General features: G+C 29.7%; 47 protein-coding genes, 3 tRNA genes and 2 pseudogenes (1 of these 52 running past the window's edge). 26 read left to right on the top strand and 26 right to left on the bottom strand.

Annotated elements, in window-relative coordinates:
- A protein-coding gene (locus tag FZC36_RS02555) for a phospholipase D-like domain-containing protein (RefSeq protein ID WP_187440108.1) crosses the window boundary here: on the bottom strand, positions 1–215 show its 5' end (the start). Its footprint begins 409 nt before the window's first position; the window shows 215 of its 624 coding nt (coding positions 1–215); its start codon is at positions 213–215; its stop codon lies beyond the left edge, outside the window.
- A gap of 215 nt (positions 216–430) precedes the next feature.
- Complete coding sequence (locus tag FZC36_RS02550; protein ID WP_148972411.1) at positions 431–1,354, bottom strand: cell division protein FtsQ/DivIB; 924 nt, start codon at positions 1,352–1,354, stop codon at positions 431–433.
- Between the two features lie 56 nt (positions 1,355–1,410).
- Between FZC36_RS02550 and FZC36_RS02545 the strand changes: the two genes are divergently transcribed.
- The 5 genes from FZC36_RS02545 (at position 1,411) to glmS (ending at position 8,813) form a co-directional block, all read left to right on the top strand.
- Positions 1,411–3,378, top strand: a complete 1,968-nt coding sequence (locus FZC36_RS02545) for an ATP-dependent helicase (RefSeq protein ID WP_148972410.1) — start codon at positions 1,411–1,413, stop codon at positions 3,376–3,378.
- Between the two features lie 309 nt (positions 3,379–3,687).
- A complete protein-coding gene (gene rpsT, locus FZC36_RS02540) occupies positions 3,688–3,978 on the top strand; it encodes a 30S ribosomal protein S20 (protein ID WP_148972409.1) in 291 nt (96 codons plus the stop codon).
- 21 nt (positions 3,979–3,999) lie between these two features.
- Positions 4,000–5,364, top strand: a complete 1,365-nt coding sequence (gene dnaA / locus FZC36_RS02535; protein WP_187440107.1) for a chromosomal replication initiator protein DnaA — start codon at positions 4,000–4,002, stop codon at positions 5,362–5,364.
- Positions 5,365–5,623: 259 nt separating this feature from the next.
- Positions 5,624–7,081, top strand: a complete 1,458-nt coding sequence (locus tag FZC36_RS02530) for an NTP transferase domain-containing protein (RefSeq protein ID WP_148972407.1) — start codon at positions 5,624–5,626, stop codon at positions 7,079–7,081.
- A 4-nt stretch (positions 7,082–7,085) separates the two neighbouring features.
- Positions 7,086–8,813, top strand: a complete 1,728-nt coding sequence (glmS, locus tag FZC36_RS02525) for a glutamine--fructose-6-phosphate transaminase (isomerizing) (RefSeq protein ID WP_148972406.1) — start codon at positions 7,086–7,088, stop codon at positions 8,811–8,813.
- 275 nt (positions 8,814–9,088) lie between these two features.
- On the opposite strand, the gene FZC36_RS02520 is transcribed toward glmS, so the two are convergent.
- Positions 9,089–9,175, bottom strand: a tRNA-Ser gene (locus FZC36_RS02520).
- Between the two features lie 149 nt (positions 9,176–9,324).
- On the opposite strand from FZC36_RS02520, the gene FZC36_RS02515 reads away from it, so the two are divergent.
- Complete coding sequence (locus FZC36_RS02515) at positions 9,325–9,873, top strand: lysophospholipid acyltransferase family protein (RefSeq protein ID WP_187440106.1); 549 nt, start codon at positions 9,325–9,327, stop codon at positions 9,871–9,873.
- 155 nt (positions 9,874–10,028) lie between these two features.
- Positions 10,029–11,003: an aspartate-semialdehyde dehydrogenase gene (locus FZC36_RS02510; protein WP_187440105.1), complete on the top strand. Its 975-nt coding sequence runs from the start codon at positions 10,029–10,031 to the stop codon at positions 11,001–11,003.
- A gap of 388 nt (positions 11,004–11,391) precedes the next feature.
- On the opposite strand, the gene FZC36_RS02505 is transcribed toward FZC36_RS02510, so the two are convergent.
- Both FZC36_RS02505 and lepB read right to left on the bottom strand, forming a co-directional pair.
- A complete protein-coding gene (locus FZC36_RS02505; protein WP_148972403.1) occupies positions 11,392–12,069 on the bottom strand; it encodes a ribonuclease III family protein in 678 nt (225 codons plus the stop codon).
- Positions 12,035–12,844: a signal peptidase I gene (lepB, locus tag FZC36_RS02500; RefSeq protein WP_187440104.1), complete on the bottom strand. Its 810-nt coding sequence runs from the start codon at positions 12,842–12,844 to the stop codon at positions 12,035–12,037. Before lepB ends, FZC36_RS02505 begins: the two co-directional genes overlap by 35 nt.
- An 81-nt stretch (positions 12,845–12,925) precedes the next feature.
- Here lepB and hflK point away from each other — a divergent pair, with 81 nt between their 5' ends.
- The 3 genes from hflK to FZC36_RS02485 all read left to right on the top strand — a co-directional run bounded on the left by hflK (position 12,926) and on the right by FZC36_RS02485 (position 16,647).
- Complete coding sequence (gene hflK, locus FZC36_RS02495) at positions 12,926–14,269, top strand: FtsH protease activity modulator HflK (protein WP_148972401.1); 1,344 nt, start codon at positions 12,926–12,928, stop codon at positions 14,267–14,269.
- A complete protein-coding gene (gene hflC, locus FZC36_RS02490) occupies positions 14,266–15,138 on the top strand; it encodes a protease modulator HflC (protein ID WP_187440103.1) in 873 nt (290 codons plus the stop codon). The genes hflK and hflC overlap by 4 nt, the downstream gene beginning before the upstream one ends.
- A 105-nt stretch (positions 15,139–15,243) precedes the next feature.
- Entirely contained in the window at positions 15,244–16,647 is a 1,404-nt protein-coding gene (locus FZC36_RS02485; protein WP_148972399.1) for an NAD(P)H-dependent flavin oxidoreductase, read from the top strand.
- Between the two features lie 551 nt (positions 16,648–17,198).
- On the opposite strand, the gene FZC36_RS02480 is transcribed toward FZC36_RS02485, so the two are convergent.
- Entirely contained in the window at positions 17,199–17,840 is a 642-nt protein-coding gene (locus tag FZC36_RS02480; protein WP_148972398.1) for a S1 RNA-binding domain-containing protein, read from the bottom strand.
- Between the two features lie 111 nt (positions 17,841–17,951).
- Here FZC36_RS02480 and FZC36_RS02475 point away from each other — a divergent pair, with 111 nt between their 5' ends.
- Positions 17,952–19,484, top strand: a complete 1,533-nt coding sequence (locus FZC36_RS02475; RefSeq protein ID WP_148972397.1) for an Npt1/Npt2 family nucleotide transporter — start codon at positions 17,952–17,954, stop codon at positions 19,482–19,484.
- A 269-nt stretch (positions 19,485–19,753) separates the two neighbouring features.
- On the opposite strand, the gene mltG is transcribed toward FZC36_RS02475, so the two are convergent.
- From mltG to FZC36_RS02455, 4 genes are all read right to left on the bottom strand, one after another.
- Entirely contained in the window at positions 19,754–20,692 is a 939-nt protein-coding gene (mltG, locus tag FZC36_RS02470) for an endolytic transglycosylase MltG (protein ID WP_148972396.1), read from the bottom strand.
- Positions 20,693–20,899: 207 nt separating this feature from the next.
- Positions 20,900–21,325: an SsrA-binding protein SmpB gene (smpB, locus tag FZC36_RS02465; protein ID WP_148972395.1), complete on the bottom strand. Its 426-nt coding sequence runs from the start codon at positions 21,323–21,325 to the stop codon at positions 20,900–20,902.
- A gap of 78 nt (positions 21,326–21,403) precedes the next feature.
- Complete coding sequence (locus tag FZC36_RS02460) at positions 21,404–22,243, bottom strand: dihydrodipicolinate synthase family protein (protein WP_148972394.1); 840 nt, start codon at positions 22,241–22,243, stop codon at positions 21,404–21,406.
- Positions 22,244–22,416: 173 nt separating this feature from the next.
- Positions 22,417–23,187, bottom strand: coding sequence for an alpha/beta hydrolase (locus tag FZC36_RS02455; RefSeq protein ID WP_148972393.1), 771 nt, complete (start codon positions 23,185–23,187; stop codon positions 22,417–22,419).
- A gap of 177 nt (positions 23,188–23,364) precedes the next feature.
- On the opposite strand from FZC36_RS02455, the gene FZC36_RS02450 reads away from it, so the two are divergent.
- Positions 23,365–24,807, top strand: coding sequence for a cysteine desulfurase family protein (locus tag FZC36_RS02450; protein ID WP_246119864.1), 1,443 nt, complete (start codon positions 23,365–23,367; stop codon positions 24,805–24,807).
- 17 nt (positions 24,808–24,824) lie between these two features.
- Entirely contained in the window at positions 24,825–25,238 is a 414-nt protein-coding gene (locus FZC36_RS02445; RefSeq protein ID WP_148972392.1) for an iron-sulfur cluster assembly scaffold protein, read from the top strand.
- Positions 25,239–25,663: 425 nt separating this feature from the next.
- Here FZC36_RS02445 and FZC36_RS02440 read toward each other — a convergent pair whose 3' ends face one another.
- The 4 genes from FZC36_RS02440 to FZC36_RS02425 all read right to left on the bottom strand — a co-directional run bounded on the left by FZC36_RS02440 (position 25,664) and on the right by FZC36_RS02425 (position 30,606).
- A complete protein-coding gene (locus FZC36_RS02440) occupies positions 25,664–26,269 on the bottom strand; it encodes an RsmD family RNA methyltransferase (protein ID WP_148972391.1) in 606 nt (201 codons plus the stop codon).
- Positions 26,226–26,621, bottom strand: coding sequence for a HesB/IscA family protein (locus FZC36_RS02435; RefSeq protein ID WP_148972390.1), 396 nt, complete (start codon positions 26,619–26,621; stop codon positions 26,226–26,228). The genes FZC36_RS02440 and FZC36_RS02435 overlap by 44 nt, the downstream gene beginning before the upstream one ends.
- 313 nt (positions 26,622–26,934) lie before the next feature.
- The gene (locus FZC36_RS02430; RefSeq protein WP_281284201.1) at positions 26,935–28,446 is read right to left on the bottom strand and encodes a YifB family Mg chelatase-like AAA ATPase; all 1,512 of its coding nucleotides are present in this window, start codon (positions 28,444–28,446) and stop codon (positions 26,935–26,937) included.
- Positions 28,447–28,983: 537 nt separating this feature from the next.
- Positions 28,984–30,606 (bottom strand): Npt1/Npt2 family nucleotide transporter, encoded by a 1,623-nt coding sequence (locus tag FZC36_RS02425; RefSeq protein WP_148972388.1) that lies wholly within the window; start codon positions 30,604–30,606, stop codon positions 28,984–28,986.
- 344 nt (positions 30,607–30,950) lie between these two features.
- On the opposite strand from FZC36_RS02425, the gene FZC36_RS02420 reads away from it, so the two are divergent.
- Complete coding sequence (locus tag FZC36_RS02420) at positions 30,951–31,673, top strand: division plane positioning ATPase MipZ (protein WP_148972387.1); 723 nt, start codon at positions 30,951–30,953, stop codon at positions 31,671–31,673.
- Between the two features lie 138 nt (positions 31,674–31,811).
- Here FZC36_RS02420 and FZC36_RS02415 read toward each other — a convergent pair whose 3' ends face one another.
- A complete protein-coding gene (locus FZC36_RS02415) occupies positions 31,812–32,321 on the bottom strand; it encodes a hypothetical protein (RefSeq protein ID WP_148972386.1) in 510 nt (169 codons plus the stop codon).
- Between the two features lie 202 nt (positions 32,322–32,523).
- Entirely contained in the window at positions 32,524–33,189 is a 666-nt protein-coding gene (locus FZC36_RS02410) for a hypothetical protein (RefSeq protein ID WP_148972385.1), read from the bottom strand.
- A gap of 269 nt (positions 33,190–33,458) precedes the next feature.
- Here FZC36_RS02410 and FZC36_RS02405 point away from each other — a divergent pair, with 269 nt between their 5' ends.
- From FZC36_RS02405 to FZC36_RS02385, 6 genes and pseudogenes are all read left to right on the top strand, one after another.
- Positions 33,459–34,277 (top strand): alpha/beta fold hydrolase, encoded by an 819-nt coding sequence (locus tag FZC36_RS02405; protein WP_148972384.1) that lies wholly within the window; start codon positions 33,459–33,461, stop codon positions 34,275–34,277.
- Positions 34,278–34,284: 7 nt separating this feature from the next.
- Positions 34,285–36,132 carry a single-stranded-DNA-specific exonuclease RecJ gene (locus FZC36_RS02400; protein ID WP_148972383.1) on the top strand — a complete coding sequence of 616 codons (1,848 nt, stop codon included), beginning with the start codon at positions 34,285–34,287 and terminating at the stop codon, positions 36,130–36,132.
- Between the two features lie 131 nt (positions 36,133–36,263).
- Positions 36,264–36,353 (top strand): annotated as a pseudogene (locus FZC36_RS02735) (glutamate--tRNA ligase family protein); the annotation flags it as partial.
- Positions 36,351–37,778 carry a glutamate--tRNA ligase gene (gene gltX / locus FZC36_RS02395; protein ID WP_420887543.1) on the top strand — a complete coding sequence of 476 codons (1,428 nt, stop codon included), beginning with the start codon at positions 36,351–36,353 and terminating at the stop codon, positions 37,776–37,778. The pseudogene FZC36_RS02735 and the gene gltX, both read left to right, overlap by 3 nt.
- A gap of 10 nt (positions 37,779–37,788) precedes the next feature.
- The gene (locus tag FZC36_RS02390; protein ID WP_148972381.1) at positions 37,789–39,618 is read left to right on the top strand and encodes an ATP-binding cassette domain-containing protein; all 1,830 of its coding nucleotides are present in this window, start codon (positions 37,789–37,791) and stop codon (positions 39,616–39,618) included.
- Positions 39,619–39,692: 74 nt separating this feature from the next.
- Entirely contained in the window at positions 39,693–40,565 is an 873-nt protein-coding gene (locus FZC36_RS02385; protein ID WP_148972380.1) for a DMT family transporter, read from the top strand.
- A gap of 291 nt (positions 40,566–40,856) precedes the next feature.
- On the opposite strand, the gene rpmB is transcribed toward FZC36_RS02385, so the two are convergent.
- The 3 genes from rpmB to FZC36_RS02370 all read right to left on the bottom strand — a co-directional run bounded on the left by rpmB (position 40,857) and on the right by FZC36_RS02370 (position 43,025).
- Positions 40,857–41,168, bottom strand: coding sequence for a 50S ribosomal protein L28 (rpmB, locus tag FZC36_RS02730; protein ID WP_187440100.1), 312 nt, complete (start codon positions 41,166–41,168; stop codon positions 40,857–40,859).
- 176 nt (positions 41,169–41,344) lie between these two features.
- Positions 41,345–41,845 carry a DNA polymerase III subunit chi gene (locus tag FZC36_RS02375; RefSeq protein ID WP_148972378.1) on the bottom strand — a complete coding sequence of 167 codons (501 nt, stop codon included), beginning with the start codon at positions 41,843–41,845 and terminating at the stop codon, positions 41,345–41,347.
- A gap of 10 nt (positions 41,846–41,855) precedes the next feature.
- Positions 41,856–43,025 carry a cation:proton antiporter domain-containing protein gene (locus tag FZC36_RS02370; protein ID WP_148972377.1) on the bottom strand — a complete coding sequence of 390 codons (1,170 nt, stop codon included), beginning with the start codon at positions 43,023–43,025 and terminating at the stop codon, positions 41,856–41,858.
- A 355-nt stretch (positions 43,026–43,380) separates the two neighbouring features.
- Here FZC36_RS02370 and secA point away from each other — a divergent pair.
- Positions 43,381–45,828, top strand: a pseudogene (gene secA / locus FZC36_RS02365) (preprotein translocase subunit SecA); the annotation flags it as partial.
- A 196-nt stretch (positions 45,829–46,024) separates the two neighbouring features.
- Positions 46,025–46,684 carry an aminoacyl-tRNA hydrolase gene (gene pth / locus FZC36_RS02360; protein ID WP_148972375.1) on the top strand — a complete coding sequence of 220 codons (660 nt, stop codon included), beginning with the start codon at positions 46,025–46,027 and terminating at the stop codon, positions 46,682–46,684.
- Positions 46,685–46,852: 168 nt separating this feature from the next.
- On the opposite strand, the gene FZC36_RS02355 is transcribed toward pth, so the two are convergent.
- Positions 46,853–47,419: a 50S ribosomal protein L25 gene (locus FZC36_RS02355; RefSeq protein ID WP_148972374.1), complete on the bottom strand. Its 567-nt coding sequence runs from the start codon at positions 47,417–47,419 to the stop codon at positions 46,853–46,855.
- A gap of 199 nt (positions 47,420–47,618) precedes the next feature.
- Positions 47,619–47,692: transfer RNA gene (locus FZC36_RS02350), tRNA-His, on the bottom strand.
- Between the two features lie 141 nt (positions 47,693–47,833).
- Between FZC36_RS02350 and FZC36_RS02345 the strand changes: the two genes are divergently transcribed.
- A complete protein-coding gene (locus FZC36_RS02345) occupies positions 47,834–48,388 on the top strand; it encodes a guanylate kinase (RefSeq protein ID WP_148972373.1) in 555 nt (184 codons plus the stop codon).
- A gap of 70 nt (positions 48,389–48,458) precedes the next feature.
- Entirely contained in the window at positions 48,459–49,706 is a 1,248-nt protein-coding gene (locus tag FZC36_RS02340) for an MFS transporter (RefSeq protein WP_187440099.1), read from the top strand.
- Positions 49,707–50,013: 307 nt separating this feature from the next.
- On the opposite strand, the gene thyX is transcribed toward FZC36_RS02340, so the two are convergent.
- From thyX to FZC36_RS02315, 5 genes are all read right to left on the bottom strand, one after another.
- On the bottom strand, positions 50,014–50,868 hold the full coding sequence (gene thyX, locus FZC36_RS02335) for an FAD-dependent thymidylate synthase (RefSeq protein WP_222912610.1): 855 nt from the start codon (positions 50,866–50,868) through the stop codon (positions 50,014–50,016).
- 142 nt (positions 50,869–51,010) lie between these two features.
- A complete protein-coding gene (locus FZC36_RS02330; protein ID WP_148972371.1) occupies positions 51,011–52,732 on the bottom strand; it encodes a Mur ligase family protein in 1,722 nt (573 codons plus the stop codon).
- Positions 52,733–52,840: 108 nt separating this feature from the next.
- Positions 52,841–53,962, bottom strand: a complete 1,122-nt coding sequence (locus FZC36_RS02325; protein ID WP_148972370.1) for a phospho-N-acetylmuramoyl-pentapeptide-transferase — start codon at positions 53,960–53,962, stop codon at positions 52,841–52,843.
- Between the two features lie 187 nt (positions 53,963–54,149).
- Complete coding sequence (locus FZC36_RS02320; RefSeq protein WP_148972369.1) at positions 54,150–55,505, bottom strand: Mur ligase family protein; 1,356 nt, start codon at positions 55,503–55,505, stop codon at positions 54,150–54,152.
- Positions 55,506–55,573: 68 nt separating this feature from the next.
- Positions 55,574–55,646: transfer RNA gene (locus tag FZC36_RS02315), tRNA-Ile, on the bottom strand.
- Between the two features lie 49 nt (positions 55,647–55,695).
- Here FZC36_RS02315 and trmB point away from each other — a divergent pair.
- On the top strand, positions 55,696–56,502 hold the full coding sequence (gene trmB, locus FZC36_RS02310; protein ID WP_148972368.1) for a tRNA (guanine(46)-N(7))-methyltransferase TrmB: 807 nt from the start codon (positions 55,696–55,698) through the stop codon (positions 56,500–56,502).
- A 109-nt stretch (positions 56,503–56,611) separates the two neighbouring features.
- A complete protein-coding gene (locus FZC36_RS02305; protein ID WP_148972367.1) occupies positions 56,612–57,433 on the top strand; it encodes a tRNA (adenosine(37)-N6)-dimethylallyltransferase in 822 nt (273 codons plus the stop codon).
- Positions 57,434–57,671 lie beyond the last annotated feature (238 nt).

The following is a 57,671-nucleotide window of genomic DNA, read 5'->3' as shown; positions in this document are numbered from 1 at the left end:
GATGTCCAGCTATAGGCTTGTATGTGAAGGGTTCGCTTTGCTCCTCTAATAGCAGAGGATATGAATGGTATGCACTGAGATCCTGGTGTGAATCTTACACAAACATTTCCTAATTGCATTTCTGGTTCATGTTTTTTAAGAACAGAAAAAGATAAAGAAAGTATAGTTACTACTAAATAAGGCAATGATTTTAAATATTTCAATTTTTTATTCATACGCATTTAATATAAAACATATGTATGCAATAAAACAAATCAGAAACAAGCTAATGTGGAAAATCAAATTATGTACGTCTTATTTGTTGGAAATTATTTTGTGAATTTACTAGATGCTTTGTATATATGTATATATGATACTTGATTAAAGAGCTTTATGAAGATTGAATTAATGTAGGCTTTGTTGAGGTTATATTATATTAATGGCTTTAGTTTTAATTTCTCATCAGTGCAGGGGCATCTATAATTGTGATTGCTTTGGTTGTAGGGTTTGAATTGGAAATTATCACTCTCTGAGGGTGTCTAAGGTCTATTATTTTATATTCATTTTTCATAGGAAATTCCATATATCGTTTTATAGATCTTTCTATTTCATTTGTTCTAAGCTTGATAACCTTATTTTCGTTAGTGACAATATTCCATCTCTTTGGTCTTATCATATTTGCTGATTTTACGATTTTTCTGAAGTCGTGGTACTTCTCCAGAATCCTAAATAGGCTAAGCATATCTTCTTGCGTAAAATTCCCTAACATTTTTATAAGATGGTTTTCACATAATTCGTGATTTTTTGACAACTTGCCTAAATTGTCGAAAGCATTTGAATCTTTATTTATATTTAAGCTTGTGTCTTTTGAATCTTTATCTATTTTGTTTCCTTGTAAGGTGAAATATGCTGACTCAGAATGTGCGTATGGTACGTATTCTTGTATTGATACTTTTAATGTATCAGGCCATATCTTTTCTATTGTGCATTTTTCTATCCATTTATTTTTTTCAATACATTTTCTTGTTTTCTTAGCTGACAAATCAAGCAATTTTAATTTTCCTAGACTTAAGAAATTTTCTTTTTCAGAATATGCCGTATTTTTTGTTATGATTCCTTTTTCTGAAAACTCTAAGTTTTTATCATTAAGTTCTATACATTTGTTTTGATCTTTTAGCATTACTTTGCTGTGTTTACATCCTCTAAATATAAGTGATTTTATATAGGATTCTTTAGAAATCATATTTCCGGAAACTTTTAAGTTTTTTATATCATATTTTCTGAGTTCTATAGTGTAAAATATTACAGAAACAGCGCAGAAAACGCTAAAAAAAATATTGTGTAACTTTTTCTTTAACATTCCCAATTGTTTCATATATATGTGATACGTTCTAGTATTTTTGACCCAATATGATTTAGTATATTTCTAGTATGTTATCTAATTTAAATCCTTCACAAAGAGAGGCAGTTGATTGTAGAAAAAATCTACTTATAGTTGCTGGAGCAGGAACTGGAAAAACTAAAACCATTGTAAGCAAGATATGTCATTACATTTCTTTAGGTATAGTTATGCCTGATGAGATAATTGCAACTACTTTTACAAACAAAGCCACTCAGGAAATGCATTCTAGAATAAAATCTGAAATAGGAGATGATGTTGATTTAATATCTATAGGTACTTTTCACAGACTTTCTCTAAAAATAGTTCAGAATCATGCAAAATTACTGAATATAGAGGGTTGTAATTTAATAGCTTATGAAGATCAAGCTCAGGTTATGAGAAAGGTTTTGAGTAATATAAAGAATAAAGATATAAAACCTAGTCATGCACTAGAAACCGTACAAAGAGCAAAAGAAAAAAATGACTATGCAAGTCTTAATCATACTTATGCGAACATAGCTTATGCTTACAACGACATGCTTAGAGAGATGAATGCTTTAGATTTCGCTGACTTAATCTCTAAAACTATAGAGCTATGGAGAAATCATAAGGATATTCTGGATCATTACAGAAAAAAATATAAGTTAATCTGTGTGGATGAGTACCAAGATATAAATGATGCTCAGTATGAATGGATTAGTCTTTTATCTTGCGATGATAACCAAATTTGTTGTGTTGGAGACCCAGATCAATCTATATATTCATTTAGAGGTTCTAATATGAGTCATATATTGAATTTTACTAGAGATTTTAAAAACAGTGAGAAAATAGTGTTAGAAGAAAATTATCGTTCAACAGATAAAATAATCTCAAATTCAAACCACTTGATTTCTAAGAATAAAAATAGAATAGAGAAATTTTTGGTTTCTACGCTTAAATCAGATGAATTAGTAGATATTTTTGTCGGAATGCACGGAAAAGAAGAAGCTTTTGAGATTTGTAGAATAATAGCTAAAATTAAATCTAAAGAAGAGGTAAAAAGTTCCATAGCACTGCTATTTAGAACTTCTACTAATATGCATTTATTTGAAGAAGCTTTGTTAAATGCAAATATAAAATATTCTATTGTAGGATCAGTTCAGTTTATGGATAGGGCTGAGATAAAAGATGCTGTTTCTTATGTAAGATTTCTTTCAAATCCGAATGATTTCTTCGCATTCAGCAGAATGATACAAGCCCCTAAGCGTGGAATTGGTTCAGCTACAGTGGCAAAGATAAGTGAGAATGCATCAAGCAATATAGAAGACAAAATCAGAGGTGTTTTGGATTCTTTTACATCAAGAACTAAAAATAAATTGTCTGAATTCTTAGCTCAATGGGAGAGATGGAGATCAATTTTGAGTAAAGATCTTTCTGATTCTAAGAAATTAAGAAAGATAATGGAAATAATTGTGAACGAATCTGGATTATATGAATCTCTAGAGTCTGACAGAAAAGAGAACGTGGATAAATGGCTTGAAACTTTAGATAGCTTTGAAGATCCTGAATCTTACGTTAATCATATCTTATGGAACAATTTAAAAGCAGATGATGAGCATGATGTAAAGCTTATGACTGTTCATGCTGCTAAAGGATTAGAATTTGATTATGTGTTTCTTCCTGTTTTCGAAGATGGGATTTTCCCGCACTCTAGATCTTTCGAAAATATAGAAGAAGAAAGAAGGCTTGCTTACGTAGCGCTTACAAGAGCTAAAAAGAAACTGTTTATAACTTATGCTCAAAGTAGAGTTTTTCAAGGTAGGTACATGAATGCCCAGCCTTCTAGATTTATAAGAGAGATGGATTCTAAAAGTTTACAATTTCAGTCCTTTAAGCATAAAACTTTGGCTGGGAAGAAAGTTTATCATGAAGAATTTGGGTACGGAACTATAGAAGAATCAGGCATGCAATGTGCAAAAGTATGTTTTGGAAGTGTTTCGAAAGTTGTAGATATAAAAAAATTAGTAGAATGTGATTGATTTTATTAATTTGCGTTTGCTTAACACGACTAGTATTTCTATTAGAATGACTATTAATATATTTAGCATTGACATTATAAAACTATAATAAAACAGTTGCAGAATACAATAATTGTAAGGCAGGTAAGTTTACTTAATATTAGTTTTCGTTCTGAGATTTTATAGTGGTTGATATATTGACTCTATCAAAGAAGTAGATTTTGTTAGGCTTGGTGGCTATAGATATATTTGTTATTTTTTTTATTTGGATATTTGTAGAAAAGAAAATATGTTGTATAATTTTCTTAATGTTTAAGAATGAGGTAAAAAATGGCTAATCATGCATCTACTAAGAAAAGTGCTAAAAAGCAAACAATACTTAGGTCTGTTAATAAGAGTAGTAGAAGTAAAATGAAGACGTTCATGAAAAAAGTTACTGGAAATAAGAAGCAAGCTGTAAATGAAGCTTTGAATCCAGTTTCTAATGAAGAGTTTTCAAAAATTCAAGGACTTATTTCTAAGTGTGGTCAAAAAGGTGTTGTTCATAAAAACAAAGCTTCCAGGACTGTAAGCAGGTTGGCTAAGATACGTAACAACCAATTAAAACAAAACAACGTATAATTTAATAAGGAGAATTGGATTTTGAAAGATTTAGAGAGAAATTCAGTTAATTCTTCTGAAATTTGGGAACGTGTGCATGAAAAATTAAACATTGCATTAGGCTCTCAAACTGTTTCTAACTGGTTTAAAAATCCAGATCATAAAGTAGATAATTCTCAATTTAGTTTATTTCTGAATTCTAGGTTTGCTGTTAAATGGATAAATGAGCAATATCTAGATTTAATACAAGATGTTTGTAGTAGAGAGTTTGGAATCTCTGCTTCTGTAGAGCTATCTCCAGAGAGTTCTCTAAATGCAGCAACAGATCCTAAAAATCAGGAATCTGAAAATACAAATGGCTTTAATGCTGCGCAATCAGGAATTAATCTAGACATGAAGGAATATTCATTGCCTCTAGATCCAAATATGACCTTCGAAACTTTTGTGGTTGGTAAGGAAAATGAAATGGCTTACGAATCTGCTTATAGAGTTGTTAGCTCTGATAGTAGAAGCTTTAATCCACTATTTATTTATGGAAAAGTTGGATTGGGAAAAACTCATTTGATGCATTCTATGGGTTGGAGTGTTATTAAGCAAGGAAACAAGAAGGTTTGTTACATATCAGCAGAGCAATTTATGGTTAAGTTTATAAATGCTTTAAAAAGAAGAGATATGATGGCATTTAAGGATGACTTTAGATCTGTTGATATGCTTATGATTGATGACTTTCAATTCTTAGCTGGAAAAGAGTCTACTCAGGAAGAATTTTTCCATACTTTTGTATATCTTATTTCTCAAAGCAAGCAGTTAGTGATTTCAGCTGACAAACCTCCATCTGAGCTTTCTGGTATAGAAGAAAGATTGAGATCCAGGCTTGGTAGTGGATTAGTAGTTAATGTTTACCCCGCTACATATGAACTTAGGTTAAGTATCTTAAAAGAAAAAACTGAAAGTAAAAAAGTTGACCCAAAGGTTTTAGAGTTTATAGCTGAGCATGTTACAAGTAATGTAAGAGAATTATCTGGAGCTCTAAATAGAGTTTTTGCATATTTCGAAATGTTTAATAGACCTATAACTATAGAGGTTGCAAAAAGTGTACTGAATGATTTTACAGCAAAGAAAAAGATCACAAAAGAAGATATTCTTAAGAAAGTTTGTGTCCATTATTCTATACATGAATCAGATATAATGTCTTCTAGCAGGAAGAAAGTAATAGTTAAGGCTAGGCAGTTCGCAATGTTTTTGTGTAGAGATATGACAGATAGCTCTTTGCCTGAAATAGGTAGATTATTTGGAGGAAAAGATCATACAACTGCTTTATATAGCATTAGGCAAGTAGAAAAGCTTTCCAAGCAAGATGCTTCAGTAATGTGTGAAATAGAAGATATCAGAAACAGCTTAAAATAAAATATAATATTTCCTTATCTTTATAACTATATTTAATTTAATTTACATGCTTAATTGATTTTTATATTCAGACTTTTTGTATATTCAGCTTTGTTTCAGGTTATACAATTTATTGAAATTTATTACTCTATTGTTAGAAATGTCTTTTTAAAGAAAATATGAGCTCTTAGTTGGATATTGCGGTTTTAGCTTTGGGTTTCTTATATTATCTACATATTATCCATTTTGATTTATGTTGAGTTTATGTATAAAATAGTCCATGTACTCTGAAGATTATAAAGCATTTAAATCTATAAATGCTATTATTTTGGCAGCTGGAAAAAGTTCTAGATTTAAATTAGGTTCGAAAATTTTAATGAACTTATGTGGAAAGAGAATAATAGATTATGTAATAGATATAGTTCATGATTTAAATAATCTACCTGTGAGCGAAGAGGATATTGGAGCTATAAATTCAGATTCAGAAGAAAATGTATTAAATGAAAAACACGACAAACATATTCAAGGAGACTTAGATCATAATTCTGGAACAAAGAATCATGATGTAATATCTAATGAAAAAACTACTAATTTGAAATCTGAAGTAATAGTGGTAGTTAATGATGAATTCGATAAGAATGAATTGAATGGAGTTAGTTATTGCATACAGAAAAAGCAGCTTGGCACTGGTCATGCAGTACAAAGTTCGCTTGACTTGATTGATAATTTTGAACCTATAGTTATTTTGCTAGGAGACTCTCCTTTAGTTTCTCATGGTGATATAAATAAAGCTTTGCATGCAATGAAAAATGGAAATGATGTCGCTCTAGGTGGATTTAGGAAAGACTTATATTCGAGTTTGCCAAACCAGTATGGCAGAATAATCATTGAAAAAGGAGTAGTTGAATCAATTAAGGAAGCTAAGGTTTTTCCTAAAGAAACTGAGTTTTTCAATGCAGGCTGGTTTGTTTTTAGAAACAAAAATATAGCAGAAAGATTGCTTAGTAAAATTCAGGATACAAATGGAGAGTATTATCTTACAGAATGTGTAGAAATAGCTAATAAAATCGGACTAAAAGTTGGTATGATAGAAACTAATTTTGTTACAGGTATAAATACTTTAGGGGAATATTCTTTAGCAGTTGAATCCTTGCAAAGAAAATGGAAAGAGGAAGCGATAGATAGAGGTGTATGTTTCTTGGATCCAAGCTCGGTAACTTTATCTTTTGATACTAAAATAGATACAAATGTAATAATTGAGCCTCATGTTGTTTTAGGAACAGGGGTATGTATAAAGAAAAATGCCAGAATTAAATCCTTTACCGTTATAGAAAATTCTACGATAAATGAAAGCTGCACTGTTGGTCCTTTTGCAAATTTAAGAGCAGGCACTATCCTTATGGAAAACTCTTCTGTAGGATCTTTTGTGGAGACTAAGAAGTGCTTTCTAGGAAAAGGCTCTAAAGCTAAACATTTATGCTATTTGGGAGATGTAAAAATAGAAAAAAATGTTAATGTTGGAGCTGGAGCTGTTTTTTGTAATTATGATGGGAAGGATAAACACTCTTCAACTGTTGGAGAGAGTGCTTTCCTAGGAGGAAATACAACATATGTATCCCCTGTTTCTATAGGAGCAAGGAGCGTTATTGGAGCAGGAAGTGTAATTACTAAAGATGTTTCTGATGGTAGTACATGCGTTGCAAGAGCAGGGCAGAAAGAGTTAACAAAGAGGAAGTGAATTTATGTGCGGGTTAATAGGAATAGTCCATAAGACTGAAAATGTTAGTGACTCATTATTTCAAGGGTTGAAGATACTGCAGTACAGAGGGTATGACTCTTGTGGGATGTGCATTGTAGATGAAAGTGAATTTGATGTATATAAAGAGCTTGGATCTGTATCTAATTTAGAAAAATATCTAAAAAATATGAATGGAAAAATAGGAATAGGTCATACTAGATGGGCTACTCATGGTTCTAGAAGTATAAGAAATAGTCAGCCATTTGTTTATATGAATATAGCTTTGGTTCATAATGGAATCATAGAAAATCATTTAGAAATCAAAGAATCATCTACAGATTATGAATGGAAAACTGAAACTGATACTGAAGTGTTATTAAAAATGGCTTACGATTATTTGCAAAAGTTTAATAATGATTGGGATCTTGTTTTACAAAAAATATGTGAAACTTTAGAAGGATCTTTTGCTGTGTCTTTCTTAGATCTTAATGATCAAAATAAAATTTATTTTGTTAGAAAGGGATTGAGCCCAATTTCTATATCTGTTGGAAAAGATTATGCGTGTGTTTCATCAGATTGTTCTGCTTTATCTGGAATAGCTGATCATGTTTTTGATTTAGAAGATGGACAATATGGATATGTTGCCCCAAATGACATACATGTTTTGCCGAATTTCAACAATAAAAAGAGAGAAATAATAAAGATAGACAATAATGATAGATCTCAACAAACTTGGTATATGAGTGAGTTTTATAGCCAGCCAGTTGTTTTAATGAATGTTCTTAAGAGTATTAATAATTTCAAATGGCCAGAGATGGATACTCCGGAATACATACATTTACTAGGATGTGGAAGTGCTTATTATGCAAGTTGCGTTGGAAAGCACTGGATAGAAAAGATAGCAAAAATACCTGTTAATGCATGTATAGCATCAGAATGGGTAAATAACATAAATAGTGGTTTGGTTGGTCTTGTTTCCCAGTCTGGAGAAACTGCTGATACTATAGCAGCTCTAAGAAGAGCCAAGAAGGATAAAAAAACTATTGGGTTTATAAATAGTATGGGAAGCGCAATTGCTAGAGAAGTGGATTATCTAATTCCTACATTTGCAGGCCATGAAATAAGTGTTGCTTCTACTAAAGCTATGACAGGGCAAATGCTTTCTTTGTTTATATGGACTTCAAAACTTGCAGGAGTAGATAGAACTACAGAATTATATGATCTTTTTAAAGAAATGAATTCATTTTTAGAAATAATTCCTAAGTTAGCTGGGCCAGTTTCTGCAGCTTGTTCTAATAAAGATAACTTGATTATTTTGGCTAGAGGTAATTTGGTGCCGATCACTAAAGAAGCTTCCTTAAAAATAAAAGAATTGGCTTATATTCATTCTGAAGGTATGAGCTTGAGTGAACTGAAGCATGGTCCTCTTGCTTTGGTAGATTCAGGAAAAATTCTTATAGTTATGGCTCCTTCTTCAAGCCCATTTTGGACAAAAATACTAAGCTCTATAGAAGAAATAAATACAAGAGGAGGAAAAGTTGTCGTTCTAACAGATAAGCCTGAGATATTTACTCACTTGTATATGACTGTAAAAATGCCTTACGTAGAAGATGATCTGGCTCCTTTTGTATATATACTTCCATTCCAGTGGTTAGCTTATGACCTTGCTTTGAGCAAAGGTGTTTCTGTGGATAATCCCAGGAATTTAGCTAAATCTGTAACAGTGGAATGATCTGACATGATCTGAAAACAGTTTGTTATAAAAAAATATGTACGAATTTTATAGTATTATATTTTCTGATGCATTTTTATTTTTATGTTGAGCATTTTTACTTCTCTGATTGACACTTCATTTATTCTTAAAGTATTTAAAAGATAGATTAGTAGTTTTTTAATTAGGAATGCTTTAATATTTTTTTTATTTTAATTGTATTCTGACTTTTACAACTGAAGTGCTTTTAGAGGTGCTTCTTAAATTTATTGAGTTTACTAATAGTTTTACAAAAACGGACAGAGTGGGATTTGAACCCACGAAATGCTTGCACATTTGCCGGTTTTCAAGACCGGTGCTTTCAGCCACTCAGCCATCTGTCCAAGATTGATTGTATCATAAAAAAGTATATCATGTGTAGATGGTTGTTAAGTTGCTTCGTGCTATTAAATCTTATTTTTTTATATTTGTTATGTATACATATGCAGTAATCTTTTTTATAATTTCTCTCCCCTTTCTGTTTTCTGAAAAGATGGTTTATAAGAGTGTAAAGATTTGGGCTAAAAGTTTTTTGTTTATAGGTAGAGTTTTCGGTATTTCTAGTGAAATTATAGATTTGCACAAACTTAAGCCAGGCCCTAAGATTATATGTTGTAATCATCAATCATATTACGAAATTATAATGTTACTTTCTGTTTTGGAAAGACCTGTTTTTATAATGAAAAAATCCATAATGAAAGTTCCTTTATTTTCTATATATATGAAAAAGATGAATATGATTGCAATAGATAGAGCTACGTATAATTTTGGATGGATGGACAAGGCTAAAGATGCCTTTAAAGAAGGGAAAACATTGGTTATTTTCCCTGAAGGTACTAGGGTGCCTATAGGAAAAGAAGTGCCTTACAAGAAAGGTGCATTCAAGCTTGCCAAAGAAGTAGGTATGAATATAGTTCCTGCCAAAACTAATAGTGCAGAATGTTGGGAAGGACCAGGTTTTATCAAAAAAGGTTATGTTTATTTAAGGTTTTTTGATGAAATAAGCCCAGATCCAGAATTGCTAAGAAAATATATAGGTTAGTAAAAATAAATATATCTGTGTTTTTATTGTTTGGTTTATGTATACCTTAAGTTATTTAGATACTGCACACTTCTGTTACTTATTTCTTTTGATACTTATTTAGATATAAAAAAATGTGTGTTGCCAAAATTATGCTCTTTATGTAAAATCCGATTGTGAATGTAAAAATAGCAATTATAGGAGCAACTGGATTAGTTGGCAGAAAAATAGTTAGTATTCTTAATGAAAGAAAATTTCCTATCTCATCTCTTCATCTTTTAAGTAGGTCAAAAAAAGAAGTTACTATAGATGGTAAGTTGTACAAGACTGAAATATCTGAAGACTTTGACTTTAATAAAGTGGATTTGGTTTTTGGTGCCTCATCTAAAGATTCAGTAAGAAAATTACTTGGGCCTATATCTGATTCTGATGCAATTTTCATAGATAAATCAGAGCTTCTTAGAATGGATAAAGATATACCTCTTGTAGTTCCTGAAGTTAACCCTCATAAAATTAATTCTGAAACCAAGGTTATATGTTCCCCTAACTGTGTTGCAATCGCAATTTCAGTTATATTAAACAATCTTAGGAAAAAAACAAAAATAGAAAGAATGTTTGCATCAATCAACGAATCTGTATCTGGAGCTGGGACAAAGGCTTTAAATGCTTTGTTGAATGAAACAAAAGAGTCTTTGATGTCTAGTGTCATACAGCCTCAATTTTTTGAGAAAGAAATAGCTTTTAATATTTTGCCTCAAGTAGGTGAAGCTCTTGATGATGGAAAATCTGAGGAAGAGTTTAAAATAACAAGTGAAACTCATAAAATTATGGAATCCAAATTTCCTGTTAACATAACTGTAGTAAGAGTTCCAGTAATGGTAGGTCATAGTATTGCATTGCATGTTATGTGTGATTTGGAAGTAGAAGATGCTGTAAAATGTCTGAAAAGTTCTGATTTATTCTCTGTTGCTGATGAGAAAGGTAAATATTTTACGCCTAGACAGTCTGCCAATACTGACAAAATACTTATCAGTAGAGTCAGAAGAGCAAATGGAATTTTGAGCATGTGGGTATGTTATGACAACTTAAGAAAAGGAGCTGCTTTGAATGCAGTACAGATAGCTGAGTTGTTGGATTTTAAGAAAAAATAATAAATAACTAGAAAATAGTTATTAAAGATTTACAAAGCATATGTTTATAAAAACATGTTCATAAAGGTGTTTGTAAAAAAATATAAGCAGTCTTATATTTGAATTTTTAAGCACTTAATAACTTTATGTAATTTAATATCGTATAGTTTGTTGGTTTTATATTAATGGACAATATTATACTTAAGAGAATGTGCTGATAGTAAGCTCTATTGAGCTCTATAGCTTTCAAGGACTTTATTTTAATTCTAATAGAATACGAATCCTTTTCAGAGCTCTCTTTTCAATTTTTGTTTTTCTGTTTAGAGATAAAATTTTCTAACAGTTTTGGTTAATTTACCACACATTACATATTTTAGTTGGAGCTTTGATGTTTACAATGATTTTTAGATTATTTTATTTGATCAGGTATTAAATCTGTATATTTTTTAAGAAACTCTAGAGCAGCTTGTTTTTCAGCAGTTCTTTTCGAGGTGCTTGTTGTTGTGACTATATATTGATTAACTGTAAGTTGTATAGTGAATTGTGGTTTGTGAGCAGGTCCTACTTTTTCTATGGTTTTGTACTTATAAGATGCTGCTGTTTTGTGTCCCCATTGTTGCAGTACTGATTTAGGGTCTAGTTCTTCGAAACACATTGTTTCATCTGGCCAACTAGAATGTATTAGGTCGTTCGCCTTTTCCCATCCTCCATCTATAAAGATTGCACCTATTACTGCTTCACAAGCATCTACCAAAATGCTTTTTATGTCTGATCCAGACCAAAGTATATATTTATCTAATTCCCATATGTTGGCAATCTTTAGAAGAGAGAAGCGATTGACTTGAGTTGCTAGTTTTTCAGCATACTCTTTTTCACTTTTGTATTTTTTATTCCATAGTTTATTGGCTATAGCTAGATTCAGCACCCTGTCTCCTATGAATTCCAACATTTCAAAATCAGATTTGTGAAAGCTAGGGTGAGTCATTGCATGTATTAAGTTTTTTATATTTTTAAAAGAATAACCCAGCTTTTTTTCCAAAGCATTAAGGTGTTTAAATTTCTTTTCCAACTCTGTTAAATCGAACATTTACTATACTCATTAATATACTATAAGGAAGTCTAATAATCCATTGGGACCAAGAAACATTTGCGTTATTTCTGTATTTAGATCCAAAAATAATTATAAAAGGCTTTGCTATGATTCTGTTTTTATGTAGAAAAGATGTGAATGTGAAGAACCTGAAGTCATGAGAGTAATGCATATTGTCACCAATGCAAAAAACATGATCCTTAGGAACTTTGAATACAGGAGTGTTATCTGAAGCTCTGTCTGTATCATTTAATTCTTGCTTCCTTAAAACTTCATATTTTTTATTTTCAGATATTTCAACTTCAAAAACATTCATTGTTGTTGTAGTTCCGTTGTCATGAAGTAAGTTATAAGTACCTTTTTGAGTCATTTTTAAAGGAGTATCATTTATGTATATGATACCTTCTTTTACTTGCACTAAATCTCCACCTACGCCTATTATTCTTTTTGTATATAGTTTTTGAGGTTCTGATTCTAGTGAGAAGCAAATTACTTCTCCTCTCTTAGGCTCTTGCGCAAAGATTGGGTTTTTCAAAAAAGGAAGCATTCCTCCTATAAATGGAATAGACATCCTGGAAAAGCCGTGGTATTTTTTCGCTAATACTATGTCTCCATTTTCCATTGTTCTGGACATAGATTCGGATGGCACTATGTAGTGCTCAATTACAAACACTCTTAGAAAAATCAGAATAGAAATTATGTAAAAAGATAAAGATGTCTTTTTTTTATTATTGTTTCTTGTGAATTCTGTTTTGGAAAAATTACTTGTCAAAATCACTCCTTAAAAGTTATAGGGATTGTATTATTTATTTATGAAAAGTTCTACAACATTTTTGTTTATTTTAATTTATTTATGTACAAAGGCGGCATGCTGATATATAATTTGAATGTGTTTTTTAAGGCATTTGCAATTCCTATTTTGGTTTATTATTTTTTTAAATTCTTTCCTTTTATATTATTTATTATAGTTTTTCTGCTTATAAGTAATAATGCTGGTCTATTTTCTGGAACTAAGAAGTCAGATCAATACATAGATATCGATGACGTAAAAGAAAAGAAATTTGGCTTTAATAGTGATATATTTAATTTTCTAGGTAGTGATATACAAAATAGATTAAGCAGTATTCTTAGTAGTAAAAATATTTTCAGGGCATTTTGTGCGGTATTTGTGATTTGGATTTCTTCAGGATTTTTTATGGTTAAGATGAATGAGAAGGCTGTCGTAATGAGGTTCGGTAAAGTCATTAACGAAGTTGGCCCTGGTTTGCATTGGAAGTTTCCAAAACCTATAGAAGAAACCTTAAAAAGGGATGTAACTATATTGCACAAGATAAACACCTCTTCAGATCTAAAAGATAACTTAATGATTACAAAGGATGAAAACCTATTATTAGTAGATATGGTTATATTTTGGAGAATTTCTAATTTAAAGAACTATTTGTTTAAGGCTAAAAGACCTGATGAGATAATAAATGCTGCTGCTAGTAGCATTATTAGGTATGTAATTTCTTTATATAATACTGAACAATGCTTGACGCTTGATAGAGATGAAATAGGTAACAAGGTTACAGATCTCTTGAATAGAGCAATTATTTCTTATGACATAGGTATAGATATAGTTGATGTACAAATGGGAAAAATAGATCCTCCTAGCTCAGTTATAAGCTCTTACAGAGATGTCTTAAAAGCTAAGCTTGAGAAAGAAACAAAGATAAATGAAGCTCAAAGTTACGCAAATTTCGTAATTCCTTCAGCAAAAGGTGAGGCTGAGAAAATTATAAATAATGCTAAATCTTACTACGTGGAAAAAATAGAAAAAGCTAAAGGTTTAAGTGGTGCATTTTTGAAAAAATATGAAGAAATAAAAAATAACAGAGATTTGAGTTTGTTTTTTATGAATCTAGAATGCATATCAGATGTTTTGCATGATAAAACAGTTTACGTAGTTCCAGGATCAGCTATGAATAATAATTTCATTTCTGTAGGTATGGATAGTTCTAAATTGGACAGCTTGAAATTACTAAATACAGAAAAGTTTTCTGAATATGATAAATCTAGGAAATTAATGCATAAAAAACTAATTACAAAAAATGCTGATAATAAATCTACGAAAAAAGTTTTGTCTAGCAAAAGTAATTCAGTAGATTTTGGAAGTCATGGGTTTGTATCACAAAATTACAATGGAGGTGTTTCGTGAATAAAATTAAATCCTTCTTTACAAAAATCATCTTAGTGCCTTTTATATCATTTTTAATTACATTATGTTTTATATTATTCTTTTGTACATTTTCTTTGCAGGAATCGAACCAGGCGATTGTTAATTCATTTGGTAAATATGTTAAGACAGTACAAGAATCTGGTTTGCATTTTATTCTACCATGGCAGTCTGTAGAAACTTATGAAAAGAGAGTTCTAAGTTGCGATGTTTCAGAGTTAGAAATGACTTTAGGAGATCAAAAGAGGATTATTATAGATATTTTTGCTAGATATTATATTAAAGATCCTGTTAGATTTTATGAAAGCTTAAGGACTTATGAGTCTGCTTCTAAAAGATTAGGAGTGATTATTGCTGGAGAAGTAAGAGATGTTTTGGGTAAATATAATTTGAAAGATGTGATATCCTCTAGGAGAGCGGAGACTATTTCTAAAATAAAAAATAAACTTTTGGAATCTGTTGATTTGCTTGGTATAGGTGTAATGGAGGTACGTGTTAAGAAGATTGCTTTCCCTAAAGAAAATAATGATTCTGTTTTCAAGAGAATGATTACTGAAAGATTAAAAGAAGCGCAAGAATGGAGAGGTGAGGCTTTACGTTCTTATAAGAGAATAAAATCAAAGGCGGATCTTGATTCTATGAGTATTATTTCTAAAGCAGAAAGAGAAAGCGCATCTATAATTGGAAAAGCAGATTCAGAATATATAAAGATAGTTAATAGCGCGTATGTGGTTGATCCAGAGGTTGCAAAGAAGCTTATGGAATATAATAATTATAGAAAAGCGCTCTCTGGCAAGAAAACTTTCTTAATTTCTAGTAAGAGTAAATATATGGAAAGTCTAAATATATGAAAGTTTCAGAGTTTAAACATATGAAAGTTTTAAACCTGAAAGTAAAAAAATAAAAAGTAAATTGAAAGCTTTGAAAAAGCGCATAAGGGATATAAGGATACAACAATGATTTTGAAAAATTTAGTTATTAATGGTAAAGAGATACTTCCTCTAGTAGAAGGTGGTAAAGGAATCTATGCTACAAATGGAGAAAGCGCAGGAGCATGGGCTGCTTGCGGAGGAATAGGCACTATATCTGCTGTATATTCAGACATAATTAGAAATCATATTACTATATCAAAGGGAATAGATGGGTTTAGCGGAGCTACTAGAGCAGATAGGTCTCAACAGCTTGCTGATCATTCTATAGAAGCAACAATATCTCAGGTCAAAATAGCTAGAGAGAGATCTAATGGTAATGGATTAATAAATATAAACATTTTATGGGAACTTGCTAAGACAAAGGAAATCTTGCATGGAGTTTTATCTAAAGTAGGAGATTTGATACATGGTGTAACTTGCGGTGCTGGAATCCCTTATCAGTTAGGTGAAATAGCTGCTAAATACAAAGTTATGTTTTATCCTATAGTATCTTCAGCTAAAGTTTTTGAAGTTCTATGGAAAAGGGCTTATAAGAAATATAAAGACTATTTGGGTGCTGTGGTTTATGAAAATCCTTGGAGATCAGGTGGTCACTTAGGTATATCAAATAGAGAAGATCCTAATAATCCTGAAGATTCTTTGGGAAGAGTGCGAAAACTAAGAGAAACTATGAATGATTTGGATTTAAAGCATATTCCAATAATTTTAGCAGGTGGAGTTTGGAACTTAAAAGAATTCGAGAAGGATTGGATTAATGATCCATTCATGAATCCTATAATGTTTCAATTTGGAACTAGACCGTTACTTACTCAAGAAAGTCCTATATCAGAAGAGTGGAAACAGCAGTTATTTGATTTAAAGCAAGGTGATATAAAAATAAATAAATTTAGCCCTACTGGGTTTTATTCTTCAGCTGTGAATAATGATTTTCTACAAGATCTTCAAGGTATAAGTGATAGGCAAGTTGTGTATTCAAAAGAAATTAATGAAGAATTCAACACACCATATAAGAATATCCGTAGAACAATATATATAAGAGAATCAGATTTAGAAAAAGTTACTTCATGGATAGAATCAGGGCATGATAAAATGCTATACACTCCTGACTCTACAATAGTGTTTGTGAATTCTGAAAAAGCAAAGCAAATTAAAGAAGATCAAATAAATTGTGTTGGTTGTTTAAGCAGATGTAGGTTTAGTAATTGGGATAATGAAGCAGGGACTTCTGGTGAAAAACCTGATCCAAGATCTTTTTGCATATACAAAACTTTGCATAATGTTTCTCATGGAGATTCTGTAGATAATAATCTTATGTTTGGTGGTGATAATGCATACAGATTTGCAGGGGATCCTCTTTATAAAAAGAATGGAAATAAATATATTCCAACAGTAAAAGAATTAATAGATGCTATAAAAAGCGGAAATTAATTCCTTACAATTTCAACCTGATTGATTGCTTAGAACATGAAGGAATTTTTTTTAAAATTATACTCATGCGCACAAGATTTTCTATGATCTTGATATGTTTATCTTTTTACCTACAAAGTAATTTTAGTTTGTAATATTAAATTTCTTAAGTTTATACATGCAAAGTAATACATTATATAATAAAATAAACGCTTAGAGTTTTAACTGAGAGTTTTCTTTTTTACTTGAACTATATTAAGTTTCACACATAGGTTTTTATTAATAAATTTCTAGAAAATATTTTTGTTCTACATGTATGGGTAGGATAGAAGAATTCTGTTTCATAGTATAAGAATATTTTTATACTTATAATCTGAAATTTGTATATAGAGCATAAAAATTATTTTCATATTCACTGTATTGATATTTTTTTATTCTAAGAATATGAATGTTATATTTATTTTTCATTTTAATTTCAAAATTTTATATAATATTTATATTTAAGAATGTATTTTGTTTGATGTAATTAATGTGCAGTGTTTTGAAGATAACCACACATAGTTTTAGTTTGATTAACTGCTTGCAGGTTCTGTTTTTTCTTCAGTTTGCTCAGAGATTTCTTCTTCGCTACCTCTTATGTTTTTCCTAGAAACTACTATGTTCCATTTTCTTTCCATTTTTATAATTACAAAAGTGAATTTTTCTTTAGAAAGTAGTTTAGGATCTGTATTTGCAAGATTTCTTATTTTCAAATCTGTTTGACTGATTGGTAAAAATGCTTTTACACCCCAAGGAAGAAGGTTTACTGTGAATCCTCCCTTTCCTTGGTTTGATATAATTCCATCTATCAAACTTCCTGTTCTGAAAATTTGATCCAAGGCTTTCCAAGAGTTAATGTGTTTTACTTTGGAGTAACTTATAGAAAGACCTTTATGTCCTTCTAATTTGTCTAACCAGAGCTCAATCATGTCTCCTTCTCTTGGAACTTCTCCATGTCCATTCATGCTAAATTCTTCTATAGAAATTTTTCCTTCAGATTTCACTCCTATGTCAACCCAAACATGATCCTTGGTTACACTAATTACAGTTCCTTGAACTATAGCTCTTTCTTGTGGCATAGACATGCCCTGAGCTATTTTTTGTAAATTAGCAATGTCTTCAGCAGAAGTTTCAACATCTCTTTCGTACTTTCTTTGTTTTATATTTACGATCATTACTTCTTATTATGTAATCAATTAAAATTTTATGCAATATTTTAGGTTAAAGTGCTCCAAGATTGCAAAGTTTATATTTTAGTAATATAACTTATTGTCAGGAGTAAATTAATGAATGATTATTATAAAGGAAAAGGTGTGACTGGATTTTTCCAATCTATTAACAAAGTCTTATTAGGTTTTGTTAAGATATTTTTTCCTATAGAGAAAAGTGAAATAAAGAAATATCTTCCTTTAGCTATGATGATGTTTATCGTCCTTTTCAACTACACTATTTTAAGAACACTGAAGGATGGTTTCTTTGTAACACATGTGACCTCTGGGGCTGAAACACTTAACTACCTAAAAGGTGTTGTGGTACTTCCTTGTTCTATACTTTTTGTTATATTTTACAGTGTTTTAATGAATTCTGTAAAAAAGAAACAGAATGTTTTTTATTATACAATAGCCCCTTTTATAATCTTTAATTTGGTTTTTATATTTTTCTTGTATCCTAATAGAGATTTTTTGCATCCATCTATGGATACTATTGTTAGATTACAAACCTCCTATCCTATGTTTAAATGGTTGATGCCTATATATGGACTATGGATATTTTCTATGTTTTATTTCTTCTCTGAGTTATGGGGAAGTTTTGGTATGAGCATGTTGTTTTGGCAGTTCGCTAACAAAATAACAAAAACATCACAATCAAAAAGATTTTATGTTTCTTTTGGTGTGTTAGGAAACATAGGTTTTTCAATGGCTTCTTATATACTTAGTAGATCCATGTCTGGAAAAATTAGCGATGATGTTTTCGATTTGAGATTCAAGTACATAATAGTATCTGTTACCATATTAATGGTTGTATTGGCTGGTATTTATTGGGGAATTAATAAATATATAGTTTCTTCAGATCCAGAATTGGCAGAGAAAAAGCCAGTTAATAGTTCTAAGAAAAAGAAAAAACCTTCTTTAAGAGAAAGCTTTAGAGTTGTATTTTCTTCTAAGTACCTTGGATTGATAATGCTTTTAATATTTTGTTACAACTCAATGATGAACCTTGTAGAAGTTACTTGGAAAAGTCAGATGAGAAGCTTATATCCTATTAAGTCTGATTACACAGCAGCTTATGCAGGTGTACAGCTTGCTACAGGAGTTAGTTCTATAATCATGTTTGCTTTAGGTAACTATATAGTTTCTAAGTTTAGCTGGTCTGTTGCGGCTTCTATAACACCTGTTGTTATGGTTTCTACTGGTGTGCTTTTCTTCTTCTTTGTAGTGTTTGAATCATACCTATCTCCTTTAGCTAGCTTGTTTAGTGTTGGGCCTGGGTTTTTGGCATTCATATTTGGAGCCATACAAAATGTTTCGAGCAAAAGTACAAAGTATTCTTTGTTCGATCCTACTAAGGAAATGACATATATTCCTTTGGATGAAGATCTTAAAAGCCAAGGTAAGGCTGCAGTAGATGTTGCTGGAAGTAGAATATCAAAATCTTTTGGTGGTTGGTTACAGTCTGCTTTGCTTATGATTGTTCCTGGATCTAGTCAGTTTGCAATTGCTCCATACCTTATGGTTGTAATATTGTTAATAAGCGTTCTATGGTTTGTTTCTATAAAGATGCTTTCCAAAGAATATTCTGAAAAAGTACAAGAATCTTAATTTAGTTTAAGATCTCTATGAAATTTCTGTAATTTATTTACATTTTGTTTATCATTCTGGTAAACATTTGGAATCAAAATATATGCTTAGTTTTATAGACTTTTGAGTCTATTTTCTATATCTTTTTTTATCTAGAATGGAATTTATCATATCTAGCAAGCATGAAAATATTAAATTATAAAAACTGTGCTAGTAAATAAAGTTGTTTACAAATAAGCATCATTCTTTTTTGTGGATTATTTATATTATTCTTTATTGCTCTTACTAGCTTAAGGTGTAATGTTCTGCTTATTAGTCTTAATATTTTTACTGTTTTGTTTTGATTTTTTCTTAACATGATTAGAGAAGCGTTTTGAAAATATAGTTTTATTATCCCTTATGAAAAAGAATAAGTTTTCAGTTGGCTTAGGATTTAAAGCTATAAGCAAAGATTCTACGCTTGGATTCGTGATTGGTTTTGGAGGAAGTCCTTTGTTTCTGTATGTATTGAAAGGATTTTTTTCTAATAGATCTTTGAACATTAGCTTGTTTAGATTGTATTTTCCTTGTGTTTTGAAGTATAAAACTGTTGCACATGATTCAAATTTCATACCTCTTTTTATTCTGTTTAGAAATACTGATGCAATTTTTTCTTTTTCTTCTTTCTCTTTTCCCTCTTTCTCTATTATTGAAGCAAATGTTATCCAATCTTTTTTATTTTTCCAGATTGAATATGAGTTTTTAAAAATATCTTCTGAAGCTTTGACAAACTCTTCTTCCATTTTTCTTATTAATTGATTTCTATCTGAGTGTAGTGTGTATACATATGTTGAGTTGTACAGAGTTCCTTCTTCAGGTGTGTGTTTTATTTCTCCAGTTAGGTCTTCTCGTTCTTTCAAAGTGTCATATATTTGCACAGAAGACATGCCCTCAGGAAATGTTATTTTTCTCATAACTTGCTTGTTGAGTAACATATTTAATAAGAGCTGAAGATTGCTTCCTCCACTATATTCACCTCTTTTTATATGAAAAGTAGATATAAAAATGTTTGTTATTATAGGAAATGATAAATTTTTCTTTGTTTTTCTATATCTATCTGATAAGTTTTTGCTGTTTGGTATAATAAATGTTGTTTTTTTAGGCTTAGAAAAACAAAGCAATGCCGTTAAAAAAAATGTACAGTAAAAAGATGTTGACACAAAAAGTGGTAGTTTTTTAGAAAATTTCATTTCACCTGTCTGAATAGCTAGATTCTACATTATTTGGTTTTATTTGTATATTTATAAACACATAAATAGTTTTGTACAGAAACTTATTTGAATTTAAATAAAGCTTTATGTTTGTGTCTTTTATGTCTTTAGAGGTGTTTTGTAATATTATTTTGAGAAGTATTGAGAATAGTAAGATTATTTTACTAAAATATTAAATAATTTACTTTAAAAAGAAGTTTGGTTTCTTTTTTCTCTTATTATTTCTTTATCTATTATCTTTTTCCTTTTGTCATATTTCTTTAAACCTTTTGCAAGAGCTATTTGTATTTTTGCAAATCCTTTCATGAAAAACACTTTTATTGGAATTATTGTGAATTGCTTTTCCCTAGATTTAGAAAATAATGATCTGATTTCTTTTTTCCTTAGCAAAAGCTTCCTATCTCTTTTTGAATCAAAGCAATCGTTCTTGGATAGATTGTTTATGTTCATTCCCAATATAAATGCTTCTTCATTCTTTATCATAATGTGGCTGCAAGATATGTCTCCAGATCCTTCTCTTAAGCGCTTTACCTCTGATCCTTTAAGAGATATTCCTGCATCATATTTGTCTAGTATCTCATAATTGAAAAAAGCTTTTCTATTGTTAAGCATTCATTCCTCCATTTCTGTTTTGTATGTTATTTGTTTTGAATTTTTTGTAAAGCATTTGTGATTTAATCTTTTATTATTTCAATTACCGTATTTGTGATTCAATATTTCTTGTTCTTTTGAGTCTTCGTATATTGCAAACCTCATTTTACTTGTTTTTATTATCCCTCTTTGTTTTAGGATTAGCTTTATTGCAGCAGGATTTGGTATAGAAAACAATTGCTTTGCAGAATTATTCCATAGTTCTTCATTTTCTAGTTTTACAGCTATTTTTGGGCAAATGTTTGCAGTTGAGCTTATTATTCCATTGAATTTATTTTTAATGCATGCAAAGTAATTCTCATCATTTCCGCAAAACCATTTCCATTTAGGGTATTTTGCTATTTCTGAAAAATCAGCGCATTCCTTTATTCCAATTATGTTTTTAAAATCTCTGTACAGCTCTTCGTAATGCTCTGAAGCATCAAATCCTATTCTAGAAGGATTGTTGTATAAAATTATATTTTCATTAAATGAGCATATTTTCTCTGCATATTTGAAAAAAGATTCCTTGGATGGTTTTATGAAAAGTTGCGGTGTGAACATGATGCAATCTGCATTTCTTGCATAATTTATGTCTGTTTCTCGAAAATCAGTAATGCATGTTATAACCTTTATTTCTGGAAAATGTGTTTTAGAAAAATGTATTAGAGAGTTTTTCTCTTCTTTTGTAAGAGTTACTCCTTCTCCTGTTGTTCCAGCAAGGGCTATGGTTTCTATTCCAGATTCTGAAAAATTTTGAATTACATTCCTCAAAGATGCATAGTCTATATTTAAGTGTTCATCAAATGGAGTGATGCACGCTGGTATTACTTCTGATTTTATTTTGTTAATTTTGATTTCTTTTGGCATGTTGCTTAATTTTGATTTCTTTTTTTGCATTAAGCAATGTTTTAAAGGCTCTCAGTATTATTTTTTTTGTTTGTGGATGTTTTTGGTTTTATTTGTGGGTGTTATGTAGATAATGGAACATAAAGTTTATAGAGTATATGTTTGTAGTGGATTGGTAGTTGTTTTATGTTTTGTGCGAACTAAATGCGCTGAATATACATTTATTATTCAGCAGATTTAGATTGTTTTTTTCTTTTTCTCTTTACAGTTATGATTTCTGAAGGAGTTCTGATTCTCTTTTTTACAAAGCTTTCTATTTTCTGTCTAAGCAGGTCTTCGTGATTTGAAAAATAGTGATCTGATTCTGGTAAGTACTCTAGTTCTATTTCAGAGTTGCTCTGATTTAGTAAAGCTTTAGAAAGTTCATATGCATGATTTTCTTCAGAGAATGTGTCTTTCCCTCCAGCTACAACTATACCGTCTGGGCAGGGGGTAAGCATGTTTAGAGAGCTTGTTTCCGCTGTTGGGCTTGCTAATACAAAGCCAGTTATGTCAGGCCTTCTCATTACAGCTTTCATTCCTATAAATCCTCCAAAAGCAAAACCAGCTATCCACGCGTTACAAATTTCTTCATGCTTCGATATTAACCAATCCATGCATTTCAATGCATCTTTTAGATTTTGATCTTCATCTTTTGATATTTTCCCTTTAGATTTCCCTACTCCTCTAAAGTTGAACCTTAAAACATCAAATCCTAGTGCTGCAAACGCATTGAACATGGATTTTACGACTTTATTGTTCATTGACCCATTTTTCTTGGGATCTGGATGTAGTACAAGAGCTACTGACTTTGGTTGCCTGTTTTCTTTTAAAGATTCAAAATATCTCCCTTCTAAAAGTCCTTCTTCCGTGTTTATAACTACAGAGTAAAGATTTCCGTTCAGAGAAAAGGGGTCGAAGCCTTTAAATGATAACCTATTTTTAATAAAATTCACCTTAGTTTAAATTGTATATTAAAATAGCCCAATAATCAACAAAAAGTTAACACTTTAGTTGTATTGTGTCAAAAACCACATTAATTGCAAAACATAAAAACAAAGCAAAATGCTATACAAATTGATTTTAATAATTTTCTCATTGATTTGAAAAGAGAAATAACTTAGAATTTCTGCGTGAATATCAAAGATAAGTTTGTAGCTTTTAACTCAAATGAGATTATTGACAATGAAAAGAATAATCAGAGAGATACACAAGATAATCTTTATGGAGATAATTTTGTTAAAGAAGAAGTCGTAAATCAAAAAAATACAAAACAGAAAAATGTAAGTCAGAAGAAAACAAGGTTTGAGGATTTTTCTTCAGATAAATCTTTTGACTCTGTTTATAGAGAAGAGTCATTTGGAGATGGTGTATATTTAGACTATAGTGCCACAACACCTTGTGATCCATCGGTGGTAGATGTAATGTCTCAAAGTTATAAAATTTTTGCCAACCCTCATTCCATAACACATATGTATGGTTGGAATGCAACAGATTTAGTAGAATCTAGTAGGGCAAAATTCGCATCAATAATAGGAGCTGAATCTAAGGAGATAGTTTTTACATCAGGTGCTACAGAGGCAAATAACTTAGCTCTTAAAGGAGTTATTAGTAATAGAAGAAGAAATGGATTAGAAAATCCACATATAATTACTACAAACATAGAGCACAAAGCAACTTTGGAAACTTGTCATACCTTGGAAAAGCAGGGTGTAGAAGTAACTTATTTAGAAGTTGAAAAGAAAACAGGTCTTTTAGATATAGAGAAACTTAAAAAATCTATAAAAAGTAATACAGTTATAATTAGCATTAGTTGGGTAAACTCTGAGATAGGGGTAATACAACCAATAGAAGAGATAGGCAATATATGTGAGGAAAAAAATATATATTTCCATATAGATGCTGCACAAGCTTTAGGAAGAATTGATGTTGATGTAAAAAAATGCAAAGCAACTATGGTTAGTTTTTCTGCTCACAAGTTTTATGGACCTAAAGGAATAGGTGCTTTATATATCAAAAAAAGAACTAGAGTGGATTCTATTATTGATGGTGGAAAGCAAGAAAGAGGAGTTAGGTCTGGAACTATATCTCCTCAGCTTTGTCTTGGGCTTGCTAAAGCAGCTGAATTCTCAACAAAAGATTTAGAATCCGAGAATATTAGAATGAAAGAGATGCAGGATTACTTGCTAAGTAATTTAAACAATTCAATATCTGATATTTTTATAAATGGAGATATGAATAGTAGGATTCCACATAATGTGAATATTAGTTTTGCTTGTGTAGAAGGTGAAAGCTTGATGATGAAAATGGAAAAGTACGCGATGTCTTCTGCCTCTGCATGTTCTTCCCAAACACTGCAGCCATCTTATGTTCTGTCTGCTATCGGAGTAGATGAAGATTTGATTCATACTTCACTTAGAATGGTTATGGGTCGATACACAACTATGGAAGATATGAAAAACTTTACAAATGACTTGATTGAGAGTGTAAACTTTTTGAGAAATATAAGCCCTTTGTGGGATATGAAGAAAAAAGGTATAGACTTAAAAACAGTTGAATGGCATGATCATCATTAAAAAGAGAGGGGTAGAAAATGCACAAATATAATACAAAAATAAATACTGAATTCCAAAATCCAGCTAACACTGGTTCTATGGATGAGAATGACCCAGCTGTAGGCATGGGTTTTGTTGGATCTCCATCTTGTGGTGATGTTCTTAAGCTTTTTATAAGAATAGAAAACGATCCGAATAAATCTTTAGAAGATCAGGTAATAGTTGATTCTAGTTTTCAGATATTTGGATGTGGTTCTGCAATAGCATCTGGATCTCATTTGACAAAGCTAGTTAAGGGAAAGACATTATCTGAAGCAGAGAAAATTACTAACAAGTCAATTGCAAGTAATTTAGAACTTCCTCCAATTAAAACTCACTGTTCCGTTTTGGCAGAAGGTGCTATTAGAGGTGCTATAGAGAACATAAAAGAGAAAAAAAGTAATTCTAAATAAATCCAGAATATAAAATTGTTTTGAGATCAATTCAGAGGGTTATTTATATTACTAAGAAGAAAGTTATAGCTTTATTTATATAAGTTAATTAACTCTAAGGAATGAATAGTTTTATTTTAGAAAACTGTAACAAAAGTAATATAATAAAGATAGAAGTAGAAAGTTCTGCTAAAAAATCTATATACTGATGAAAAATTCATAACAAAATCAGGAAAGAATTGTTTTTGATTTCCCAGTTTTTTTATATACATTCAATAAATTATTACCAATATAAACCATACATCAAGTTAATTTTATTTCCCTAGAACTACCTAATATGTTTGATTTTATTTAATAAACCTGAATCTTTTGAATAATTTAAATAAATATAACTTTATTTAAATTTGATTGTTTTTGTATGATGAAAGTATCTCTACTTGTAAATCTTATAAGTCTTGCTTTAATTTTAATATAATTATTTTAGAAATACCTTTTCTTTTTTCTTTTACAGCCTCGAAAGACTCATGATTAAAATCATGCTTTTTATGTGACCTGATCACATAAACACAGTCATTAGAGCACATCTCAGAGTTTTTAATTGACTCTAAAACACTATTTGTTTTTTCATTTTTGAACGGTAGATCTATGAAAACTGTATCTATTTTAGGTACATTTACTTTGACTTTTACTATATTTTTGTCTATCTTTTCTGCATTCGAAACAAGCCCTGTTGCATTTACACCCCATTCTTTTATGGTGCTACAAACATTTCTTATAATTGGTATGTTGTTATCTATAAAAATACAGAATTCAGCACCTCTTGAAATAGCTTCTAATCCCATAGACCCACTTCCACAGCATATATCTGCTACATTTTTTATTTCATGCATGTGCTCTAATGTGTCGAATATCATTACTCTGGTGGATGAAAGAGGTGGTCTAGCAGGATTCAAGACAGGTATGGTTTTCATCTTGAATTTTCCTCTGTTTATTTTAGGTACAGACATATTAAGCGTTAAATGAACTTCCGCAAGCGCATTTGCACTTTTCATTTGGGTTTTTGAATATAAAACCTGCAGATATTGCTGTTTCTTCAAAGTCTATTTGTGATCCATTCAAATGCCCCATTGAATCATTAGGAATAAAAATTCCAACTCCATCTATTTCTTTAACTTTGTCTTCACTTTCTTCAAATATGTATTCCATTTTATATTCAAGTCCAGAGCATCCACCTCTTTCTGTCATGATTTTTATTCCAAGTGGCATAACATTTTTTTCTTTGTAGTAATTATCAAAGTTATCTTTAATAGCTTTAATAGCATTTGCAGTAAATTCTGGCGCTACAAAATCCTCTCTTTTAAATGGTATATTTTGGTTGTAAGTGTTTTCAGTTGAGCAAGACATGTAATCAATCCTTTCATTTTATATGTATTTTACTAAAAACATGAATTAATTAACACTGCTGAAGCACTGTATTTAGTGTTATAAATAGATTCATGGCTGTTTATCTTTGTATAAAGAGCTTAATTAATATTTCATGATAGAGGGTGTGATTTATTGTTTATCATTGGATTCCAGTATGTTGAGTTTCATTTTTTTGTGTAGGAAATAAAAATATAGCCATCTATCACTAACAAAGCAACATTAACTCTATATGTTATATTTATTTTATTGTGCATTTTTTGAATAGAAATTGGTTATGTTTTTTATTACCAGATTATTTTATATTTACTACTTGATTTACTAGACAGTAACTTATTGATTCTTTCATGTGTAGTGTCTCTACGCTTTCTGACTGATCCAGATCTGCAATAGTTCTTGCTATTTTAAGTGTATTATAATATCTCCTGGAAGAGACTCCTCTTTTTTCAGATATTATGTTTAAGCAGTCTATAGCACTTTCTGTTATATTCAGCATCTTTATTTCTGATGAGTTTATGTCATGATTGAATTTAAATTTGCAGTCCTTATATCTAGACTTTTGAAAATCTATAGCTTTTTTTATACTTTCTTTCATTTCAAAGCTAGATTTAGACTTAGACTTTGAGCTGCTTAGCTCCCAAGGTGCAAGTTTAGGAACTGATATTATGATTCCGAATCTATCCCATATTGGTCCTGGTATTTTTGATATATAATCTTGATGGCATTTTGGAAATTTAGAACATATGTTTTTTATGTCATACGCATTTCCACAACTGCAAGGATTCATAGCAGCTATTAAATGAAAACTAGAAGGGTACTCTATTTTAGAGTTTGCTCTAGAAATATTTATTTTTCCACTTTCAAGAGCCTCCCTTATTCCATTTAGTACATCAGATTTCCACAGAGAAAGTTCGTCCATAAACAGTACTCCATTATGGGCTAGAGATATTTCTCCAGGCTTACACTTGTATCCACCTCCTACCATTGCAGACAAAGAAGAATTGTGATGAGGGCTTCTGAACGGCCTGTTTTTCAGAGAAAAGCTCTGATTAGATATGTTTGACATGCTATATATTTTATAAACTTCTATTGCTTCGCTTATTTCCATATCTGGTAGAATTGTACTTATTCGGCTTGAAAGCATTGATTTTCCTGCTCCGGGTGATCCTATTAACAAAGCGTGATGCCTTCCAGCAGCAGCAATCTCTAGAGCTCTCTTTATAGATTCATGTCCTTTTACATCCTTAAAATCTAAGCTGTTTTCAGTTTCTAATATCTGCATCTTCTCTGGTTCTTTGCAAACCTGCGTTCCATTGAAATGGTTTATTATTTGGATCAGGTGTCCTGCTGCTATTACGGGTATATCAGTTGCAAATTTACATTCTGGTCCACACTCTGCAGGGCATATAATGCCCTTATTGTTGCTTTTTGCATGCAAGGAAGCAATTATAGATCCTTTTACATTGATTATGCTTCCATCTAGACCTAATTCTCCCATAATTATCCAATTACTGCAGACATGCTCAGGTATTATTTCCAAAGCTGCCATTATGCCTATTGTTATTGGTAGATCATAATGATTTCCTTCTTTTGGTATGTCTGCTGGAGACATATTTATTATTATTCTTTTTGCAGGCAAGGCGAACCCTATTGACTGCAAAGCAGCTCTAATTCTTTCTTTAGACTCTCCTATTGTTTTGTCCGGAAGTCCAACTATATTAAATGCTGGCAATCCTCTGCTGATGTGAATTTGCACTTCGATATTCACAGCATCAACTCCTTGAAAAGATACCGTATGTGCTTTAATTACAGAAATAAATCACCTTCATTGAAGAATATTATCACATCGCAGAGAAATACAAAACATTCAAACAAGTAATCTTGAAATAAAAAATAGCTTGAATTGGATATTATGTAAATAAAATATAGTAAGCCTCGTGATTTTAGTAAAAAAAACACAATATACATGTAAATTTAATTTAAATTTGCAGAAAATTTAACTTAAATTATTTCTTTTTTATATAACTGATACTTGTTTTGCAATTAAATTTTTGTAGGACTTGAAATATACTTATCTGTATTTATAAAACATTGTTACTATCTGACATCTCTACTTATTGTTACATACATTATGAGTAAAGTTTGTAGTTTTTTATATAACCTTTTATATATTCTAGAAATTATTTATCAGAAATAAATAAATTTTATAACATCTAAATAAACATGATTTACATTTTTGTAAAAATTATATGTATTTATTACAATTAGAACAGAACATTTAACCGTACTAGGCTCATATAAATTACTAAATTTAATAAAAATGATTATATTTTACTATATTTATTTATTTATGTAGATCTTTGCTGCGTTCAAGATTTAATTTATTTAATGACCAAAACCAAGCATAGAAGACAATAATTATTAAGAACAATAAATAAGGAGCAATATTTATTTGTGAAGACTGAGGTATTAATATCAATAGAAATGCTTGAATTTGTCCACTTAGAGATTTTGAGAATCTGCTTCCAACTACATCTATTGCTGCTTTACCTTTTGTCTTAAGCTCTTTATCTAAAGGTATGTATGCCATTTCTTTAGTTTGATCAAAAAGAGAATATTTCATGCTTTTACTAGTTATATTATGAATAGTTCCTGTAAGAACAGATATGACTACAATTGAAGCTCCTAAAAAGGTTTTAAATCCTATTATTTTTAAAATTATTGCTGAAAAGAAAAGTAAGGAAGAAACAAGCATTACTACTGGTGTTATTAGCGCGGATCCAAACCAATTTATTTTTTTGAACAGTATATTCGAGAAGAATGCAAAAAATATAGTTGAATAACCAACTGACTCATTTACAAAAGCATAATAATTCACAAAAGCTTCTTTTGATTTAGTGAAGTTCCTTAATTCAGATTTCCATGTAAGTTCTACCATGCTTATGCTGAAATTATAGCAAAACACTATAGCCATTATATAAGTTATAGTTTTGTTTTGGAAAATGATCTTTATGCTTTGTCTTAATGAGAATTTTGATTTCTTTGATTTGAAATTAACTTGGCTGTGGAAAATTTTATTAAATAAGAAGTAAAAAAACATTATAAAACAACATGCTATGCATACTAAATATATAACTAGTCTTAGTTTCTGGTCAAAACTGCCAAGCTTACTGTTTATTATGTATTTTATAGATTTGCTTCCTATGATAAGTCCTATATAACCTATTGCTGCAAAGGATCCATAAAATCTTTTGCTTTCTTCTAAAGTTACTACTTGGTTTGCGAATTGCCAAAATAAAAAGCTTATACACATGCTGCACCATAAATCAGCAAAAGCGTAGAATATAGAATATATCCACAGTGAGTACATTGGTAATATCCATTTTAATCTTGGATACAGAGCTTTGATTTGTTTTATTTCAAGCATGTTAGGGTGCAAGGTTTCTCTATTTGGATAAAGAACTATATTGAAAAACAAGAAAAATAATAAAAAGAAAGATATTGTTACATAGAACATGTTTTTAGATTCAAAGAATTGGGACAACTTACCGTAAGCAGACATAAATAATATTGAAAAAATAACAACAAAGAATTTTAGAAAGTTTATTACTTCTGCTCCAGAGCCTTTGTGTGTGATTATTAATGTGTCTTTGACATTCTTCAATATAGTGGTGCTAAAAAGCATAAAAAACATCATAAATGCCATAGGAAAGAATTTTTTGAATTCTGATTTTTTAACAGGGAATAGGTTTTTGGATAGATTGCTTAGTGATGAAAAAATACGTCTCTTTGCTTTGCAATCGAAATTAGGGTTTTTTATGAATTTATTAGGGTTTTTTATGAATTTATTTAAGTAGTGTTTAATAAATCTGACTACTTTTTTATAAAAATTTGTTTTTATAAAACCTATAAAAACATGAATAAATCTAAAATTAAATTTTGTTCTAAGCAAAAGTTTAGAAATCATACACCTAACATCATTAAAATATTTTAAAAGCACTTCTAAATGAATTGTTATACACGCAATTTAAATATGCAATAGCGTGCAGTAATTTTAATGCTATAAAATAATTACGAAATCACTATTAAAGTATATTTAGTAGAAATTAATGTCTCAAAAATAATGTTAGTGTTGATCATATTGTACTTTTTACATTGATTTAAATCTAATCTAGTTTTTTATTATAATTTCTTTTGCTTAAGCTTTATTTAATTTAATTGTAATCTGTTTAACTATATAAAATCATACTTTTTCTTGGGTAAGACTTATTTTATACTTCTTAAAATTATATTTTGGTATACAATATATGAATGAAAATAATTGTTATTAATAATATAAAAGGTGGTACTGGAAAATCTACTATAACTGCAAATTTAATTTCTTCTCTAATAGACATTGGGCATAAGGTGTGCAGCATTGATTTAGATTCTCCGCAACATACTTTATTTAATTATGTTAATAACAGATCTGAAGACTTGCCTTTAATGGAATGTGAAACAATGGATTACAAAGGGGATTGTAACGAAATTAAGAACAAAATAGATTCTTTAAGAGAAAAGTATGACTTTGTCTTTGTAGATACCCCTGGAGGGGATTTTGAATCTTTAAAAGATATTTGTATGATGGCAGATATTATAGTTACTCCTATAAGTGATAGTTATTTAGACTTGGATGTAGTTCTTCAGATTAAGAATAAACAATCTTTTATGCCTGGTTGTTATTCTAAAATAATTTGGGATATTAAAAAGAAGAAAAGCCAAGACAGCAAGAACTTAGATTGGGTTATAGTTCCGAATAAATTTAATGTCAGGAAAACAAAGAACCAAGAGAGCGTATATAAATTACTTTCTAAAGCTAGTCCTGTTTTGAGTGGAAGAATATCTAATTTCATAAAAGATAGAGTGGTTTTTAAAGAGCTTTTTAATAAAGGGAGAACAGTGTTTGATTTGAAAAAATCTGAACTTACTGTTTCAAGGGTTGCTGCTAAGAATGAAATTAGAATGCTATCTAAATATGTGCTTGGTGAGATTTGAAAAAATATCTTGTATCCAATTTAAAATTTGTTTAAATTTTACTAATACTTAGGTTTAATGGTATTGAAGCTTAATAGTATTTAATAAAAATCAGGTCTATTAGGTTTATTAAAGTATATTAAGAATATTTGTAACAAATTAAACTTCTATACAAATATGCTTGCTTGAAAAACTCAGATTGTAATTTAATTCTTTGCAAAACAACCCTATTAGGTAGAAATAAGTGTTGTAACTGCATTGAGATTCTTGTTTTAGGCTAAGCGCATCCAATTCTACATTTTGTATTTCGAAATGTGTCTCTATTTTTTTATCTGAAATGTTTATTTCTCTATTTTGTTTTTTCTTATGTAAGATGAATGCTAGTAAAATAGTTATATTTGACAAGAAATGTCCTTTTGGAAATGAATCTACATTCCATTTTATGTTATCCATGTTTTCGTAAGATATCTGCTTAGCTGATTCCCATTTTAAGGATTCAGATGCCACAGCTCTGAACACATTTATACTTTTTAGCAAGTTTGAAAAAGCCTTTTTTGCATTTTCTATGTTGTTCTCTTCTAAATCTATTTGCAGAGCAGCTATAGGGCTTATTATATCATGATTTATTTTTCCTATAACTTTCTGTACTAATGGAACTGTTTTGATCATAAGGAATATTACATGATAATGCTTAGTTTATTAATAGTTTTTAGTTAAAAATTTAGCTGTTCAAATGGTGTATTTAATTTTTTATATGAAAGAAAATAAAAACTATAAACTTAAATGTCTAAAAACTAAGATAGAAGGTAATAATATTATTACAAAAGATTATCTGTATTCAGCAAATTAAGTAGTTATTTTAAAAAATTAACTATATTCTAAACAGAACAGCGAAAGATAGTTTTAGGCCTTTATCTTCATAGAAAAGTTGGTTGTTTGATTTTGGTTCTTCTTCTATCTTTGCTTTTGAGAAAACATTTTGACCTACAGATCTCATTAATCTTATTTCAGCTAGTAATTTGAAAAGTATGAATTGTACTGCAACACCTACATTCTTGTTCCAATTCCAAGACTTTTGGAAATCTCCAGATTTGATTCTTTCTTCTGAATCTGAATCTATTTCATAATAACGTCCTGTTACTCCAGTAACAAACAACGCTCTAGCAATTCCAAAGTTAAGCCCAAAGAAAACATGGTGAGAAAGTACGAAATTTCCAGTTTTAAGATTTAATTTGGTGTTTTTTATGTCACTTAGATTGACTACATCTTTTTTATTTCCAGACAGACCTACATCAGAAGAAACTCCGATAGCAAACAAACCTAGTCCTTGAGAAAGTTGATGTGAAAAGGAAGTGTTTATTTTTGATTTTATTCCAGAGGTATTTATGTCTTTTAACAAGCTCTTTATATTTAGATTTTCTGTATCTAATTTTATTTGCCCTATTGGAGCTATTTCAGTGAAATTCATGCTGAACCTTGTTCCAAAATATGATGCCATTGCACCTGACTTGCTAGGTGTTATGTTAGAGAAAAACATAAACATCATGAAGCAAGTTTTAATGTAACTTGAAATATATTTTAATGATAGAAACTGGTATATTTTAGTTCTTACTGGAAATTTAGATTTTATAGACATAATTTATTAACCTCAAAGACATATTCTAATGATTTTATTATAGAAATTCAATCTATTAGATCATATCTTAAAATGCTAATTAGATATATTTTAAGTGTTTATGTTTTGTTATTTTGTGTTTTATTTCATTATTGTCTTGCATAAAATTTTCATGAAAATTAGAATTGGGAATGGAAGATCAAATAAAGGATTCTTCTAGGGTTTTAGTCTCTAGAAAAGATAAGTTTCATGAGATGTTTATGAGCTCAGAAGGGTTAAAGGATTCAGAGATATGTGTGTTATGTATACCTGACTTATTCGGGGATTGTTCTGACTTTATTGGTTTAAAAGAAAAATTGTCTATAGATTTTAAAGTTATATCTTTTGATTTCTTAGGGCATGGATTAAGCAGCAAAGCCTTGGAATATTCTTATAATGATTTTTTGAACGATACTTTGCATATAATTTCTAAACTAGATTCTAGAAATATCTTCATTGTTGGAATGGGAGTTGGTGCATCGATCTCATGTGACTTGATTTCAATGCATAATAATCCTTTTATAGGTTGTGTTTTACTGGATGCAGATAAAATATTTGACCCAGAGTTTAAATTTAAGCTCCCTGATATTGGAGAATTTACTAACTTCAAAGATGCGAAAAATAGCTTAGATTTATCTAAGCACTGCTCTGAAGAAACAATAGGTAAAATTGTATGTCAGAAATATAAAGTTCAAGAGAATAAGTTCAGAAGAGCTTTAGATGATAAGCTAGGGAAGTGCTTGGGTCAATTTTCAGGATTTAGCTTTGTTGAGAAAACTAAAAATATAAAAACACCAGTGCTTTTTATGGGAGATAGTGTAAATTTCGATTCAGAGCTCATACAGTATGAAATTTCTAAAAATATTAGTGATTTATATGATCCTGAAAATATAGATATAGTTTCTAAATGGATAAAAAACATAGCGTTAGATCCATGTACTGTATTAAAGTGCTGGAAAAATAGGATTTAAATTAATATTGAATATATTTTACTTAGGAAAAAAGACTCTACGTGGTAATTATTTATCTTTTAACGATAGTAACAACGAAGAAATAAAAAAAGTTCAAGATTCTTTCGATCTAAATAGATTGGAAGCAATTTTGGCGTTATCAAGGGTTGAAGGAATAGATAAGTTAGGAAACATACATAAATTCTTAAATGATAGAATTTCTGCGTATATGCAGAATGTAACCTTAATAGATTTTGAAAAAGCATTAGAGAGAATATACATAGCATTAGAGAAAAAAGAAAAAATATGTATTTTAGGTGATTACGATGTAGATGGGATAACTTCTACTGTAATGTGGATGGATTTCTTTAGAGCATATGGAATAGAGGTTGAATACAGAATTCCTAATAGATCAGATGGGTATGGACATGATCCAGATGTACTAAAATCAATTGACTGTTCTTTGTTTTTAATACTTGATTGTGGAAGTAGTCAGGATTTTTATGGAATACAAAAAAACACAGCAAATAATAGTAAAAAAGATATTTGTATAATAGATCATCATCAAACTGCAAATGACCCGAACGTATATGCGTTTGTAAACCCTAACAGAGCTGATTCTGATATTAGAACACAGGAAGAATACAAGAATTTATGTACAGCAGGGTTATGTTTTATATTTATTTATAAAATATCAGAAATGATAGAAGAAAGAAAAAAGGTTAGACAAAACATTTCTCCGAAAGTCTTTATGGACTTAGTTGCTTTGGGAACAATAGGAGACTGCATGAAGTTATCAGGTTTGAATAGGGCTTACGTAAGGTATGGTTTGCAAATTGTTTCTCTAACCAAACGAATAGGTTTACGTTCTCTTATAGATAATTTAGGATTAGGCAATATAGCAGCTGGAGATGTGGCATTTTATATATGTCCATGTATAAATGCAGCAGGAAGAATACATTCTTCGGGATTGGCTGTAGATCTTTTGTTTACTAAGGATAGTGTAGAAGCTGAGAGATTATCTAAATCATTAATATCTTTAAATACAAAAAGAAAAGAAATGGAAAAGAAAGCTTTAGACGAAGCATTGGTTAAAGTTTATAAAGAAATTCATAAAGAAATAAAGTTCATGGATATAAATAATAATTTAGAACCTGATAAACAAAGAGACTCAGAAGAAGAAAAGATACCAGAGAGAGATGATGCTAATAACGAACCTAATGTAGATAGCAAACAAAAATCTGATAATGAGTCTCAGTCTGTAGTTATAGTTAGAGATAAGGATTGGCACCCTGGTCTGGTTGGTATTATTGCTGGGAGAATAAAAGAAAAAGAGAATGTGCCTGTGTTTGTTTTTTATAAAATAGGAAATGAATGGAAAGGATCTGCAAGATCTGTTAAGGGTTGTAATATAGGTGCTGTGATTCATGAATCTGTACTTAATGGATTGGCAACTTCTGGAGGAGGTCATGATATGGCTGGTGGTGTTGCTGTAAATGATGAAAAATTTTCAGAATGGAAAAATTGGATTAATCAGAAAATACATAAAATGAACCTTGTTCCTGAGAAAATAATTAATATAGATGCATTTCTGAATTTAAATGGATTGAATATGACAAATGTTTCAAAGATTACTCCTTTTGGAATGGGAAATCCATACCCTAAAATTATATTGTCTAATGTATTGATGTTATCAGTTATGGAAAGAGGAAATCATATTATGATCAGTGTCAAAGATGAGAAATACAAAAGAACTTTCTGGATGTTTAATTCTAAAGAAATAGCAAAGGATATTTTAGAAAATAGATATTACGATTTAATACTGAGCTTGAGCGAGAAAAAAAATCATAATGTTATAGATATTCTCAAAAGGTAGAATTTGCTTTAGTAAATAATAAAGTAAATAAGGATTGTTTAAGTTTATATAAATTTTTTATAGTGTATATATTTTGTTTACAAGACATAATTATCATGTAAATTTTCTTATATTTATGTTACTTTTTGTTAGTGAAAATTGTAACTAGATTTGCCCCATCTCCGACTGGATTCTTACATATAGGCGGAGTGAGAACTGCTATTTTTAATTGGTTGATTGTGAAAGCCAGCATTTTAAAAGAAATAAATGGAAATAAAGAAATCAGCAATTCATTTGAGATAAATAATAAGAATAGATTGGATTTGGAATCTAATAATTTCAATGAAATAAATGAAAATACAAATAAGAGTTATAAAAGCAATTTTTTGTTAAGAATAGAAGATACTGATATTCAGAGATCAGATGAAAAATACATCAAAGCTATATTAGAAGGTTTGTCTTGGTTAGGTTTAGATTTTGATGGAGAGATTTTTTTCCAATCTAAGCAGAAAGAAATTCATATCAAAATAGCACATGAGCTATTAGAAAAAGGTTTAGCGTATAAATGTTATTTATCCAAATCTGAAGTTGAAGAAATTTCAAAAACAGGTGATAAATCTTTACTAAGAAAGTGGAGAGATTGTAAAGAAATAGAATCTAGCCCCAAGGAATCAAGAAAATATGTAATTAGATTTAAGATGCCTGTTTCTGGAAAAGCGATATTAAATGATTCTGTAAGAGGTAAAGTAGAAGTTAATTATGAAGAGCTATATGATTTTGTGATTTTAAGAGAAGATATGACTCCTACATATTTATTTGCTTGTGTTATAGATGATCATAAAATGGGAATAACTAATGTTGTAAGAGGGGATGATCATCTCATAAATACGTTTTCCCAAAATGAAATATATAAATCTATGCAATGGGATATACCAAAATACTCTCATATACCTTTGATACATGATGAAGATGGAAAAAAGCTTTCTAAGAGAAATTCAGCAGTAGATATAAATGATTACAAAAGGATGGGAATACTTCCTGAGGCAATGTTTAATTACTTGATTAGACTAGGGTGGAGTCATGGAAATGATGAGATAATAAGTGTAGAGCAAGCTATAGAATGGTTTTCTTTGAATGGGATAGGTAAGTCTCCAGCCAGATTAAACATGGATAAGCTTTTGCATATAAATTCGCATTACATTAAAAAATCAGATGATGATAAGTTAGTGGATTTAATAAAAGATTACTTAAATGACAAAGAGAAGAGTGGTATTGTTCCTAAGAATTGGTTGATGATTAAAAATGCTATTTCAGAATTAAAAATTAGATCTAAAACTGTACAAGAATTAAAAGAAATGTGTGTAAATTACTTTGGGTACAATTTGCCAATCTACAAAAAAGAAACGATAAGCATGTCAGAAGAAGTGCATAGATTCTTACAGAATTGGAATGCTTTTGATGAAGAGGGCTTAAGAAGAGAGATAAAAGAATCTGGATTAAAGCTCAAGGAAGTAGCTCATGCAATACGATATGCCTTTACAGGAAGTCAGGTTTCTCCAAGTATATTCCATATTATGAGTATATTAGGACCTGAACTTTCTAAGTCTAGGGTAAGTAATTTTTTAACTATGTCTGACAATATAGAAATACAAAGAAAAAATATTTGATTGAGTTAAAGTGAAAATTTTGTTATTTTTTAAAAATATTTTTAATAGTGTTTATTTTAAGTTTATTGGTAAATCGAATTTGGGTAAAGAACCAAAGAAATTAGATAAGAGATCGAAAAGAACAGTAGATTCTGAGATAAATAAAACTATATTGAAGTTTTTCTTAAAAAAGAAAGTTTTATTTACTTTGCTTGCTAATTTGATATGTATATTTCTATACATATATATTAGAAAGCTGCTAAATGAATGGTATTTAGGTTTCTATAGCATATTAGGAAGCGGTTCTTCTACAAATATTTATAAATATATATTTTGGTATTTATTCTATAGCCTTTCTAGTGATACGATTCTTAGCTCAATAGAGTTTTCTAAAATGAGGCTCTCATTGAACTGGAGAGAAAGTATAGTTATAAACTCTATAAGAAAAATGTCTCCATTGAATTTTAAAAATGTAGAATACGCTAGTCAAAAAATATCACAAGATAGTGAAGAATTCACAACTTTGTTTATGAACCTAGCTATAGATCTTACTTTAAACATTCTCTTTTTGGTTGTGTTTATGTTTATTTTGTTTGATTTAATTAATAAAAGTATTTTCCTAATTATTTCGATAGTTATTTGTCATTTATTTTTTTCTAAAATGTTATCAATTTTAATGAAAAAGCTAAATTATTACGGAGATCTTAATGAGTCATATGAAGCAGACCTAAGAGAGAAGACACATAACTTACACAATAGGTTAGATGGATTGTACAACTTCAGGAAGAAGAAAATATATATAATATTTCATAATCTGAAGGAGAATTATAAGAAATTTATTTTACAAAAAACTAAATCTATTTTAACAAGGAAAAATATAGATAACATAGGAACAATTTTACCTTACTTATTTATTCCTTTCTTTAGGAAAGATAATTATGGAGAAATAATGAGAACAATAAATGCAATAACAATGTTGCAATTTAGTTTCTTATTTTTCGTGAATAATTTTGATAAGTTTTCTCAATGTATAGTTGGGTATAGAAGATTAAAATCTTATTTGATGGCATTTTATTTAGATACAAATGTAATAAAAGTTTATAATACAGAAGATGATGCTGGTCTCGGTAATGTGCCTATAAGTGATTCTGAGATGCACATAAGAATAGATGCATTTTCCCCAGATTATCAAGATAACTTAGACCTCTTAAGAAATAGTATGGGTTTTAGGAATCAGGAAAGCGCAATCACATCAAGTAAAGGTAGTTCTGTAGATAAGTACAGAAAAATAAATAAAGAATGCGTTGAGAGCCTACTACGTAAGGATGGTTCTAATAAGCCATTGAATTCATTTTTAGAATATAAGCAGGGTTTAAAGCTTTTCTCTGGCAGGAAAATTTTTGATGAATTCTGTCTTAATGTCTCTAAAAAAGAATTTGTTTGCTTGTACGGAAAATCTGGTTCTGGAAAGACTACTTTTGCAAAGATAATTAGCACAGTTTATGAAGCAGAAGGATATATGTCTTTCAAAGGAAAAATAAGGGTTTTGATTAGTGCAAACTCAGATTACTTAGATGGAATTTCAGATTATAGTTATGGCAGAGAAAAAATGGGGTTGTCTGAAAATTGCTACTCAAAAGGAGAAGAGCATAAGCATATAGCTGCTGCATTGATATCTGAACAGCCAGATTGGGTCATATGGGATGAGTTTGGTTCTGGACTTTCATCTGCAGACAAAGAGTATGTATTTTGTAAGCTTAAAGAGAACTTGAAGAACTCTGGAGTTATACTCCTTTGTCAAGATAAATTTAATTTATGTGATAAATTTAAAAAACTTTCAACTAAAAATTGTGCTTCTTAATGGTTTTTAAATTATGTTACTTGAATATGTGGTGCTTGCCTGTATAATGAGGGGCTGGTAGTGAAAGAAGGATTATGTACGAGAAAATAAAATCTAGAATAAAGCTATTGTCATATCCCCTGATGTCTGTGGTAGCTTCATCTTTGTTGTTTTCTATAATGAAAACAATTTCCAGAGATAAAATTCCAACAGAGCAGTTTATGCTGATAAGACTTTTGATATCTTCATTATTTTTTATTCCAATGTTTTTGAAAGTTAAATCTATTAAAACAAAAATAAACAAATTGCATTTTTTGAGAGCTATAGTGTTATTTTCATCCATGATAATGACGTACGAAGGGTATAGAAATATCCCGTTTGTAACATCTAGCGCTTTGGGAATGACTGAACCGATTTTCATATTCATTTTTTCTTGGGCTTTTTTTAGAAATAAAATTTCTTACCAAAAAGTTTTAGGTATATTGTTTGGATATATTGGTGTTCTTGTTACTTTATATCCATTTGATCTATCCATTAATACGTTTTATAGTGTAATTCTTTTATTAGCTAATGTTTTGTCTGCTATTAGCATGATTTTGATGAAAAAAAGCCATAACAAAGATGCGCCTGAGGTTGTGTTGTTCTACTCCTACTTTTACCTTACAATGTTTTCTATTATATGGAACTTGCACGGTTTGTTTTTTAGAGATGATTTCATTTTGATGGATTTTGTATACTTGTACGAAAATATATGGAGGGTTGTTTCAGTTTGTTCCTTAGCTGCTGTGAATACTTATGCAATTATATGGTCTATCAAGAAGCTTGATCCAATATCTTATTCTTCTGTTCAATATTTGAAAGTAGTCTTTTCTGTTATTATAGGATGGGTTTTTTTAGGAGAATCTTTGGTTTTAAATCAAATTCTAGGAAGCCTTATTATAGCTATTTCAGCAAGTATAATGTATTAAATAGAATTGTATTAATAGGCTCGAAAATAAATAATAAAATTTAATTACAAGCATATATAAATGTAGTTAAATATAAATCGATTGATTTAAATATAAGTAGATTGATCACTTGTTTCTAGTTTGTAAAAAGAAATATATAAAATTACATTTATTCATAAACCTAATTCAAATAAATAATAATTTCAATTTATTTTATATATGTATTTAAATAAGTGTGAATAGATATTAGATATGAATATAAATTTAAGCGCATAAGCTTATACCTATTATATGTTTATTGTTTGTGCTGTTTTAGCTTGATGTGCTTGCGGAAGCTTTTTGTTCAGCTTTTTCCATTGATTTTATAATTCTCTTTTTGTATCTTTGGCATTCTTCAGTTAGATTCCTTTTTTTTGATGTGATTAGAAAATTAATTATTCCACCTTTTTTCTCAATGGTTCTCATTCCATGGGCAGACACTTTTAATCTGAATTTTCCTATTAGAGGATTTTTTGTAGTTAATACATGGATGTTTCCTAGAAAATCTCTTTTTGTTTTGTTGTTAGCGTGACTAACATTATTTCCACGCATTTTTTTCTTTCCTAAAATTGCACAATAACTCATAAAAGATATGATGCTTCTTAAATTGAAATAAGTCAATAAAATTTCCATTTTTTAAAGAAAAATTTCCATTTTTTAAAGAAAAATTTCCATTTTTTGAAGAATTTTTTTAATTATAGTTATATTTTGTTTTCTAATTTAAAGCTAAGCTTTTTAATAAAGTTATATCTTTCATATTTTTAGTCTGCTTTCTTTAGCTCTACCCAGTTTATTCCTTGTTGTATCCAGACTTTACCTACTAGCATCATCCTGTTTTTGTGCTGATCTGGGTTCCAAAAAATCACTTCAGATAGACTTCCACTTATATCTTTCCCTGATACTTTATTGATCATAGATTCTGTGTATTGATTTGGGTGCCTATAAATAATCAATGTAGAAAATGCTTGATGCTCTTGATTGCAATCTTTATTAGATTCTGCTGCTTTAGGTTTCTCTGCTATGTAATCTTCGAATTCCATTCCTGACACCAAAACTGGCTGTAATTCCTGATATTGATCTTCTGTTGTTCCATGAGGAAGAAATGTCCTGAACTTCCAAAACAGCTCGCTGAGAACCTCTTGTTCTACAACATTGTTAGTTTTTAGGTAAATTCTTTTTCCTAGTTTATATAATTTATGCATTAATGAGAAAATATATTTGACATCATTTTCGTTTTCAGTGTAATAGGATGTTATTTTCATAATGCTACTATTAAGACCTTTCTAAGAAATCTTGTATCATAATTACGATTATTGATCCAACAGACAAAGATACTACAGTTACAGAAACTATCCAGTTTTTTAAGCATATGAAATTTTCGCTAGTAGAATAAAGGCTTAGTAACACAAATGAGAATTCACTTACCTGGGATAGTAGCGCAGATGCAAGCATGGAATGTATTCTTCTCCATTTCAGATTTATTAATACTACGTAATTTATTAGTATTTTAAATAAAGTTATGAAGATCACTACTGCAAGTATGTTGAATATATTCTTAGCTATAAATACTGTGTCAAATAAGGTCCCTATATATACAAAAAATGACATCATAAGGATTCCACTTAATGGCATGGAAAAGGACAGAAGGGCATTCTTTGGTCCTAAATTTCCTAATATAAACCCACATATGAATGCTCCATAAACACCAGATAACCCTACCAGCTCAGATACCTGAGCGAATCCAAAGCATATTGCAATAGTTGCTAGTGCATTTATTTCTGGATTTTTTAAAAATGCAGAGTTAAAGAATTTGTTTAAGAACTTTAAATTCGATCTTGATACAAATATTACGCATACAATCATTATGAACAATGAAAAGAATAGTTTAGAAAATAGGACATAAATTGAGCTCTTGAAGATTATGCTTTTAAGAGTAATTATCATTGGAGCTAATGCTAAATCCTGGGCAATTAATATGCTAATCACTAAAGATCCTACTTGGTTATTAACTTCATTTTTATTTTCTAGTAATTTTACTGCTACTGCTGTGCTGCTTAATGCAAAGAAACATGTAAAAAGAGCTGTCATTCCAGTATCCATACCTAAAAGTGAACCTAACAATTTAGCTGCAAGGAATGAGGATAGTATCTGCACAAAAACACATATTAATGATGTTTTCCATACTTTTTTAAATTCGTATACATCCAGTTTTAATCCAACTGTAAATAACATCAATATCATCCCGAAATCACCAATAATCCTAATTGGCTCTGTTTCGGTTATTAGTTTTAACATGTGAGGGCCTAATGCTATTCCTGTCAAAATATATCCTATTACTGGAGGTTGGTTAGATGCAGCAAGAAATAGCCCTATCACAGCGCAAAAAGTCAATATCAAAGATATTTTGTCTAAAGCTACAAAACCCATGCTCTTATAGTACATTTGATATAATTAGAAAGCAATTTGTTTTTTTGTATTTAATGATGAATTTTTAACAGAATTTCTTTTAGGAAAAAGATAAAAATATTATTTAGTTATTTCTGTTTATAACTAAAATTAATGATTGTACAGAACTGAAAACTGACTTGAGAAATCAATTATGTTAAATAATACTTGAGGCAATATTACCATTAAAGTAAGCGAATATGCAATGTTATTTCATTATTTTGATAGTAGTTTTTAAATTTGGCTTCATATAAAAGTAAGCAAATAAAAATATTTTGTAATCTTAATAAATTATTTACTTTTTTATTATCTCCTTGAAACATATCTTTATAAGGAGTATCTTCAAAATAACATGTTTTCTTTTGTAAAAATTGTAAAAAAAATAATTAATTGGGTTTCTAGAGTGCTTTATAGAATTGTATTTTGGTTCAGGTCCAATGAAATAGACAATCTTAAGAGTATTGCTAAAGAAATAGATAAAAAAAACTATAGTGATTTAAGTGATGAAGAGCTTGCTTTGAAAACACAAGAGTTTAAATCCAGATTTGAAAATGGAGAGAGCTTAGATAGCCTTTTAGTTGAAGCTTTTGCTGTTTCTAGAGAAGCTTCTAAAAGAGTTTTAAATGAAAGACCATATTTCGTTCAGCTTTTAGGAGGAATAGCTCTCCACAAAGGCATGATTGCAGAAATGAAGACAGGTGAAGGTAAAACTCTTGTTGCAGTTGCTCCTGCTTATTTGAATGCTCTTGCTGGAAAAGGTGTACATGTAATTACAGTAAATGACTATCTAGCTGAGAGAGATTCAACTTGGATGGGTAAGGTGTTTAATTTCTTAGGAATGTCAGTTGGATGTATACACAACAATATGAGAGATGAAGAAAGAAAAGTAGCTTACAATTGTGATATTACTTATGGAACAAATAACGAATTTGCTTTTGATTATTTGAAAAATAATATGAAAATGTCAGAAGAAGAAATTTATCAAAGGGATTTGAATTGTGCAATAGTAGATGAGATAGATAATATACTTATAGATGAAGCTAGAACTCCATTAATAATTTCTGGCTCATCTAACCACTCTTCTGATTTGTATGCATGGATTAATACTTTGACAAAAAATCTAAATGAGTCCGATTATCAAAAAGATGAAAAGCATGGGACTTGTCACCTTACTAGTGATGGTGTTAAGAAAATAGAAAAAATGCTTACTGATGATGGAGTAATAGATTCAGGGGATACTATGTTTGAAAGTAGAAATGCTACTTTGATACATCATTTGAATCAATCTATGAAGGCTCACTTCTTATTTAAAAAAGATAAAGATTACATGGTAAAAGATGGACAAGTATTTATAATTGATGAATTTACAGGAAGAATCATGTCTGGTCGTAGATATAGCGATGGGTTGCATCAAGCTTTAGAGGCAAAAGAAAATGTAAAAATCCAGGATGAAACTAGAACTCAAGCTTCCATAACGTTTCAGAGATTTTTTAGGCTCTACAATAAGTTATCAGGAATGACAGGAACTGCTATGACTGAAGCAGAAGAATTTGACAAAGTATATGATCTGAAAATAGTTTCAATACCTACAAACAAGCCAATATCTAGAACAGATCTCCCTGATGAAATACATGCAACTTTGTCAGAAAAAATAAAAGCTGTAATAAGTTTGGTGAAAAAATGCAGTGAAAAGAAACAACCAGTTTTAATAGGTACATCTAGTGTTGAGAAATCCATGATTTTTTCTAATGCACTTAGAGAAGAGAAAATAGCTCATAAGGTTTTAAATGCAAAGAATCATGCAAATGAAGCAAGAATAATAGCTGATGCTGGAAAGCTAGGAAGTGTAACTGTTGTAACTAATATGGCTGGTAGGGGTACAGATATAATGCTTGGAGGTAATGCTAAAATAATTGTTTCAGAGAAGATAAAAGATTTAGAAAACGAATCTGAGATAGACAGTATTACAAAGCAGACGATACAAGAAATAAAAGAAGAAAAAGAGAAGGTAAAAAATACAGGAGGTCTTTTTGTTATAGGTACTGAGAGGCACGAAAGCAGAAGAATAGATAATCAGCTTAGAGGAAGGGCTGGAAGACAAGGGGATCCAGGTAAATCTAAGTTCTTTTTGTCTTTAGAAGATGATCTGGTAAGAATTTATGCTGGTAAAGTAAATACTCTATCTTCAAGAATGAAATCTGAAGGACCTATTACAGGTAGAATCGTTACTAGACTTATAGCAAAAGTTCAAAAAAATATAGAATCTCATAATTTTGACCTAAGGCAGCACGTTAAGAAATATTCTGATGTACAGGAAGAGCAAATGGATAGCATATATAGATATAGGATGGAGTTATTGAAAAATTACTCTAAAAATATTTGGCTAGATTTAGTAAAAAATTCTATAGAAAAAATGATTCATGATTTTCTGCTAAAAGATGAGGATTTAAGTGCTTTATCTAAGGCAATTAAAGATCATTTTAAATTGGATATAAACTTTGATGAGATAGAATCTAATGAAATTACAGAAGAGTTCCTGGTGGATTACATTTTTACAAAAGTAGAAAAGTCCTTTGAAGATTACATTTCTGAAGATGAAAAGATTTTGAAAATGAGTAAAATAATTGCACTTACTATTTTAGATGAACATTGGATAGATCATGTTGAGAAGCTGAATTATATAAAGCAAGGAATAGGTCTCAGAGCTTATGGTCAGAAAGATCCTTTGGTAGAGTACAAAAAAGAAGGCATACATGCTTTTGAAGAGATGCTAGGTAATTTCTACTTGGATTCTGTAAAAGCATTCTTTCATGAACTTTCTGCATAATTTTTGAAATCTAATCTTTCCTGTTTTGTATAGTTATTAACCCTAGTTATATAAATAGTTCTTGAGATTTTTATAATTTCTCTATAACTTTGATGTGTTTATAAGTTCAATGTATTCATAAATAGTATTAATTAATGATATAAAGATTGAATAGTATTAGGTGGTATAGATGTTAAAATTAAATGAAATTATAAATCTGAAAGACTATAAATGTTTAGTTGGGCTAGGGAACATAGGAAAAGAATATGCTAGCACAAGGCATAACTTAGGTTTCGTTTTTCTAGATGTTATGAAGGAAAAATTTTACTCTAGTGATTTTAAGAGTAATAGAAATTATTCTATTTCAAGTTTAGAGATTACTATCAATGAGGTGCATGAAAATATAGCTCAAGAAAAGAATAGTATATCAAGTGAACCTAAATCAATTAAAAATAATTTTACAAAAAACTCTGATCAGAATAATTTTCCAAAAGTGCAAAAGAAACATCATATAGATTTTATAAAACCATCTACATATATGAATAGTTCTGGACTTGCTGTTCTTTCTTATATGAAAAATAAAAATGTGAAGCCTGAGGAGGTTTTGGTTGTTCACGATGATCTAGAAACAGATGAATATGAAATAAAAATTAAACATGGAGGTGGGACAGCTGGTCATAAGGGCTTAAAAAGCATCACTTCTGCTATAGGGAGTGAGTATTCTAGAGTTAAGGTTGGAATAGGGCATCCTGGTCATGGAGTGGCAGAGTTTGTTCTTAAAGCAATTAAGATGGATAAGTGGAACATTGCGATAGAAAGATGGATTGATTCTAATATTAAGCTTGATTGAGCTCTGATATTAATTAAATTATTAATGACATTTAATGCCATATAAATTTTAATGCAATGTAAATATGTTAGATAAAATTATTTTCGAATCTACTGTATGTATTATATTTTTTTTGTATTCAGAAACCAATTACAAATCTTTTAGGTTGAACTTAGTTTAAGGGTTAAATTAAGATTGTTCTTTTGGTTTAGAAGGAGCGATAATTGTTGCTAATGTGGTGTTAGGCTCTAATTTCATTACTCTTAGATTCTCAGGAATTGAAACATCTTTAAGTTTTATAGAGTCTCCTGAATTCTTTCCTGTCAAGTCTATTTCTATAGCACTTGGTATTTCAGATGTTAAAACTTTTACTTCTACTTTTCTGACAAGGGGGTTCAAAATACCACCCAATTTTATACCTGGAGACTTATCTTTGTTTATAAATGAAACTGGAACATTTATATTTGCTAATCTAGATGGATTTAGATCTAGGAAATCTATGCTGATTGGCCTTAGATGGATTGGATGGAACTCAACTTTGTTTATTATTGTTTTGTATTTATTCCCATCTAACTCTAGATCTAGTTTTTTAATCATAAAGTTTTCTTCAGAGAATAACTGTGAAACTTCTTTAAAACTTATAGATCCATGTACGGATTTTCCATTTGAATGTATTGAGACAGGAACATAGCCCAATTTCCTAATGTTTTGTGCTTCCAAAGTTCCGAAATTTTGCCTAGCTTGAAGTTTTATCATATAAGTAAAAGATTACATCGAATATGAGAATAATTCAAGAATTACAATATTTGTATTTTAGCTTATTTTTTCAATTAATTTTTTTAATATTAATCCGAATAAATTATCATAAGGAAGATTAATTGTAATAAAATATTAAATTAAGGAGGTATTCCAAAACTTCTTTTAGTTAATCTATACAAATATTATGAAAATAACAGGCGAGTAACCGGAATCGAACCGGCGACCTCTAGAACCACAACCTAGCGCTCTAACCGACTGAGCTATACCCGCCATGAATTAAGAATACATAACATAAAACTCATTATCAATAACTAGAACGAAATTTGTAGGAGGTTTACCACATTCAAGTTGTAATTTTTTTTAATATTAAGTTGATTTAGATAAAAAATAGTTTTGTGTTAGTATCTCTCTGTGTCTAATTTAGTGATAGTTCTAGTTGGTCCATCAGGTTCTGGAAAAACTTCCTTATCCTGTATGCTTGTAGATTTTGGTTTTTATAAGCCAATTACATGCACAACTAGGTCAAAGAGAGATTCAGAAAAGCATGGAGTGGATTATTTTTTCCTATCTGAGTATGAGTTTTTGCAAAGAAAAGAGCTTGGTAAGCTTGCAGATTGGGATAATATTTTTGGCTGTTGGTATGGAATAGAGAAATCTCAAGTAGAAGATATAAATAAACCTATAATTCTAGCAGCTAGCTACAAAGGGGTTGAGAATCTAAAAGAAAGTACTAACAAAAAAGTTATTTCTGTTTTCTTAAACCCTCCAAGTAAAAATGAGATTGAATGCAGGATAAATGATAGAGATGGATCTGTTTGTAAGGATAATTTGAAAAAAAGAATGACTTCTTTTGATTCTGAAATGGAAAACATGAGTAAATGTGATTATGTTGTTTCTACAGATCAGGCTATTGAAAAATCACTAGAAGATATATTATGTATACATAGTAAATTTGGATTAATATAGTTTACAATCGTATCAGTAAAAATCAGATATAGAAGATATTTATGTTTTTTGTACAGAAAGGAGTTTGGTTTTGTATAATTTTTCTGTTTTTAGTTTAGCAATGGTTAGTGCAATGGTATATACTTTGCCCGGTCATACTTTAGGATATTGGCTTGCAGATTTGAAGGTCAGTAAGAAGGCGTTGGGGTTGCTTAGCATATCTTATTTTATTCATGCTAGCAAAATCCTCTGGGTGCCTTTTTTTGAGAGAATTAAAGTTCCATTTTTAAATAAGATTCTAGATATAAGATCTAGTTGGATTTTCTTAATGATGATTATTCCTTCTATAGGATTTTTTATACTTAGCTTTAGAAACCCATTACAGAATCAATATATATTTGTAAGTGTAGTTTTATTGAGTGTATTTTGTATGTCTACTATGGATCCGCTATTGAGAGCTCATTTCTATAAATTGAGTAATGATCAGAATATAAAAAAGATACTTACTCTAGGTAATATTGGATTTAGAACAGGTTTGTACTTAGCGTTAAATATTTATGTTTTGATTTCAAATTTTGTGTCATGGAACGTGATTTATAGAATAAGCTCTTTGTTTATGATTGTTGCTTCTTTTACAATTTTTCTGTTACCTAGAGAAAAAGAGGAAGAAGAGTCTAACTTCAGCTTTAAGGAAATGTTTATAGAACCCTATAGAGATTTTGTTTCTAAGCATAAGCAGTATCTTGTTTCTGTTATTGCGATTATGTTTTTATTTAGATTGCAGGATAAATTAATATCTCCCGTATTTTACTGTTATTTCGTAGAGTTAGGAGAATCTTTAAGAGGAACAATCTCAGCTCAACATATGAAATACTTGTTTAGCGCTTCTAAAATTATAGGAGGATTTACAGCAATTGCTGGGTCCTTAGCAAGTAATTACTATCTAAATAAATATAGTTATAAATACAATTTTTTTATCAGTGCAATTTTGCATTCGTTAAGTTGTTTGCCTCTTCTTTTGTTAAATAATTTCTTGCAATCTCAATATCTAATTGTAGGTGCTATATTAATAGAAAAGACAATCAGGGGATTTGCTAGCAATACGTTTTATGTTTATCAAACAAGCTTGTGTTCGAAGAAATATGCATCTTCTCAATTGGCTTTGTTAAGTCTATCTGAGTCATTTGGATCAGCTTTAATTGGATCATGTTCAGGGTATGCTGCCGAATACTTAGGATGGAATTACTTTTTCATATTAGCAGCTTTAATTAGTTTGCCAGTCTTGTTATTCTTAAAGGCTCTCCCTAAAAACTTGGTTGTCAAAAAATCTAAAACTTAATCAGTTATTTTGTATGTTTTAAATATTTTAGCTTTGGTATAAACACTTTAGCTTTGATGTTTTTGATTTTGTGTTGAATTAATGCAGAAATCATGAATCTACAAATAAATTTGAGTTTAAAAGTTTAAGTTATTAATCTTTTTTGGATCAGATTGATATTTATAATAATCTGAATATAAGTGTTTTTGGTAATATTGGGTTGTAATTAAGGTTGTAATTACAAATTAAAATATTTATACATATGCTAGCGTGCTAATGAAAATATATTTATCTAACGTTTTGTGTAATGTAATTTTGTATATGTAATTTAAATTCCAAACGCTTCTTCTAAAGACTTCCATTCACTTTTTCCTATAGAAGTTCCTTCTCTGCTTACTTTCTCTCCTTTTATTGCTTTTTTAATCACTTCAATTGCATTTGCAGACAAAGACATTTGATTGAAATTTGTAAACGCATTGTAAACCATAGGGGTCCAGAGCTTTAATATATGTTTGATAGTATCTGAATATGCTTTTATTTCTTGCTGAGAGTGGTTAGAGCTGCGTAACATTACAAATCTAAGCAGATTGTTTAGATCTATTTTCCAGTAAAATTGTGTGTATATGTTGGTTGGTAAAATTCCTCTTGCTAATTCTCTTGCTACTCCTTTTTCCAGTAGAGACAAATACGCTTTATAAGATTCTGTATTTAGATTATGAATCATATCTTGTGATTCTTGCTTGATGCTGTCTTCTAACTCTAAGCCTCTTGCTTGCTTGTTTGTCTTATCTTGTCCTTTGATATCTTCTTTATTAGGCAAGTAAAAGCTATCTTCCATTTCTGAATACCTAGCAGAATATTCATTTACATTAGCAGTTCTATGTCTCAACCATTGTCTAGCAACGAAGATAGGTGCTTTTATATGTAGTTTTATCTCACACATTTCGAAAACAGATGTATGTGCATTTTTAAAAAGATAATTTATTAACCCAGCATCTGAACTCTGTGTTTTTGTTCCTTTTCCATAAGATATTCTCGCAGCTTGAACTATAGAAGAGTCATTTCCCATATAATCTATAACCCTCACAAAACCTTGATCCAATACTTTTATTTCTTCAAATAGTATTTTTTCCAATTCATGAGACATAGCTCTTTTAGTTGTGTTTTCCATAATATCACTCATCAAATATATTAAATCATTATTATGTGTCAAAAAAAACAGAATTTATGATAAATTATTAAAATTTGAGAAAATTATTTGTGTAAAGTTTTTTTTATAGTTAGGGTAGGGATGAAATTTACTGTTAGCTTCATATTACTATTTTCTAAAATCCACTAAATATATCTTTGAAATGTCTGCCTCTTTGTTCGAAATTTTTGTACATATCCTGAGATGGTGCGCCTGGAGAAAAAATTATATTTATTTTATCTAAGCTAGTTTGTTTTTCTTTTTTTATGTTTATTTTTGAATTCTCACAATTTTGCTGTTTTGCAATTTTCTGATTTTCAACTATTTCTTTTATATTTGTAAAAATCTCATTCAGATCTTTTTTGATTTCGCAGTTTATTTCGTTTTTAAAAATTTCATGCATTAGTGAAGAATTTTCACCGAAGAAGTATGCTTTTTTTATGTTTTTAAAAGGAAAAGTTTCTATAGAAAATCCAGCTTGCTCTGTCTCAGTATTGCTTAAGATCCCCTCTGAAAATTCTGCCTTTTCTTTATGTTTTCGTGAATCTGTACCATGCAAATCTGCGCTTAGTTGATTTATACTTAATTGGTTTTGGTGAAGTGATTTTAAATCTCTTGTGAGCTTCCCTCCAGCTATCCAGATAATATTTGTGTACCCTTTTATAATGTGCCTTGAGCATATTAAGTTGGTGCTTTTACTATCATTTATTATTTCTCCAATAAATTTACTTTTGTGTGCTAATTTCTCTCTTCTGTGCTCTAAAGGATTTAACTTTGCAAAGCTATCCAGTATAAAGTTAGGACTTAATCCTAGAATCCTACATGCAGCATATGTGCATAGATTTATATCGGTTATATTAGTAGATTCACTGGTATAATTTACATTTTTGTTTGTATTTATATCAGCATTGATTTCATTAGAATCATTGCTAGAGTTTATTTGAAGAACTTCCTGTCCATTTTCATATATTTTCCCCATTTTAAAACAGAAATCTGCATCTGTTTCTGAGCAAGACATGGTAAGTATTTCTGGGACTTTGTGTAACATTTCTTTTGAATTTGTGCTTTCATTTTGATTCATAGGCTTATTTGATTCATAGTGTTTAGATAATTTAGATAGTTTTACGTTTGAGTGTAAATCTTGCGTTAGGTTTGGCTTTAGAAATTGCTTTGCATCACTTAGTAGTTCATAATCTAAAAGCACCTTTTTGCTCATATTCATTAAATTGAATTTAGCATTTCTATAGTCTTTCAAATTATCATATCTGTCAAAATGATGTGGTTTTATATTTGTGATTATTCCTAAGTCAAAATGAGCATTTTTTATAGTTTCAAGCTGATAAGAAGAAAGTTCTACAATCACATTATCTGATTCTATTGAAGAACAGGAAATGCCTATGTTTCCACAATGTATAATTTTGTCTGGATTGTTTTTCTTTTCTGAGGTTTCTTTTAGCTTTGTATCTTTACGTTTTTCTTTTTCAGAGATATATAATTTCTCATAATGTAAATTCATGATTTGGGATATATTGAGAACACTAGTAGTTTTGTTAAAGCTTCCTGTACATCCTATAGCCTGTCTGATTTTGTTAAACTTAAATAATAAATCCACTTCATTTAGTTTTATCTTTGAATCATACAGAAATTTATGGCTTTTAATACCAGGACTAAGAACTACAAATTTAATTTCAGGTTCATAGGAATCATCGAACACTATGGTTCCTGGATATTTTTTGTGTACAAGCTTAGTTAATTCCAAATTGTCATCCCAGATAAATATTTTCTTTTGTAGCTTTGTAAGAAGCTTTACAGCTCCTAAGTTAGAAATGCCCAGCCCAAGGATTAAATAACCACTCATATACTGCGATTATACTTAAATTTTTGTAGTCTATATATGCTAATAAATATTTTGTCAGTATTTATCCAAATATAACTAATTTAATAATGTGTGTAAGTATTTAAAAGGCTAATTCAATAAAGAAATCATTAATGCAATGAAAGAAAGAAATAAAGTGATTTTCTTGGCATAATATACAATTTCTTTTTCTGTATAATGTTTTTCGAAGTAGTGATGTATAGGAGTTATTGGGAAAATTCTTTTTTTGAACAATTTGACTGAAGCTATTTGTAAAATCACAGATAATGTCTCCATAATAAATACTCCTCCTGAAATAGCAAATGTCCATTCGACACCAGATTCTAGAGCCACTCCAGACATGAACGAGCCTAATAGCAAAGATCCAGTATCTCCCATGAAAATTTTTGCTGGATTGTTATTGAATCTCAAAAAAGCATTAATTATGCTTACCATACAAAAACATAGATATGCATTTTTATTAGATATAAATCCTAGCAATATAATACATATCTTAGAAACATTCCCAGCCAATCCATCAATTCCATCAGTTAAGTTTACAGCATTTGCTGTTCCTACTATTACAAATACTTGCCATGCTAAGCTTAGAAAATTCAAGTCACTGCTGCTTGTAGTAGAAATTTTATCTATATATGACAGATTTGATAAAGGATTTACTTTTCTAAATAGAATCACACAAATAGAAGCAGTAATTATTTGTAATAAAAATTTTGTTTTGGCGCTCATTGCAGAATTTTTTCTATATTTTACTTTTTGTAAATCATCTATAAATCCTATTGCTGCAAAGGATACTGCTAGACATACAGGAAAAAGAGATTGCATAGAAAATATTGTTAACTTTCTAAAGATTATAAAAAAAGATGGGCAAAATGTATGCAATAAATTTTTCATTATAATTATTAGTAAAGTAGAGATAAGTAATGATATGAGCATAAACACACCGCCAAAAATTGGTACATTCTTCTTGTTGTGAGCTTCTATGAATTTAGATATTGGTTGCGAAAATTTTGCATTATTACTCTTGTTTGACAGGAATGCAGAAATAGAATATCTGGTTAATAGGTAAGAAAATATAATAGGAATTAAGTATATTGAGAATGATATAAAGAAATTCATAGCAGAATCTGCTGATACTTTAAATGGCATTAGTCTTTTTGCTGCCTTTGTGATTTCATTGGTTAGTTCTATAATAAAACTGGAGTATAAAAACATAATTACTGCCCTCTTTCTATAAAATTAGACATAAAACTATCATTGCATAGCTATAGTGTGCCAAACAGAAAAAATTATATTTATATCTTACAATTAAATTGTTTTAGTGCATATAAACTTGTTCTGAATTATTGATTTGAATTGTAAGTTGTAGAGTATTTGTAGAGTATTTTTTCTTATGGAGTGTTTATTTTATGGAATATTTACTTTTCTGCAAATCTTCTATCCATTGAGTTATTTTTTTTATATCAGTCGAGTTGCTTCCTTTTGCAAGAATCACATCTTTGTCTTGTATGTTTTGTTTTAAGAAATGGCATATTTGTACCCAATCTTTAAAAATCATTCCTTTTTTAGTTTTCCAAAGATTTGGTGTTTCTTCTAAAAGTATTAATAATCCTTTGAAATTTAAATCTAATTCATGATATTTCTGAGTATGCTTTCCTAGCTCTTTCATTTCTCCTATTATTGCTATTTTTCTTATATTTTCTTTTTTACAGTTATATATAGAAAAGCTTTCAAGTTTTGATAGGGAAAATTGTAATGACATTGGATTGCAGTTATAACTTCCATCTATTAGAGTGATTTCTTTGTCATCGAATTTTATTTTTACTAAATTATTTCTTCCTTTTGGTGTTGAATAACTTTTGATATTTTTTCTTGCATGTTTTAGCTTTTCTTCATCTGATATCTTTAATATCGCATTGTGGGTAAAGTCTTGATCTGCTAAAGAATCTAGGGTTTTGCTTTTCAGGTCTTCTTCCTTAATTACAGAGCAATTTAAAGTCTCTATAATAGCTTTATTTGTATCTTTTGGTACAAATGTTATTTTTTGTGTATGTTTTGCTATTTTGAGCTTTTCTGATCTTATGTGGTTTACATTCTTGAAATTACCAATATGAGCTGGACCTATGGATGTTATTATACTGTAGTGTGGTTTTATTATCGCAGATATTTCATCCATTTCGTTTGGTTTATTAATTCCAAGCTCAAGTGCTAAGTATTCAGGTTCTTTTTCTATACTAGACAGAAATATTGCTAGTCCAAGTATAGTGTTATAATTTCCTGGAGTGCCTAGTATGTCTTTTTCTTTGAATGCACACAATATTTTCTCTTTCGTTGATGTTTTTCCACAGCTTCCAGTTATTGCTAGTATAGTAGATTTAATTGAGTTTCTTAAGTTTATTAATAATCTAGTCAGAACTTCTTCTGTATCTTTTGTTAGTATTTGATTTTCTTTTATTAATTCTGTCTTATAAACCAAGCCATGATTAAAACTGGCATTGTGTGGGCTAAGCTTAGTATGAGTGTCTTGAATAGATTCAGGAGCAGGAAATGCAATAGATATAGGCTTTGAAACAACAATATAAGAAGCTCCTTTTTCTAATGCTTCTTTAGCAAAATCATGTCCATCATTTATTTTTCCTTTTATGCAGAAAAATATATTCCCAGGTTTAACTTTCCTGCTATCTATTTCTATTCCAGAAAACTGTTTAGATGGATAAAATCCAAATGTCTTGAAAAAAATCTCTTTGCTAAATATCACTTCTTTTATTGAATATCATGATAATGAAGTTTTGTTTAGTGCATGTTTAATTTAGTAAGTTTAATAAATGGGCCTGACAGGAATCGAACCTGTGACAACACCGTTATAAGCGATGCGTTCTAACCGCTGAACTACAGGCCCAACAAAATAAATATTATGCTATAATTGCAAAAAAGAAAATACTAAAAATATGAATTGGTCTGTTGGAAGAAGTAGAAAATTAAAAAAAGCAATTAATCAGGTAAATCAGGTTACTATACCTATATATAGTGACAATAAATATATCAGAGATTATTTTGATTTCGAAGATGTTTGTAATGAATTTGATAATGAAAGAATTTGTGTTGAGGACTCTGCAAATGTTTTAGACATATTAAGTGCTACAAATACTATAAACAGATCAGAGCACATGCTAGAAGGCATAAATTTCTATAAAGATTTGGAGAAAAGATCTGAGCTGTTTTTGGATTTAGGTTTCGGATCTGGTGACAGCTTGATGCATCATTTAAAGAATTCTGACGCACTTATTTTAGGTTGTGAGATATTTAAGCCTGGGATTTATGGGGCAGTAGAGAAAATAAATTCAATTTTAGGTGAAGTAGAAGCTAGAAAAGCTTCAGAAAGAACAAGGCTATTCCTTGCTTTTTATCAAGATATATTACGAAAAGTTCCAAATGCTTCTGTTGATAAAATTTTTATGCTTTTTCCAGATCCATGGCCTAAGTTTAAGCACAGTAAAAGAAGGTGTTACAATTTGCCTAACTTGGATTTGCTTTTGTTTAGATCCTTAAAAACTGGAGGTAAGTTTATTTTTGCATCTGATATAAAAGAAATTGCTGATGGAATGTATAGAATGTTATGTGATATAGATTTCACAGGTGGTTCTTTGGCTAGATATGAGTGTAAAAATATTTCTGAATTTGAGTACAAAACTACATATGCTAGAAAAGCATTTTCTAATGGTAGGAGTGCATATGTCATTGAATATACAAGATAAATTTACATTTACATTAGACATAATTAGAGTTAATGATAATTTTCGTGTTACACAGTCATGTTTTATGATATTATGCTGAGATTTAATTTTGATTTAGAAAGATTTATTTATGAAGTTTAAAAAAGTATACATAATTGCTGGTTCTACTGCGAGTGGCAAGTCTGCTTATGCTGAAAATTTTATAAAAGAAAAAAAAGCAATAATTAATTCTGATAGCAAGCAATTCTATAATATAATTCCTACTTTATCCGATATTCCAAAGAATCTCGAAGATCATTATATGTATGGATCTTACGATTATTCTGAGCAGATTAATGTAATGAAGTGGATTAGAGATCTTAAAAATCTTTTGGGAAACTTAGATAAGCAGCCGGTAATAGTAGGAGGGACTGGGTTGTATTTAAAAATACTTACAGAAGGGATTATACCAATACCTGAAATAGAAAATGATCCATTGTTGAGCTCAATGTCTAATGAAGATCTGTATGCGAAATGTATTTCTTTAGATGATAGTTTCAAATTCTTTATTGGTGATAGGTTCAGAATGATAAGATATCTTAACATAATGATCTCTACTGGTAAGAGTATTTCATGGTGGCATAAACAGAAAAGAACTAAATTAATTGATGATGTAGAATTTTACAAAATCATGATTTCATCTGATAAAGAAAAAACATTACAGAAAGCGAAAAAGAGAATAGAATTTATGTTTCCAAGGGCAATTGAAGAAGTTATAGAAGCACAAAGATTACAAGAAAATATGCCGCATCACATAGAGTCTATCATAGGTTTTAGGGAGATAAGGTCTTACTTAAATAAAGAAATAGGACTTGATGAAGTGAAAGATAGAATGCTTGTCAGGACAATGCAGTATGCAAAAAGACAAAGAACTTGGTTCAGGTGGCAAATGACATTTGATGAAGTTATATGAAATTTTATAAAGCTGTTTAGTTTATAAGTCACTTTGTAAGTAATTTTATTTTTTATGCTTGAAGTTTTTCTTAAAAACAATTAGATAACTGTTCAAGTTTAATTGTTAGTGCTTCAAGAGCAAGGAGAATAAATAAAGTTTAATTAGTGTTATGTAGTGGATTTAAAATTATATAAGGGTGGTTGAATTTTACAATAATTAGTATCAGTAAATATAAGCTAGGGCAGTCTTTATGAGA

This window comes from Candidatus Nesciobacter abundans (assembly GCF_008189525.1).
GTDB classification, from domain to species: Bacteria; Pseudomonadota; Alphaproteobacteria; order CAJXXZ01; family 1604HC; genus Nesciobacter; species Nesciobacter abundans.
The sequence above is the reverse complement of the archived record's forward strand: the minus strand, read 5'-3'. Positions and strand labels throughout refer to the sequence as shown.

What these genes read in the sequence shown, in the direction of transcription:
- FZC36_RS02415 (WP_148972386.1), bottom strand. Translation starts at nt 32,321, where the DNA reads ATGATCAAAACAGTTCCATTAGTACAGAAAGTTATAGGAAAAATAAAT.
- FZC36_RS02355 (WP_148972374.1), bottom strand. Translation starts at nt 47,419, where the DNA reads ATGATAAAACTTCAAGCTAGGCAAAATTTCGGAACTTTGGAAGCACAA.
- rpsT (WP_148972409.1), top strand. Translation starts at nt 3,688, where the DNA reads ATGGCTAATCATGCATCTACTAAGAAAAGTGCTAAAAAGCAAACAATA.
- FZC36_RS02550 (WP_148972411.1), bottom strand. Translation starts at nt 1,354, where the DNA reads ATGAAACAATTGGGAATGTTAAAGAAAAAGTTACACAATATTTTTTTT.
- FZC36_RS02435 (WP_148972390.1), bottom strand. Translation starts at nt 26,621, where the DNA reads ATGTCTTGCTCAACTGAAAACACTTACAACCAAAATATACCATTTAAA.
- FZC36_RS02460 (WP_148972394.1), bottom strand. Translation starts at nt 22,243, where the DNA reads ATGCAAAAAAAGAAATCAAAATTAAGCAACATGCCAAAAGAAATCAAA.
- FZC36_RS02480 (WP_148972398.1), bottom strand. Translation starts at nt 17,840, where the DNA reads ATGATCGTAAATATAAAACAAAGAAAGTACGAAAGAGATGTTGAAACT.
- FZC36_RS02325 (WP_148972370.1), bottom strand. Translation starts at nt 53,962, where the DNA reads ATGTTTTTATACTCCAGTTTTATTATAGAACTAACCAATGAAATCACA.
- glmS (WP_148972406.1), top strand. Translation starts at nt 7,086, where the DNA reads ATGTGCGGGTTAATAGGAATAGTCCATAAGACTGAAAATGTTAGTGAC.
- FZC36_RS02485 (WP_148972399.1), top strand. Translation starts at nt 15,244, where the DNA reads ATGATTTTGAAAAATTTAGTTATTAATGGTAAAGAGATACTTCCTCTA.
- smpB (WP_148972395.1), bottom strand. Translation starts at nt 21,325, where the DNA reads ATGCTTAACAATAGAAAAGCTTTTTTCAATTATGAGATACTAGACAAA.
- thyX (WP_222912610.1), bottom strand. Translation starts at nt 50,868, where the DNA reads ATGAGTGATATTATGGAAAACACAACTAAAAGAGCTATGTCTCATGAA.
- FZC36_RS02515 (WP_187440106.1), top strand. Translation starts at nt 9,325, where the DNA reads ATGGTTTATAAGAGTGTAAAGATTTGGGCTAAAAGTTTTTTGTTTATA.
- pth (WP_148972375.1), top strand. Translation starts at nt 46,025, where the DNA reads ATGTTAAAATTAAATGAAATTATAAATCTGAAAGACTATAAATGTTTA.
- FZC36_RS02505 (WP_148972403.1), bottom strand. Translation starts at nt 12,069, where the DNA reads ATGTTCGATTTAACAGAGTTGGAAAAGAAATTTAAACACCTTAATGCT.
- FZC36_RS02420 (WP_148972387.1), top strand. Translation starts at nt 30,951, where the DNA reads ATGAAAATAATTGTTATTAATAATATAAAAGGTGGTACTGGAAAATCT.
- rpmB (WP_187440100.1), bottom strand. Translation starts at nt 41,168, where the DNA reads ATGAGTTATTGTGCAATTTTAGGAAAGAAAAAAATGCGTGGAAATAAT.
- FZC36_RS02410 (WP_148972385.1), bottom strand. Translation starts at nt 33,189, where the DNA reads ATGTTTTTCTCTAACATAACACCTAGCAAGTCAGGTGCAATGGCATCA.
- FZC36_RS02445 (WP_148972392.1), top strand. Translation starts at nt 24,825, where the DNA reads ATGCACAAATATAATACAAAAATAAATACTGAATTCCAAAATCCAGCT.
- mltG (WP_148972396.1), bottom strand. Translation starts at nt 20,692, where the DNA reads ATGAAATTTTCTAAAAAACTACCACTTTTTGTGTCAACATCTTTTTAC.
- FZC36_RS02375 (WP_148972378.1), bottom strand. Translation starts at nt 41,845, where the DNA reads ATGAAAATAACATCCTATTACACTGAAAACGAAAATGATGTCAAATAT.
- FZC36_RS02385 (WP_148972380.1), top strand. Translation starts at nt 39,693, where the DNA reads ATGTACGAGAAAATAAAATCTAGAATAAAGCTATTGTCATATCCCCTG.
- FZC36_RS02405 (WP_148972384.1), top strand. Translation starts at nt 33,459, where the DNA reads ATGGAAGATCAAATAAAGGATTCTTCTAGGGTTTTAGTCTCTAGAAAA.
- trmB (WP_148972368.1), top strand. Translation starts at nt 55,696, where the DNA reads ATGAATTGGTCTGTTGGAAGAAGTAGAAAATTAAAAAAAGCAATTAAT.
- hflK (WP_148972401.1), top strand. Translation starts at nt 12,926, where the DNA reads ATGTACAAAGGCGGCATGCTGATATATAATTTGAATGTGTTTTTTAAG.
- FZC36_RS02425 (WP_148972388.1), bottom strand. Translation starts at nt 30,606, where the DNA reads ATGATTTCTAAACTTTTGCTTAGAACAAAATTTAATTTTAGATTTATT.
- FZC36_RS02440 (WP_148972391.1), bottom strand. Translation starts at nt 26,269, where the DNA reads ATGAAAAGTGCAAATGCGCTTGCGGAAGTTCATTTAACGCTTAATATG.
- FZC36_RS02475 (WP_148972397.1), top strand. Translation starts at nt 17,952, where the DNA reads ATGAATGATTATTATAAAGGAAAAGGTGTGACTGGATTTTTCCAATCT.
- FZC36_RS02370 (WP_148972377.1), bottom strand. Translation starts at nt 43,025, where the DNA reads ATGTACTATAAGAGCATGGGTTTTGTAGCTTTAGACAAAATATCTTTG.
- FZC36_RS02545 (WP_148972410.1), top strand. Translation starts at nt 1,411, where the DNA reads ATGTTATCTAATTTAAATCCTTCACAAAGAGAGGCAGTTGATTGTAGA.
- FZC36_RS02305 (WP_148972367.1), top strand. Translation starts at nt 56,612, where the DNA reads ATGAAGTTTAAAAAAGTATACATAATTGCTGGTTCTACTGCGAGTGGC.
- FZC36_RS02330 (WP_148972371.1), bottom strand. Translation starts at nt 52,732, where the DNA reads ATGAGTGGTTATTTAATCCTTGGGCTGGGCATTTCTAACTTAGGAGCT.
- FZC36_RS02530 (WP_148972407.1), top strand. Translation starts at nt 5,624, where the DNA reads ATGTACTCTGAAGATTATAAAGCATTTAAATCTATAAATGCTATTATT.